Source organism: Streptomyces griseicoloratus (assembly GCF_014534645.1).
Classification (GTDB): domain Bacteria; phylum Actinomycetota; class Actinomycetes; order Streptomycetales; family Streptomycetaceae; genus Streptomyces; species Streptomyces griseicoloratus.
The window spans coordinates 111,367-155,200 of record NZ_JACVQF010000222.1; the positions used below are offsets into that span (position 1 = coordinate 111,367).

A 43,834-nucleotide genomic window follows, 5' to 3' on the forward strand; every position below is an offset into this window, starting at 1 on the left:
GGCCGAGCTTCGCCGACGTCGTGTCCATCGACCTCGCCACCGGGCGCCTGAACTGGCGGTTCCCGGTCTCGGGCTACCGCTCCGACCACATGGCGGTCTCCCCCGACGGCACCCGGGTCGCGGTGTCGGCCTCGACCTCCAACACGGTGCACGTCCTGGACATCGAGTCGGGGAAGCAGCTCGGCTCGTTCCGCACGGGTGACAAGCCGCACGAGAACATCTTCACCGCCGACGGCAGGTACATCTGGAACATGTCCATCGGCGAGGTGAACACCGCGCTCGACGCGCCCTGGCTGGACTGGACGAAGGGCGACCGGCGCATCACCGTCGTGGACGCGACGACGTACGAGCAGGTCAAGGTGATCGACATGCGTCAGCGTCTCGACGCGATCGGCCTCGGCGACCGCTCCGACGCCGTGCGACCGGCCGTGTTCTCGCCCGACGAGTCGAAGCTGTACTTCCAGGTGTCGTTCTTCAACGGCTTCTTCGAGTACGACATCGCCACCGACCGCATCACCCGCACCAAGACGCTGCCGAAGAACCCCGCCACCAGCGAGGACCGCACCACCTGGGTCAACGACTCACGGCACCACGGCATCTCCATGAGCCCGGACGGCGCCAAGCTCTGTGTCGCGGGCACGATGGACGACTACGCGACGGTCGTGAACCGGACGACACTCCAGGAGGGTCCGCTCGTCACCGCGGCCAAGCCGTACTGGGCCACGGTCAGCGGCGACGGCCGGCACTGCGTGGTCTCCGAGAGCGGTGCCGACCAGGTCACGGCCATCGACTTCGCCACGGGCGAGAAGACGGTGTCCGTCGCGGTCGGCGACCACCCCCAGCGTGTCCGCCTCGGCCATGTGGCGGCGGACTGGACGGGCCCGGCGGTCGGCTGAGACGGCCCGGCGACCGCCGGGGAGGGCCGTGGCCCGGGACGGGGCCACGGCGGCCGGCCGTCAGCCACCGACCCTGCGCGTGACGTTGAGCAGGTACTCCCTGCGGTTCAGCGGGTTGTGGTCGGTGCGCGGCCGGCGCGGCACGGCTCCGTTGCGGACGGGCGCGTAGTGGTCGAAGGCGCTCTCCAGCTCGCCCTCGCCCCGGGTGAGCCCCGGCAGCCGCTGCTCCAGCCCGTGCACGCGGGCCGCGGGCACCGTGCCGTGCAGGACGCACAGGCTCCGCCGGGTCGCCGTCGTCCGCGTCACGGCCCCCGCGGCGGCCAGCACCGGCAGGAGGGCGCCGAGGGTGTCGGCCGGGGCCTCGATCCGGAAGCGGTGCATCGGCTCGTGGACCCGCGTACCCGCCCGGCGCAGGGCCTCGACGAGCACCAGCGGGGTCAGGCCGCGGAAGTCGGCGCCGGTGGAGGACATGCTCTTGTCGAAGCCCTGGTGGGCGTGGCTCTGCCGGGGCGAGTAGCCGCAGTGGGTCAGGGTGACCGTGCAGTCGGTGACCCGCCAGCCGTACAGGCCCTGGCCGAGGGTTTCCCGCACGGTGTCCTCGACGGCCTTGAAGAAGGCGTACGGCATGGAGCCCAGCTCCACCTCCAGCCGGAAGGCGACGCCCGCGCCCACCGGCGCGGGATCGACGCGCAGGCCGACGGTCGCGAGGAACGGGTTCGGGTCCTTCTTGTTGAACTCGACGGCGGCCCCGGTGCCGGCCGGCCGCTCGACGCACAGCGGCGTGGTCTCGCGGAAGCCGACGTCGAGTCCGTACTCGTCGGCGAGCGTGGCCTGGACGACCTCCTTCTGGACCTCCCCGTAGAGGGACACGGAGATCTCCTGGCGCACCTCGTCGTGGCGCAGGCCGATCAGCGGGTCCTGTTCGGCCAGCCGGGTGAGGGCGAGGTGCAGGGCCCGCCGGTCCACGTCCGGGCCGGGGAGGACGACGGTCTCCAGGGTGGGCGGGGAGAAGAAGTGCCCGCCCGCCCCGCGGGGTGCGCCGAGCGCGTCGCCGATCCTGACGTCGGCCAGGCCCCACAGCCGGGCGATCCGGCCGGCCGGCACCTCGTCCCGTACGACGTCGGTGCCGTGGTCGAAGACGCTGATCGCGGTGACCTTGCCCTCGGTGCCGGCCTCGCCGAACGGGATCCGGTCGCGGACGCGCAGGGTGCCGGTGAACATCCGCGCGTACGCGATCTTCTCCCCCGCCGGGCCCCGCTCGACCTTGAACACGGTGCCGGAGACCGGGCCGCCGGGGTCGCCGTCCGCCGGGGGCAGCAGCTCCCTGATGCCGGCCAGCAGGGCGTCGGTGCCCGCGCCCGTGACGGCGGAGCCGGCGTAGACGGGGTGCACGAGGGCCTGCCGGGTCTGTGCGACGAGGGCGGCACGGAGCAGGTCGTCGGTGACGGTGCCCTCGACGTAGGCGGACAGCAGGGTGTCGTCGCGGTCGGCGAGGGCCTCCAGGGCGGCCGGGCCGAGTTCCGGGACGAAGCGGGCGCCGGGTGTGCCGAGTCCGGTGGCCGTGCCCATCGGCACGGTGGGCACGGCGAGCCGCTCGGCGGCGGAGCGCAACACGTCCTCGTAGCGCGCGCCACGGCGGTCGATCTTGTTGACGAAGAGGAGGGTCGGGATGCCCAGGCGGCGCAGCGTGCGCATCAGGACGCGGGTCTGCGCCTGCACGCCCTCCACGGCGGAGACGACCAGCACGACGCCGTCCAGGACGCCGAGCACCCGTTCCACCTCGGCGATGAAGTCCGGGTGGCCGGGGGTGTCGATGAGGTTGACCGTCACGCCGTCGAGGGGGAACGAGACGACGGCGGACTTGATGGTGATGCCGCGCTGCCGTTCCAGCGCGAGCGTGTCGGTCCGCGTGCTTCCGGCGTCGACGCTGCCGATCTCGTCGATCACGCCGGCCGCGTGCAGCAGCCGCTCGGTCAGGCTGGTCTTACCTGCGTCGACGTGCGCGAGAATTCCCAGGTTGAGCATGTGCACGGAGTGTCATGTCCTTCGAAGAGAGAGGGGTTCCTTCCTGGGGGGACATGAACGGTGCGCGCATTGCTGCTCCTCGGGATTCCGGCGGCTTGTGCCGTGCAGTGCAGCAGAGGCGCGCCGGCGGGCGCAACGGATTAACCGCCGGCCGGCCGCGCGTGCCGGGCGGGCGAAAACGCGTGGAAGAGGATGCGGAAGAGGATGTGTGAGCCGGGCCGGAAGGGGTAGGCGGCGGTCGACGGACGAGGCCCGCGCGGCCTCGACGCCACTCCTGTCAAAGACCGGAAGGAGGCCGTGACATCGCACACTCGCAGCGACCGGGCCGCTTCCGTCAGTACGGAGCGGCCCGGGTCATGCCGGGCGCCGCGGCAGCCGGTGGAGCTCGACGTCCGTGAGCCGGCCGTCGGCGGCGGTGGCGGTCATGTACGTGCAGTACGGCTGACGGCGCCGGTCGGTCGGGGACCCGGGGTTCAGCAGGCGCAGGCCGCTGTCGGCCGTGGTGTCCCAGGGGATGTGGCTGTGGCCGAAGACCAGGACGTCCAGGTCGGGGAAGCGGTGGGCGCAGCGCGCCTCGCGCCCCTGGGCGGGGCCGGTCTCGTGGACGACGCCGAAGCGCAGGCCGCCGAGGTCGGCGCGGGCCACCTCGGGCAGCCGGGCGCGCAGCTCGGGGCCGTCGTTGTTGCCGTAGACGCCGACGAGGCGGCGGCTGCGGCTCTCCAGCAGGTCGAGGGTGGCCGTGTCGACCCAGTCCCCCGCGTGCAGGACGACGTCGGCGCGCGGGATCTCCGCCAGCAGCGGTGGCGGCAGTTCCTTCGCCCGCTTCGGCAGATGGGTGTCGGACATGAGCAGCAGGCGCACACGGCCAGCGTAGAGGCAGCGGCAGGACGGCGGCACCGGGTCCGTCTCCGGCCCCGGCGCCGCCCGCCACCCCTGCCTCCCCGCGCGCCCGCGACCGTGCCAACGCCAGGCGAGCCGCGCGGTGAGCGTGAGCCGAACCGCCTCCGCGCCCAAGCCCCGGCAGGCTGCCGGGGACGCGGCGTACGACCGGCAGCTCTGCCGCGGACGCCGCTTCCGGCGGCGGGAACTGGAGCGTGACGCCGGAGCGCGGGCCGCCCCGCGGTGGGCGTGAGCCGAACGGCTTGCGTGCCCAGGTCCCGGCAGGCTGCCGGGGGCGCGGGCGGTGTCAGCGGTGCTTCGGCCGGGGTGAGGTGTCGGTCACGGGGGCGAGGTAGCGGGTCAGGGCTGCCTTCAGCTCGGCTGTGTATGCGGTCCGTTCGGCGCCCTCGTGGTGGGCCACGAGGGACAGGCCGGCGCTGAGGACGGCGAACGCCGTGGTGGCGACGCGCACGCGTTGTGCGCCGGGCAGTGCGGGGGCCCACAGGGCGATCATCTCTTCGAGCTGTCCGCGCAGGGCCATGGGGATGCCGCCCGGCCCGTCGGGGCCGTGGACCAGCACCGTGAACACGGGATTGCGGAGGCTGAACTCGACGATCGGGTCGAGGAGGGCGTCCAGCATCGCCTCCAGCGGCAGGGACGCGTCGGCGACCGGCCGGCCGCGCACCTCGGCCAGCTGCCGCAGCAGACGCTCCCCCAGCCGGGCCGCGAGCGTCGCCTTGTCGGGGAAGAACTGGTACAGCGTGCCGGGAGAGACGCCCGCTTCCCGTGCGATGGCGTTCATGCCGGCCGCCGCATAGCCGGACCTGCAGAACACGACGGCCGCCGCGTCCAGCAGTTGCGCGGTCCGGCGCTCACCGCGGGCCTGCCTGCGTCTGCCGCCCGCCGCTGCCGGTGTGGTCGCTTCCATGGTCCTTCCCCTGGTGGACGGCCCGGTGGTCAGAGCGCCGCGAGCATCGTGAGCATGGCCACCGCCATCGCGACCCGGCAGGCGCGGCTCAGGAGCACCCCGGACCGCGGGACCGCCCCGGGGACGTCCGCGGGGCCCGCGGCCACGAGCGTGGCCCCGGTGTACAGGACGTAGACGGCGAAGTAGGCGAGCAGGGCGCCGGTCAGCACCGGCACGCCGAGGCCGGCCATGTGGGCCCCGTGCGCCGTGCCGGACCCGTGTCCCCCGGTCGGCATGGCGAACGCCATGTAGACCATCGCCAGCGCGCCGACCGAGTGGTGCAGACGCTGGTGCAGTGGACGTGGGAACGTCAGCGCGGCCAGGCCGACGGCGCCGAAGACGATCCCGAACACCGCACCGCTCCAGCCGGGCAGGACGGCCATGAGCGAGGGCGGCGCCATCACCGCCATGCCGAAGCCCATCAGAGCGTCCCCCGTCATCTCGGCGCGCTCCGCCCGGGGCCCCGTGCGCACGCGGAGCAGGCAGTAGGCGCCGACGGCCGCGCACAGGGCCGCGAGCAGCCAGCCGGGGAACCCGGACAGTGCCCCGTGATGCATGCCGTCAGTCCTCCAGGTCCTCGATGAGGGCGGCCCGCGCCCGCGCCACCCGGGACCGGACGGTCCCCACGGGGCAGCCGCTGACCCGCGCGGCCTCGGCATAGCGCAGGCCCAGCAGCTGGGTGAGGACGAACGCCTCGCGTCGTTCCTCGGGCAGGGTGTCGAGCAGCTGGCCCAGGGCGATGCCGTCGTCGAAGCCGGGCAGTCCGCGCGGCTGGGCGCGTTCCGCCATCGACTCCCAGTCGGGAACGGCGTACAGGCGCGGCCGGGTCGCCGCGTACCGGCTGCTGTCGACGACGGCACGCCGTGCGATGGCCAGCAGCCAGGTCCGCGCGGACGAGCGGCCCTGGAAGCGGCGGAGGGCACCGAGTGCGCGCAGGAAGGTCTCCTGCGTCAGGTCGTCGGCGGCCTGCGGGTCACGGCTGAGGTGGGCCACGAAGCGCCATACGTCGCGGTGCAGTGAGCGGACGAAGCGCTCGGCGGCGTCCGTGTCGCCGTCGCGGGCGGCGAGTGCCAGCCGGGTCGCGTGCGTGTCGCGGGTCAGCCGGTCGGTGTTCGTCACGGCGTTCCTCTCGGTCGGTGCTCGTGGCCGGGCGGAAACCGCTTCCGCTTGCTGCCGCGGTCCTCGGGTGCCGGGCCTGCGGTGGCCCGGTCGCCGCCGGAGGCGTACAGACGGCGTTCGAGGGCGCGCTCCTGCGCGCTCAGCGGGATCCCCGCGCCCGGGCGCTCCGGGTGGCCCGGCGGCGGGTCGCCGGGCCGCAGGACGAACTCGGTGTACTCCGGATGGCCCGGGGCGACCCAGAAGCCGCCGTACGCGGTCAGCGCCCGCCACAGTCCGTCCAGCAGGACGATCGCCCGGTAGCGCCAGAGCAGCACGCCCCTCATCCGCCCGGGGCGCGCCGCTGCTGTCGGCGGCCGGTCACCTCCGCTCCCCCAGCACGCCTCCCGTGGCGCGTGCGGCGATGCCGGACCGGTTCAGGTACGGGGTGACGCCGCCCAGGTGGAAGGGCCACTCGCCGCTCGCCAGGAGCATCAGGTCGGCGTCGGCGGGTCCGGTCAGCACGCCGTCGGCGACGAGCGCGCCGATGTCGCGGGCGAGGGCTGCCAGGGCGTGGTCGAGCGCGTCCGGGGCGGTGGTGGTGGAAGGCGTCGCCGGGCGGACCGGGCTGCCGGTCCGGCGCAGCCGCCGGAGCACCGTGCTCGGCGGCGTCGGCAGGGCGAGCGGTGCGCAGACCGTGTCGAGGTCGTCCTCGCGGGCGCGGTCGAGCAGCGCGCCCAGGAAGGTGCTCCGGAGCCGGTCGGCCACGGACCCGGGGTGATCACCGACCGGCAGGCAGGGCGGACCGAGCCGGGCGGCGAGGGCGCCCGCGGTGGCGTACGCGGCGTCGGTGGCCCCGGCGCGGGTCAGCTCCACCGCGCCCGGCGCGGACGCCGCGGCGGGCAGCCGCAGGCCGGCCACCCGGCCGGGGTCCTTGAGCCCGGCTGCCACGTCGGCGACCGTGCGGCCGTCGGCGACGAGGAGCACGCAGTCGTCCGGGACGACGCCCTCGGCCTGCCGCAGCACGGTGTCGTCCGCACCGGACCGTCCGCCGGGCAGCGCGGCGACGAGGGCGCCGGCGTCCGCGACGACGTCCGCGGTGGTGCCGCCGGTGACGCGCTCGGCGCACCACCGGGCGTCCGCCGCGGTGAGGCGGCCGGAGGCGGCGGCCTCGTCGAGGAGGCGGCGCAGTCCGGCGGTCGCGGCGTCGCGGGCGGCCGGGTCGGGGACGCAGACGGCGACCGGTACGCGCAGCTTCTCCAGCAGCAGGGCGGCCAGTCGCAGGCCGTCCTCGCCGTCGCCGACGACGCCGATGCTCCGCACCGGCCGGGCCAGGCGGAGGTCGGGGCGTGCGGGATGCGTCTCGGCGTGCTTCTGGGTGAGCTGGAAGGCGTAGAGGCTGGAGTGGAACTCGGGGGTGACGAACAGGTCGGCGGCGGCCTGTTCGGCGGCGGTGAAAACCTCCTCGCGTGCGGCGGTCCTGCCGAGTTCGAGCAGTTCCAGGGCGCGGCGGGGCGCCGGGAGGACGCCGTGGGTGCGGGTCTCGACCAGGTCGGCGCCGCGGGCCAGCGCGTCGTCCCACTGGCCGGCGAAGTCCTCCGGCGCGGGCCGGGTGACGGTGTGCCGCCCGCGCAGGACGCCGGCGGCCCAGGCCAGCGAGCGGTCCAGGAACCGGGAGGGCTCCAGCAGGACGTCGGCCAGGCCGAGGGCGTGGGCCTCGGTGGCGGTGAGCATGCGGCGGGCGGACAGCGGGTGCTCCAGCATCAGCGTGACGGCCTTGTCGGGGCCGAGCAGCCGGGGCGCCAGCCAGGCACCGCCCCAGGCCGGGACGAGGCCGAGCGAGCACTCGGGGAGGGCGACGACGGGGGCGCCGCGCGAGAGCGTGCGGTAGCTGCAGTGCAGCGCGAGTTCCAGGCCGCCGCCGATGGTGACGCCGTTGAGGAACGCGAAGCTCGGCACGGGCAGTTCGCCCAGGCGGCGGAAGACCTGGTGGCCGCGGCGCAGGGTGCGCGCCGCCTCCTCGCGGTCGGTGACGCCGGCCGCGAGCGCGAGATCCGCGCCGGTGCTGAACATGAACGCGGTGCCGGTGACCGCGACCGCCGTGATCTCCCCGGCCCTGGCCCGGGCCGCCGCCTCGTCGAGCACGGTGTCCAGCCGGTCGAGGCCCTCGGGGCCGAAGGTGGTGGGCCGCATGGCGGGGCCGAGCGGCGGCAGTCCGTTGTCGAGGGTGATCAGTGACAGGGTGCCCGCGCCGTCCGGCAGCCGGACGTCGCGCGGCCGGGGGGTGGTGACGGTCTCGCGGACCGCGGGTCGCTGGGTGGTCACGGGGTCTCCTGCGCGGCGGGGGTCCGGGGGGACACGGTCGGGTCGGACAGGAACGCGCGGATGGCGTCCAGGAGTTCGGCGGGGCGTTCGAGCGGTGGGGTGTGCCCCGTGGCGGGCAGCACCACGAGCCTGGCGCCGGGCATGCGCGCGGTGTAGGCGCGTACGACGGGCAGCCGGATGGGGACGTCGTCGGCGCCGTGGACCACGAGCACGGGGACGTCGATCTCGGGCAGCCGGCCGGTGATGTCGCCGCGCCGGTAGACGGAGTGGCAGGCGTGTTCGATGCGGTCGCCGGTGAGCGTGGTGAAGTGCTCGGTCCACCGCCGCGCGGTCTCGCTGGTGAGGAAGTCGCGGCGGAAGTTGAGCCGGGCGACCATGGCCGCGAGGTCGGGGCTCATGCCGTCCGCGAGCACGGCCTCGACCATCGCCTCGAAGGGCCGCCTGGTGTTCTCCGGTTCCTCGTCGGGGCGGGTGTCCACCAGGACCAGGGCGGAGACGAGCGCCGGGTGCCGCAGGGCCATGCGCCAGCACTTCATGCCGCCCATGGAGTGGCCCACCCACACGGCGGGCCGCTCCCCCATCTCTCCTCGGTAGGCGTCCGCGAGCCGGTCGACCTCCTCCTCCAGGGTGTACGGGGACGTGCGCGGCGGCGCCAGGCCGTGCCCGGGCGCGTCGACGGCGACGGTCGTCCGGGTCGCGGCCAGCCCGGCCGTGACGGGCTCCCAGACCCGGCTGTCGGTGAGCAGCCCGTGCAGCAGGACGACCGGGTCGCCGGTCCCGCGCCGGTGCCAGCCGAAGACCCATCCGCCGGCCTCGACCGTGGTGCCGGCGGCGCCCGCGGACGCGGGCGCCGTGGTGTCAGCCGCACCCCCCGCCATGGCCGAGATCACCTCCTCGGGTTTCCGGGTCGGGTTCGGGAAGCCGCTGCGCACGGGGCTCCGGGTCGCCGTCCGTGCGGCCGTCGAGGGCGCCGAGGAAGGCGTCGAGGCGGTCCAGTCCCCAGTACTTGTCGTGGCCGTGGATGAAGTACGGCACCCCGAACACACCGTCGTGGACGGCTCGGCGCAGGGCCCGTGCGCCCTCCTCGCGCAGTGCGGGGTCGTCGGCGGCGCCGGCGAGTTCACCGGGGTCGAGGCCCATCTCCTTGCCGATGGCGGCCATGGTGGCGGGGTCGCAGATGTCCCGGCCCTCCAGCCAGCGGGCGGTGTAGACGCGGTCGGCGAAGTCGGCGCCGCGGCCGTGGCGTTGGGCTGCGAGGTAGGCCAGGTGCGGGACCTCCCACACGGGTTTCCGGTCCACCGGCCAGGTGACCTCCAGGCCGCGGGCGGTGGCGAGCCTGCGCACGTCGGCGAGGATGTAGAAGTGCTTGGGGCGTGACATGGCCGTGTAGACGAAGGTGTCTCCGGTCCCGGCGAGGAGCCGTTCGCTCCACGCGTCGGGCTCCCAGTAGGGCACCCACTCCAGGGCGGCCGCGACGTCGGGACGGCGTGTGGTCAGTTCGCGGTGGGTCAGCCAGGAGTAGGGGCTGCGCAGGGAGAAGTAGAAGGTCTTCCTCGTGGTCATCGCCCTCGCCTTCCGGGGCTGTGTGCGGTCGGGTTCGGTGCCGGGGCCGCCTCGCGGCGCCGGGCTAGGGGCGGCTCGCGCCGCCCAACTCACAGGGAGATGCCGCCGTCGACGGCGAAGACCTGCCCGGTGATGTACGCGGCCCGCTCCGACACCAGGAAGGCCACCAGGTCGGCCACTTCCTCGGGGCCGCCGAACCGGCCGAGCGCGATGCGGGCGCGCATGCGTTCGGCAGCGCTCTCGGGCAACTGGGCGGTCATGTCGGTGGAGATGAAGCCGGGGGCGACCACGTTGGCGCGGACGCCGTGGCGGCCGAGTTCCTTGGCGAGGGACTTGGTGAAGCCGATGATCCCGGCCTTGGTGGCCGCGTAGTTGGCCTGCCCCTCGTTGCCGTACAGGCCGCTGACGGACGACAGGGTGACGATGCTGCCGGCCCGGCGCTTCAACAGCGGGAAGGCGACGGCGCGGCAGAGGTTGTAGGTGCCGTTGAGGTTGGTGTCGACGACCTCGCGCCAGTCGTCGTCGCCCATCATCAGCAGGGGCTTGTCCCGGATGACGCCGGCGCAGCCGACGACGGTGGTGATCGGGCCGAGGTCCTGCTCGGTGGCGGCGACGAAGGCGCGGACGGCCCCGGCGTCGGTGACGTCCGCCTGGACGGGCAGGATCCGGGCACCGGTCTTTCCGGCCGCCTCCGCGGTCTCCTCGGCGGCGTCGCTCCGGCCGCGGTAGCAGAACGCCACGTCGTGGCCGGTCTCGGCGAGCCGTTCCACGACGGCGCGGCCGATGCCCCGTGATCCGCCGCTGACCAGGGCGACGGGACGGTCGGGTGCGGGCATGGCGGGATCTCCTCGGAGGGCTGCGGGGTGGACGGGGTCTCAGTGGCCGGCGTGGTCCGGTGCGAGCGGGGGTGCCACGGAGGCGAGCGGGCGCAGTGCGACGATGAAGTGGCCCACCTCGGCGACGAGGTCGCCGTCGCACCGGGTCTCGCCCGCCAGGATCGTGGTGTCCCCGACCGCCCGGACCACCCGCACCCGGTGCTCCAGCAGGTCGCCGGGGACCACGGGGCGGTGGAAGGCGATCCGGTCGATGGCGCCGGCGAGTTCGACCTTTCCGGTGGTCACGTCGGGGTTGGGTGTGTTCCAGACGGCGAGCAGCACGGCCGCCTGGGCCCAGGACTCCACGAGCAGCGGGCGCGGGTAGTGGAAGCGGGCGGGGCCGCCGTGGGCGGGGGCCCTGCGGTAGCAGGGTTCGCCCACGGTGACCGCCTTGAGCGCGGTCAGGGTGCGTCCCGGGTCGACCTCGGTGACGCGGTCGACCAGCAGGACGGGGTAGCGGTGCGGGATGATCCGGGTGATGGCGTCGACGTCGGCCGCCCAGTCGCTCATCCCGGCTCCCCCGTCCCGGTCGTGCGGTGCACGAGCCGCAGTTCGGCGACGCGTCCCCGGCCGGAGCCGACCACGACGTCGCTGCGCAGGCCCGCGGCGTCGTCGCCGCGGTAGTCGACGCGCAGGGTCAGCTCGTCGCCGGGGAACACCGGGTCCCGGAAGCGGCAGCGCTCCACGGCGACCAGTTCCACGTCGCGGCCCAGGCGCCGCTGGTCGAAGAGGATGCTGCGGTCCGCGTACTCGATGAGGCAGACGCCGGGCAGCACGGGGAAGCCCGGATAGTGCCCGGGGAACACCTCGTGCCCGGGATCGACGGTGGCGGAAGCGGTCACCGTGTCCCCGTCGCGGGTGACCGACCTCGGGTCCAGGCCGAGCAGGGAGACGGACGGCCCGTTCACGAGGCCGCCCGCAGCTTGGCGTCGAGCAGTGCGTAGGTGTCGTCGAGGGTGGCGAGCTGGGTCAGCTCCTCCTCGGCCAGCTTGACGGGGAACTCCGCTTCGAGCCGTACGGTGATCTCCAGGGCCATCAGCGAGTCCACGCCGAGGTCGTCGACGAAGTGCGCCTGGTCGGAGATCTGGGCGACGTCCACGTCCAGGATCTCGGCGAGCAGGCCGCGCAGCCGCTCCCTGTCCAGGGCGGCGTGGCTCGCGCGGTCCGGGGCGGTGCGGGTCTCTTCGGCCATGACGTTCCTTTCGGTGCCGGTTTCGGGTGGCGTGGGGGCGGGCGGCTGCCGGGTCACCGCAGCCGCAGGACGAGGCAGGCGACGAGTCCGTCGTCGTCGACGGAGGTCACCACGGCGGTGGCGCCGGGACGGGGGCGGTGTGCCGCGGCGGCCAGCACCGCGGCGAGCTGGAGGCCCGCCGACGCCGCGGACGCGTCACCCAGCAGATCGCGCACACCGATGAGGTCGACGTCCGCTCCGTCGAGTACGTCGCCGAGCACGGCGGTCTCGACCGTCTCCGCGTCGTCGCCTCCGGAGGGGCCCTGTCCGAAGCCCATGGGGCAGGTGCCGGGGGCCGGGGCGACCCGGCCCGAGGGTGCGGCGAACGCGACCTCGCCGGGTGACGTGCCCGCCGCCTCCAGGGCGCCGCGCACACACCGCTCCAGGGCGGGGCGCAGTCCGTCCGGACCGGCGCCGAAGCGGACGGCGAGGATGTCGGCGCGCGGGGTGCGGCCGGCGTCCCGGGCGGTGCCGGCGTCCTCCAGCAGGAACATGGCGCAGGCCTCGGCGAGCAGGGTGCGGCGGCGCTCCTCGCCGCGCGAGTGCCAGGCGAGCCAGGCCCGCTGCTCGGAGAACTCCTCGACGGCGCCGCACAGCACCGTCCGGCTGTAGCCGCGTTCGCGGAGCCGGGTGGCGTAGCGCAGGGCCTGCAGGCCGGTGAGCGGGCCGCCGGCCAGAGTGGCGTTGGGGCCCTTGAGGCCGTACCAGATGGCGCTCTGCCCGGCGGCCCGGTTCATCACCGTGTTGGGGAACAGGGCGGGGTCGACGTAGAACGGCTTGGCCCCGGTCAGTGCGTCGCGGGTGAAGTCCATCGTGCTCTGCACGCTGCCGGAGCCGGTGCCGAGGACGAGGCCGACGTGTTCGGGCTCGTCGAGGCGGCGGGGGCTGCCGTTCGGTTCGAGGAGGGTGCCGAGGGTGGCCACGGTCAGGCCGGTGAGCCGGTCCATGGTGCGGGTGCCCCGGGTGCCGAGCAGGGCGACGACGTCGAATCCGGGCACCAGGCAGGCGTCGTTCGGCGGTGCCTGCCACACGTCACGGTTGAGCCGCGGCACGACGGGGCGCCGGGCGGCGACGCCCTCGGCGAACGGTTCGGCGCCGATGCCGTACGGGGACAGCACCGACCATTCGGAGATCACGGTGGTGGCGCCGGCCGCGGGGTGGCCGGCTGCGGTCTCGGGCACGGTGGTGGTCATCGGGTCGCCTCCCGTCGGCTCCAGGTGGCGCCGGCGGCGACGAGTTCCGCGCCGTCCACGCCGATCGTGTTGCCCGTCAGCCATGACGACGGGGCGTTCGACAGCAGGACGACGGCCTCCGCGACGTCCTCGGGGATGGTGAGCCGGCCGTGCGGATTGCCCGCCGCGGAGTCGCCGACGAACTCCTCGTGGCCGGGGATGCGCAGCAGCGAGGGGGTGACGGTGACACCCGCGCGCAGGGCGTTGACGGAGGCGCCGTGCGGGGCGAGTTCGCAGGCCAGCTGGCGGACGTGGGACTCCAGGGCGGCCTTGGCGGCGGAGACGGCGCCGTAGCTCGGCAGGACCTGGCTGGTGCCGGCGCTGGTCATCGCGAAGATCCGGGTGCCCTCGGCGACGAGTCCCGCGGCCAGCAGGTCCTGGGTCCAGTAGACGAGGCTGTGGGCCATCACGTCGAGCGTCATCTCCAGCTGGGCGCGCGTGAGGGCCTGCTTGGTGTCGTCGGTGGGCAGGAACGGCACCAGGCTGCCGAAGGCCAGGGAGTGCAGGACGGTGCGCAGCGGCCGGCCGCCGGTGAGTTCGGCGAGGGCGGGCACCAGGCGGGTCCGTCCGCGGTCGGAGGCCGCGTTGACGTTGAACAGGTGGGCGCGCACGCCCTGGGAGCGCAGGGTGCACTCCAGTTCCCTGGCCGCCTGGACGCCGTCGGCGCGGTCGAAGTGCACTCCGGCGACATGGGCGCCCTGCTCGGCGAGGGCGAGGGCGGTGGCCCGTCCCATGCCGCTCGAAGCGCCGAGCACCAGGCACCAGCGGTCACGCAGTCGATTCCGCACGTAAGCCTCCTGACGGGGTTTCTCGGGGTTCGGCGGCGAGGACGTGCACGGCGGCCAGGTGTCCCGGGGCCGTGGCGGTGACGACGACCCGCTGCCCGCCGTGGGCGGTGAACGGCTCCGCCGCGCTCAGCAGCGGGGTGAGGCACCCGGCGCGTGCGGCGGCGGCCTTGCGGGCGGGCGCGCCGAGCAGTGCGGCGACGGCGCGGCCGCGGGGCGAGGTGTCGAGCACCGGATGGACGGGGGCGGCCGGCTCGGACTGCACCGCGCTCAGCAGGTCCCCGACGGCGAGGCCGAGGTCGCCGTCGGGGGCGTCGGCGCCCGGCGGCACGAAGGCGCAGGCCGCCCGCAGCGTGCCCCGCACGGGTGCGCCGCGGCGCTCCGCGGCCGCCCGCGGCTCCAGGACCAGCGCCACGGCGCCCTCCTCGCCGGGCTCCCCCGCTGCCACCGCCTCGGCGGACCGGTCCTCGACGGCGACGACGACCACCAGGTCGGCGCGGCCGAGGACGAGTGCGCGGACGGCCGTCTGCAGCGCCTCGACGCCGGCGACACCGGAGGTGGTGAGGGTGCAGCTGAAGCCCTTGAGGCACTGTTCGGCGGCGAGCCGTCCGGCGAGCACGTTGACCGCGAAGTAGGGGGCGAGCGCGGGACGCAGCCGTTCGGCCCCGGCGGCGACGACGGTGCGGTCCATGTCCCGGAACAGCGGCGCGAGCCCGTTGTTGGTGCCGACGACGAGTCCGCGGCGCTCCGGCGGCACCTGCTCCGGGGTCGTGGCGCAGCGCAGCGCGCGCCGGCCCGCGGCCAGCAGGTAGCGGGCGCCCGCCGGCAGGTACTTGTGGCCGCGCGGGCCCAGTTCGGCGTCGGCGTCGAACCAGGCGCCGGGCGGGGCGCCGGGGCCCGGGACGACGGCGGCCACGCCGGTGACCACGACGTCCCGGAGTTCGTGACGGTGTGTCAGCACGCGACCGCCTCCCGTACCACCAGGGAGATGTTGTTGCCGCCGAAGGCGTAGGCGTTGACCAGCACGGCGGTGCCGGTGAGCGGGGTCCGGGCGGTCGGCAGCGGCACGTCGCAGCGGGGGTCGGGCGCCCCGACGGGCACGTTGGGCGGTACGCTGCCGCGGCCGGCGATCAGGGTGGCGGCGACGGCGGCGAGGCCCGCGGCGGCCCCGCCGGTGTGCCCGACGAGCGCCTTGAGGCTGTACAGCGGAGGTACGGCCGCCTCCCGCGCGAACACCTCGCGCAGGGCGGCGCTCTCCACCCGGTCGTTCAGCCGGGTGCCGGTGCCGTGCGGGATCACGCAGCCGACCTCGCCGGGCGCGACGGAGCTGCGGTCCAGGGCCTCCCGCAGGGCGCGGACGATCTGCTCGCCGCTCTCCTCCGGTGCGGTGGGGTGGCCGGCGTCGCAGCTCCAGCCGGACTCGCCGATCTCGGCGAGCGGCCGGGCACGGCGGGCCGCCGCGTGCACGGCCGATTCGAGCACCAGGATGCCCGCTCCCTCGCCGAAGACGGTGCCCGCCCGGCCGGCGGCGAACGGGCGGCAGCCGTGGGCGTCGACGGCGCCGAGACGGTTGAAGTTGGCGAGCGCGATGCGGGAGTAGGCGTCGGCACCCCCGGTGACGACGACGTCGGCCTCGCCGCAGCGGATCATGTCGGCGGCGGTGGCGAGCGCGAATCCGCTGGCGGCACAGGCGTTGCTGGTGCTGCTCACGGGTCCGGTGACGCCGAGTTCGGCGGCCAGCCGCGAGGCGACCTCGAAGTCGGGCCGCCAGGTGTGCGGCGCGGCCGGACCGGCGGGCGGGTCCTGCTCGGGAGGCGGGTTCTGCTCGGCCGGTGCGCGGTCCCGTTCGCGGTCACCGATGGCGCCCATGCAGGTCCCGAGCACCACCGCGGTCCGCCCCGCGGGCAGCCCCTCCCGGGCCAGGCCCGCTCCGGCCAGGGCCTCGCGCGCCGCACGCACGGCGAACGAGGTGGCGCGGCCCGGAGCGTCGCCCGCCTCCGTGCCGAGCGCGGGCTCCGGCACCAGGTACATCAGGGGCAGTTCCATGCGCGCCCACGGGTCGGGCACCTTGTCGGGCTGCACGGCACGGGCACGGTCCATGGCGTCCCGCAGCGCGGGCACCCCGGTGCCGTGGCACGTGACGGCACCGACTCCGGTGACCAGGACGGGTTCCATCAGCCGTGCTGCCCGTTGAGCCGCTGGATCATACGGTCGTCGAACTCCGCGAGGCTCCAGTCCCTCCGGTTCTCGATCAACGCGTAGCCGTGGGTGATCCTGCCGGTCGCGGTGTGCACGGGGACGCCGTCGCGCAGGACGTAGCAGTCCATCCGGGCGGTGTAGATGAGCCGCTTGAAGACGTCCTCGACGGTCAGGACGGTGTAGATGTCCTCCTCCATGCGGGCCTCGGCGAGCATGACGAGGGAGTTCTTCGGCACGACCGGGATCCAGTTCTGCTCGTCCAGCAGCCGTTTGATGGAGATGCCGCGGTCGGCGAGGAAGAGGTCGACGGCCTCCTCCATCAGGCGCAGGTAGCCGGACATCTGCAGACGCTCGGTGAAGTGGCAGTAGAAGTACGGGATACGCCACTTCCAGCCGTAGGCGTTGGCGTCCCGCGTCAGTGCGGCGAGCAGTTCGTCGCCGTCCGCCACGGTGGCCGGCGGGGTGGAGGCGACCGGTACCCGGACGAGTGAGGAGCGGTCGATCTCCTTGACGGTGAACGGCTCCAGCACCTGGGGCACCGGGGCGGCCCCGCCTCCGCGCGGGTCGTGCCGCAGGGCCACCCGGACCTTGGCGGAGACCGTCTTGACCGGGGTCGAGGACCCGTGGATGTCCAGTCCGACGGTCAGGGCGATCTCTCCGTCGACGGGTTTGCCCTCGGCGACGACCCGCGCCGTGACGATGTCGTCGATGTGGGTGGCGGAGACGATCGCGGCGTCGATGCTCACGATGTCGACGCACAGCCCGAAGTCCTCGTACAGCATCCCGGCCGGCCAGCCGCTGCGTCGCAGGTGCTCGAGGACGGCCTCCTCGACGAGGTAGTTGACGTGCTTGAAGCCGATCCAGGTACAGATGTTGGAGCCCTCGTACCGTGGCCTCAGTTGGACGGTCGTGGGGTGCTCCAGGGCGTCCACGGAGTCCGGCAGCGAACGGGCGGTGGACACGGATGCCTTGGTCACGTCATCTCCAGTGGGGCGTCGGCCGGCGGGGCGCCGGCGGAGCGGTCGGACGGGGCGGGCAGCGAGGCGAGGAAGTCGCCGAGCAGCCGGGTGAAGGACCGGGGCCGCTCGGCCATCGGGAAGTGCCCGCACGACGGGAACACGTCGAGCCGGGCCGCCGGCAGGGCGCGGGCCAGGTTCCGCGCGTCGGACGGGGGCGCGGCGCGGTCGTCCTGGCCGGCGACGACCAGGACGGGCGGCCGGACGCGGTGCAGCGGCAGTGCGGGGGTGCGCAGATAGGCCCCGAAGAAGTCCATCCAGCCGTACGGGCCGATCGTCTCCCGCACGCGCAGCGCCATCGCGTGCCGGACCGTAGGGTCGATGCGGCCGGCCGCGGTCACGTGCAGTCCCTCTTCGAGGATCTGGTGGAACCGGTTGAAGTAGTAGGAGATCGTGTCCCAGTCGAAGTCTCGTCGGCGCGGCCGGTAGAAGGGGGCCACGAGCACGGCCCCGCGCAGCGGCGACGCGTCCGGTGACGCGAGGTGTTCGAGCAGGGCGTTGGCGGCGAAGGAGTGCGCCACCACGACCTGGGCGCGGGTGGCGCGCACCACCTCCGCGACGGTCCGCGCCGGGTCGCCGGGGAGGCCGGGGGCCGCGGTGCCGTCGAACGGCCAGTCGATGTCGGCCGCGGTGATCCGGACGTCCTCGGGGGCCTGGGCACGGCAGTGGTCCCACAGACGTGTGCTGCCGGCCAGCCCGTGCAGCAGCGTCACCCGCAGGTCGCTCATGACGGGCCTCCCCCGGCCGGTGCGGGCATGCGGTGCAGGACGAGCGCGGCCGCGGCGTCGTCCTCGCCCGGGCCGCCGCCGGTGCTGCCCTGTCCGGCGGTGGCGAGCATGGAGCGGCTCGCCGTGCGGGTGAGTTCGGCGGTGGCGGCCACGCACTGCAGCACCCCGAGGGCGCCCGAACAGCGGCCGTGACGCGCGCTCAGGTCGTACGCGGGGACACCGGCGGGGGCCGTGGTGCCCGCTGTGGCGGGCGGCAGCGGGCGTTCCGGCAGCCACCAGGCGTCCGGCGGGGTGTCCTCGTCGTCGCGTACGGCGGCGAGGGCGCGGGCCGGGTCGCCTGCGCGGGCGTAGCGGCCGATGCGGGCGAGCGGGGTGCCGCCCCGGTCCCGGACGGCGTCGGCGGCCTCGGCGACGAGGGCGACCGCGCCGTCGAACAGCGGCTCGGCGTCGCCGACCAGGTGCCGCACCGGCTCGTTGACCGGCTCGACGCCGATGACCAGGGCGCGCCGCAGCCGTCCGGCGGCGATGAGCGTGCGGGCCCAGTGCACGGCGTCCAGCCCGGAGGTCGGGCCGTTGGTCAGGGTGACGTTGGCGCCGCGCAGGCCGTGGGTGATGGCGACCCAGGAAGCGGTGACGTTGCTGGCGGTGTTGGGCAGCAGCATGGGACTGGTGGCCTTGTACGTGCTGCGCCTGATGGTGGCCGAGGCGTCGCAGACGGTGTCGACGTTGCCCCAGTTGCTGCTGACCACCACGCCGAAGTCGGCACCGTCCACGGTGAGGTCCCCGTCGGTGCCGAGCAGTCCGGCGTCGGCGAGCGCGTCCCGCGCGGCGCACAGGGCCAGTTTGGTGGCCCGGTCCTTGTACCGCAGGCCGGGTCCCCGCAGTGCGTCCACCGGATCCGTGCCAAGGGCCGTGTCCGGCGGATCCAGCAGGGCGCCGGGTCCGCTCACCCCCGCGAGGGCGGTGCCCAGTCCGCTGATCAGCACGTCCGTGCGCACCGTCGTCTCTGCTGCCCGCATCTACGCCACCTTCTCCACGACGGCCACGGCGTTGAGGCCGCCGAAGCCGAAGGAGTCGATCTGGGCCAGGGAGAGGTCGGGGTCGACGACCGGCTCGGAGCCCAGCCGGAAACCGGCCATCTCCTCGATCGGATCGGCGAGCCCGAGCGTGGGCGGCACCCGCCCGGAGGCGAGCGACTGCACGGCGGTGATCAGGCTGTGCAGCCCGGAGGCGCCGGCGGTGTGCCCGATCATCGACTTGACCGCGGTCATCCGCGGGGGCGTCTCCACCCCGGCGAAGACGTCGACGAGCGCCTGCGCCTCGGCGACGTCGTTGTGCGGGGTCCCCGTGCCGTGCAGCAGGACCAGGTCGATGTCGGCGGGTTTCACGCCGGCCCGTGCGTGGGCGTCGCGCATGACCCGGCCGATGCTCTCCGCGTCGGGTGCCGAGGGGTGGGAGGCGTCGCAGTTGACCCCGACGCCCCTGACCCGGGCGTACGGCCGGGTGCCGGGCGGCGGGCTGCGGTGCAGTACCACGGCGGCGGCGCCGTCGCCCTGGAGCATCCCGCGCCGGTCGCGGTCGAAGGGCCGTACCGCGTCGGGTGCCTTGTGGTAGACGCGGTCGAGCATGCCGTAGGTGCTCTCGGTGATGGTGTCTGCGCCGGCCACCACCACGGTGTCCGCCTCGCCGAGGTCGAGCAGGTCGGCGGCCATGCCGAGCGCGTACAGGGAGGCGGCGCAGGCGTTGGCGACGGTGTAGGTGCGGCCGGCCCGGAAGCGGCGGCGCAGTGCGGTGCCGAAGTGCAGGTCCGCCGGGTCGAAGGGGGTGCCGTCGCACCAGTTCAGCTCGACGGAGCGCAGTTCGCGCAGGGTGGTGCCGATCACCACGGGGATGTCCGTCAGGTCCTCGGCCATCCCGGCGTCGGCCAGTGCCTCGGCCACGGCGTCCAGGAGCCACCGGGTGGGCCGCAGCGGGCGGTCCTCGCCGGGCGCGGCCCGGTCGTCGATCTCGTAGGCGTTGCGGGCCCGGAAGTTGGCCGGCTCGAAGCCGCGCAGCGGCGCGAGGCCGGTGCGGCCGGCGCACAGCGCGTCGAAGGTGGCGGCCCGGTCGGCGCCGACGCTGCAGTTGGCGCCCATGCCGGTGATCAGGCCGCTCATCGGGCCTCCCCCGCGAGGGCCGGCGCCGCCCCGGTGTACTTGCCGAGGATCAGCACGGCGTTGTTGCCGCCGAAGGCGAGGGCGTTGTTCTGGACGACCCGCAGGTCGGCCTCGCGCGGCACGTTGGGGACGCAGTCGAGTCCGCACTCGGGGTCGGTCTCGACGTGGTTGATGGTGGGCGGGATGAAGCCCTCGGCGATGGCGAGGGCACAGGCGGCGGAGGCCAGGGAGCTGGCCGCGCCCATGGTGTGCCCGATCATCGCCTTGATGGAGATGGTGCTCGGCGGCCGCTCGCCGAACACCCGGCGGATCGCGGCGGCCTCGGTGACGTCGTTGGCCTTGGTGCCGGTGCCGTGCGCCGAGATGAAGTCGATCTCCTCGGGCTTGACGCGGGCGTTGGCGTGGGCGAGTTCGATGCAGCGGGCGATGCTGTCGCGGTCGGGGGCGACCGGGTGGTGGGCGTCGCAGTTGAGCCCGTAGCCGAGGACCTCGCAGTAGATGCGGGCGCCCCGGGCGAGCGCGGACTCCAGGGTCTCCAGCAGCAGGACGCCCGCGCCCTCGCCGGTGAGGATGCCCTTGCGGCCCACGTCGAACGGCTGGCACGCCTCGGGGGCGATGGTGCCGAGCCGGTAGAAGCCGGTGAACGTCTTGCGGCACATCGCGTCCGCGCCGCCGACCAGGGCGATGTCGACGTCGCCGCCGCGCAGCGCGTCGAGTCCGTAGCCGATGGCGTAGTTGCCGGCCGCGCAGGCGGTGGCGAGGGTGGTGGCCTCGACGTCGGTCAGGCCCAGTTCCCTGACCACCGCGGAGGAGAGCAGCCCGGCGGAGGTGCGGCGGGCGACGGTCGGGTCGAGGTGTTCGGGGCCGTCGGCGAGTTGGGCGGCCACCAGCCGGTCCAGGTCGGCGGATTCGCCGTCGGTGGTGCCGATGCAGACGAGGGCCCGGCGGGAGCGCAGTTCCGCGGGGTCCATCCCCGCGTCGCGTGCCGCCATGACCGCCGCCGCCGTGGAGAACTGCGCGGCCCGGCCCAGGTGTTCGGTGGGTGTGCGGGTGATCCATTCACCGGGGTCGAATCCCGTGACCTCGCAGCCGTTGGCGTGTGCGAACCCCTCGGTGTCGAAGGCGGTGATGGGCCGGGCGCCGTTGCGGCCCTCGCGCAGCCCGGCCAGGAACTCCCCGACGCCGATGCCGATGCTGGTCACCGTGCCGAGCCCGGTGACCACCACCCGTCGTGACGCGTGCCCGGCCTCGGGCGGCCTGCTGGTCGTCACGGAGCTCACCGGGCCGGCAGCGCCCGGTCCACCACCGACTCCACGCCGTCGAGGTTGACCATGCGGCTGAGTTCGTCCTGCTCGATGGTGATGCCGAACTCGCGTTCCAGGGCCGCCAGGATCTCGATGGCCCGCAGCGAGTCGGCGTCGTGCTCCTCCTTGAACAGGCTGGTGTCGGTGAGTTCCGCGGGATCGATCTCCAGGATCCTGCAGACCATCTCCTTGATCTTGGCCTTGCGCGCCTCGCGGTCGGCGATGGTGTTGTCCGGCGTGGTCATCTGCTCTCCAGGGTCGGTGGGTGGACGCGAAGCGGCGAAACGGCGGTCACAGCCGGACGAGGACGTCCTTGACCAGCCACTCCATGGTTTCGACGATTTCTGCGGGACGCATGGACAGATCGAGCACCATCAGCTGCACACCGGCCCGCCGGTAGGCGTCGATCTCCTTGACGACCTCGTCGGCGGTGCCCCTGATGCTGACCCGGTCGGACATGAAGTCCATGACCTCGAAGGGCGGCACCAGGGCACGGCGTACGGTGATCTCGATCGCGGCCGGATCGCGGCCGGCCTCGGTGGTGAGCCGGCCGAGGGTGGCGCGGGCCGCCGTGATCTCGTCCGGGTACAGCTCGTGCGCGAGCCAGCCGTCGCCGAGCCTGGCCACGCGGCGCAGGGCGGCGTCGGTGTTGCCTCCGACGTAGACGGGCGGTCCGGTCCTGCTGTGCGGCCGGGAGGCGAGCCACATGTCGTCGAAGTCGGTGAACCGGCCGTGGAAGGAGGTGGGGTGACGGGCCGCCCACAGGGTGCGCATCACCTCGATGGCCTCGTCGGTGCGGGCACCCCGCTGGGTGCGCGGGACTCCGACGGTCCTGAACTCCTCGTCCATCCAGCCGATCCCGGCGCCGAGCACGGTCCGGCCCAGGGAGAGCTGGTCGAGCGAGGCCAGTTCGGAGGCGAGGATGACGGGATTGCGGTACGGGAGGGCCATGACGTGGGAGCCGATGCGCACGCGCTCGGTGACGCCGGCGACGACGCCCATCACGGCGACGGGTTCGAGCCAGGCCACGCCCCAGTTGTAGGCGTCGGCGGTCTTGGCCCGCGGGTAGAGGCAGGTGCTGTTGCGGGTCCGTGGCAGGGCGACGTGGCTGCTGACCCAGACGGAGTCGAACCCCATACGGTCGGCGGCCGTCGCCACGTCGAGGAGGTAGCGGCGGCGGCCCGGCGGACCGACGGTGGGCAGTGCGATACCGAACTTCACGGGGCATCTCCAGGGCGGTGGCGGCGCTGTCCGGTCAGGCGGGACGCTCGAACCAGTGCTCGAACTTGGCGGCGTAGAGGGTGTTGCCGGAGAGCTTGACCTTGCCGCCGAGGAACGCCTGCATGCCGTTGAGCCGGCCGGTGAGCAGCTTGAGGAAGGTCGGCAGCCCCACGGTCGTGGTCAGCTTGGGGGACTCCACGCGTCCCCGGCCCGTCCGGCAGGCGCCGCCCGAGACCTCGACGAAGTACTCGAAGACCCCGTCGGGGGTCTTGATCAGGTACTGGAAGGACGCTTCCTGTCCCTTGGCGCGGTCGGCCCGGAACGCCTCGGGCATGTTCCCGAAGACGTCGTCGAGCAGTCCCGCGATGCCGCCGGCCTGCGCGCGGGCGAAGTCGAACACCTCCTCCTCCTTGCGGCGCCCGGCCGCTTCCTTGATCTCTTCGAACCTGCGGGTGTCCAGGGGCATCGCCACGCTCCTGTGTCGGTCGGGCCGGTGTGTCGGACGGCCCTCAGGCTGCCGGGCGGCCCGCGGGCGGCGACAGGGCCGTCAGGGCGGTGGATCGGGCGCCGCCGGGAGCGGCCGGGACGCCGGGCCGAAGGCGCTGCCCGAGTGGGCACCTCCCCCAGGTCTTTCAGACCCCGGGCCGCCCGGCTTTGCTGTGCGGGGCACCGGCGACCGCCGGCCGCCCCGCACGTCCGCGGAGGTCATATGTACGACGTGATAGTCGTCGGTGCCCGCTGCGCGGGATCGCCACTGGCGATGCTGCTGGCCCGCAAGGGGTACCGCGTGCTGGTCCTGGACCGTGCGGCGTTTCCCAAGGACACCGTCTCGACGCACTACGTCCAGCCGAGCGGTCTGGCCCGGCTGCGGCGCTGGGGTCTGCTCGACCGGCTGACCGCCACCGGCTGCCCGCCGATCAGTCAGGCGGTGTGGCGGTTCGGCGACGACCTGTCGGTCCGGGGGTTCGCCCCGCCCTTCGACGGCGTCGCGACCGCGCTCGCCCCGCGCCGCACCGTGCTCGACGCGCTGCTCGTCGACGCGGCCCGGGAGGCGGGGGCCGAGGTGCGCGAGCGGTGCACCGTGCGCTCCCTGCTGTGGGACGACGCCGGGCGGGTGACGGGGGTGCGCTACCACTGCCGCGGCCGGGAGCACACCGTGCGCGCCCCGCTGGTGGTGGGCGCCGACGGCCGCAACTCCCTGGTGGCCCGGGAGACGGGCGCCCGGAAGTACCACGAGCGGCCGCCGCTGACGGTCGTCTACTACGCCTACTGGCGCGGTCTGCCGGAGCAGCGCCGTCACCTCAACGAGGTGTTCCTCATGGGTGACAAGCAGATCGGGGTGATCCCGACCCACGACGACGCCTGTCTCGTCCAGGTGGCGCGCCCGCACTCGTTCTACCCCACCTACCGCACCGACATCGAGGGCCACTACCACAAGGCCATCGCCGAGGCGGCGCCCGCGCTGGCGCGGGAGATGGCGGACGGCGCGGAGCGCGTCGACCGGTTCCGCGGCACCGCCGACCTCGGCAACTTCTACCGCACGCCGTACGGACCCGGCTGGGCGCTCGTGGGCGACGCCGGGTACCACAAGGATCCGCTGACCGGGCAGGGCATCTCCGACGCCTGGCGCGACGCGGAGCTGCTCGCCGACGCCGTCGACCGGGTGGAGTCCGGCGCCGAGGAGTGGGAGCCGGCGCTCGCGGGCTACGAACGGGCCCGCAACGCCGCCTCGGAGCTGATCTACGAGTTCACCTGTGAGGCGGCCGGTTTCGATCTGGACCCGATGACCCGGCAGCTGGTGCGGGTTGTCGCCACGCACCGGGAGGACGCCGACCGGTTCTTCGGGATGATCGCCGGCTCGGTGCCCGCCGAGGACTTCTTCGCCCCCGACAACCTACTGGCGATGCTCGGGCGGCTGCCCGCCGACGCCCTGGCGGAGCTGACCGGCACGAAGGGAATCCGATGACCCATCAGCCTGCGGAGGAGACCGAGTCCGGCGGGGTGCCCCCGCTGGAGGACTTCGATCCGTACAACGACGCCTTCCGGGCCGACCCGTACCCGGAGTACGACCGGATCAGGTCCCTGGGCGGACCCGTGTACTGGGACTACCTGGACTCGTACGTCGTCAGCACGCACGCGGACGCCACCGCCGTGCTCGCCGACTCCCGGATGCGTCTGCAGCCGCCCGATCCGGTGGCCGAACTGATGGCCACCGTGGTGCCCGAGTCGCTGCGGTCCATGAGCCGGACCCTGCTGTTCACCGACCCGCCGGACCACACCAGGCTGCGCGGCCTGACCCGGCGCCCGTTCGCCTCGCCGCGGCTCGGCCGGGTCCTCGCCGACGCACGGGAGCTGGCCGACGCGATCCTGGCGGAGGCGCTGCACCGCGGCCATCTGGAAGTGGTGGACGAACTGGCCTTCCCGGTGTCGCTCCAGGCCATCGGCGACCTGCTCGGCATTCCCCGGGCGGATCTGCCGAAACTCCGCGACTGGGGGCAGGCCATGTCACCGGCCGCCGACATCCCGGCCGCCCCGTCCTCGATCGACAGCGCGGTGGCGGCCTACGAGGCGTTCGACGACTACTTCGCCCATCTGGCCCGCGCCCGCGGCGAGAACCCGGGCGAGGACCTGTTCTCGTCACTGGTGGAGGCGCATCAGCAGGGTGCGCTGAGCCGCAGCGAACTGCACGCCAACGCCGCGCTGGTCTTCATCTCGGGCCACGAGACGCTGGTCGCCTTCACCGCGAGCGCGTTCCTGTCCTTCCTGCGCAACCCCGCCCAGCTCGACCTGCTGCGCGAGCACCCCGATCTCGCGGCCGCGGCGACCGAGGAGGTCATGCGCTACGAGAGCCCGCTGCAGCTGGCCACCGCGGGCGGCGGGCGGTGGACCGCCGAGGAGGTGGAGATCGGCGGCCGGACCCTGCCGGCGGGCGTGCGCGTGCTCACCTTCATCGGTGCCGCCAACCGGGACCCGGCGGTCTACGACAGCCCGGACCGCTTCGACATCACCCGGCCCGGCGCACGCCATCTGGCGCTCGGTCACGGCCTGCACTACTGCCTGGGTGCCGCGCTCGCCAAGCAGCAGGGCACCCTGCTGCTGGAGGCGCTGGCCCACTGGCCGGTCCGGCTGGCCTCGGAGGCCGTCGGCGCACCCGAGTGGCTTCCGCTGTTCATGCAGCGCCGGCTGGCCCGGCTGCCGGTGACCGTGACGCCCGCGTAGACGGTCCCCGGCGGACCGGAGCGGCGGAGGGGAAGACCGTCCCGGTCTTCCCCTCCGCCGCTTCGGTGGCCGGCCCGCCGGCTCAGCCCCCGGCGGACACGCCGAACCGGGCGACGGCGGCGTAGTCCATGACGTCCCAGTGCTCGGCGATCAGGCCGCCCTCGACGCGCAGCAGATCGGAGGTGTGCAGGCGCACCTCGTCTCCCGAGGCGGCCTCGTGTCCGTGCCAGACGCAGAAGATGCCCACCAGATCGTCCTGGGCGATCATCTGGGTGATGTCGCCGACCAGGTCGGGCGCGAGCTGGAACAGCCCGGCGAAGAAGTCCTTCATGCCCTTCAGACCGCTGCCCGACTGCGCCGCGAAGGGGTTGTGCTGGATGTAGTCCTGCCGGTAGTAGTCGTCGGCCCTCTCCAGCTTGTGCTGGTGCATCAGCTCGTCCCACACCCGCTGCACCAGCCGCATGTTCGCCTGCTCGCCGGGGCCCGCGTTCCAGTCGGGCTCACCGGTGGCCTGGGTGGTCTGGTCGGGCGGTGTCATGCCGAGTTCGGTCAGGGAGGAGTAGTCGAACACGCTCCAGTGCTCGGTGATCCGGTCGTCGCGCAGCCGGTAGAGGTTGGCGGTCTGCTGGGACAGCTCCCGCTCGGTCCCGCCGATGGTGCCGCGCCAGCGGACGTACACCATGACCCGGTCGTTCTGCTCCACCATCTGCTCGATGCTGCAGCTGAGGTCGGGCACCAGGGTGAGCATGGTGGTGGCCCAGGTCTGCAGGCCCTCGACACCGGGGGCCGCGCCCGGCTGGTGGTTGACGTAGTCGGGCGCGAAGAACTCCGGCGCGCGGTCGAAGTCGTGCTTGTTGTAGATCTCCTCGAAGAGCTGCCGGATCCGCCGTCCTGGCGTGTGGCTCATGGGCTGTCTTCCTCTCTGTGGCACGTGGGTGCGGTACGGGGAACGCGGCGGTCAGGCTTCCTGCGCGGCGAGAGCCGCGGCGCGCTCGATGAGGTCGGGGGTGAAGAAGACGTCCCAGGTGTAGCTGCCGGCGATGAGGCCGAAGAACCGGTCCGTCTCGTCCTGGTCGTCCCCGATCACCCGCAGCACGTTCAGCAGCTCGGGCATCGGTTCGAGCTGGGCCGCCTGGAGGTTGAAGAAGTACTCGGGCATGGCGTCCTCGTCGCGCTGCTCGGCGAAGTCCCGGAGCGCCTCGTCGACCGGGCGTTCCCCGCCGAGCGCGGGGGCGAGCAGTCCGGCGAGGAGGTCGGCGTGGCGGAGCGCGTCGCTGATGCCGAAGGCGCCCACGGGGTCCTTGTGGAAGCCGGAGTCCCCGACCAGCGCCCAGCCCGGTCCGGAGGCCTGGCGGAAGAAGTTGGGCAGCCGGCCGGTGCCGGTGAACCGGGCCGCCCGCTCCGACGCCCGGACGCGCTCGGCGAGTTCGGGCGCGGTGTCCTCCAGGACCTTGAGGTAGGAGCCCTCGATGTCGCCGCGCACGCTGTCGAACAGGGCGCGCGGCCACTGGATGCCGATCATGACGTTGTCGTCGTGCGTGGGCACCACGCCGATGGCGCGCCGGCCGCGGACGTACACCTCGTAGTCGGCCTTGAGGCCGTTCCAGTACGTGTAGTAGAGGCAGTTGAGGGTCGGGGCCTCCTCGTACCTGCGGGCGCCCGCCTCCCGGGCCACCAGCGAGTCGATGCCGTCGGCGCCGATCACCACGGTGGCCCGCTCGGTGATCTCCCGGCCGTCGGCGCCCTTGACGCGGACGCCGGCGACCCGGTCGCCGTCCCGGACGAGCCCGGTGACGTTGGCGCGTTCGCGCAGTTCGGCGCCCGCCTCGACGGCGGCGGTGACCAGGAGGTGGTCGAGCACGTAGCGGCGTGGCCCGTAGGCGGCCCGGATGCCGTCGACGGGGGGTGCGCAGCCGGTGATGCTGACGTCCTCCAGCGTCCAGCGGGCGACTTCGAGCGGCGGGCAGCCGGTGGCGGCGAGCCGGTCGAGCAGGCCCCACCTGGCGAGCCGGGCGATGGCGGGCTGGTGCACGTAGTGGGTGGACATGGTGTCGCTGGGGAAGGTCGCCCGGTCGAGCAGCAGGACCCGGTGGCCGGCCCGCGCGAGCAGCATGGCCGAGGTCGCTCCGGCGACCCGGGCACCGACGACTATCGCGTCGTACATGGTGGTCTCTGCCTCCTCGGCATGGTGGCGGAGCGGGTCCGCCGTACGGTGGGTGGGGAGCTGCGCGTCATCCGGCGTCCGTACCGAGGACGGTGGCGACGGGCCGCCGGGGGCTCGTGCCCGCGGGGCGGGCCGGACGGCCGATGCGGAACGTGACGAGGGCCTGTCTGCCGGGGTCGCCGACCAGTTCCTCCAGCGCCTTGCCGAAGCGTGGCGGCAGGCCCAGTTCGCGTTCCCGGTCGGCTCGGACGGTCATCATGTTGAGGTGGCCCACGGCCAGTCCCCTGGCGGTGGCGAACAGGTGGATGCGCTGGAGCAGCCGTCCGCCGCGCATCCGTTCGACGGGGTCGTCGGCGTCGGCCACGGTGACCATGCCGAAGGCGGCGGCCGTGGCCACGTGCACGGTGCGCGTGTTGCGCAGCCAGAACCGGTCGGCCGTGCGCCGCGACGGCGCGGGCAGCCGCTTGCCCAGCGTGCTCATCAGCGGCGGCATGCCCTGGGTGTCCACGGTCATCCCGTCCCGGCTGCGCTCGATCTCGCGGTCGGTGCCCCGGTACCAGCGGTGGCCCGCGAGCGACTGGCCCTCGTCGGCGATGACCGCCTCGGTGGCCTCGACGAGGAGCCGCGCGACCCGGTCCCGCTCCGCCTCTTCGGCGTGCCAGAGCAGGGCGGGGCCGCCGGGGTCGTGACCGGCGAGCGCGGCGATCTCGTCGAGCAGGGGCCGGGGCAGCGGCAGGCGCAGGAACGGGCCCCGGTTGGTGCGGCGGTGCGGGATGGCGTCGTACAGCTCGGAGCGGGCGCGCTCGCCGGGGGTGAGCCGCAGGACCGCCGCGTGCTCGGGCCGGTCCGGGTCGGGCACCAAGTGCAGTCCGGGCTCGTGTCCGCGGGCGCGGGCCGCGAGCACCATGTTCTCCAGGGCGCAGCCGAGCCCCACGTAGAGTTCGCGGTCGAACGGGTCGAGCGCTCCCTGCCGGCGGGTCAGGTCGGCGTACACGTCGATCCGGGTGGCGTGCTCGCCGACGGCGAACCGCCACGGCTGGACGTTGCGGGCGTTGGCCGCCAGGATGCCGGCCGCGATCACTCCGTGGGCGTCGTCCCGGCCGTCCCAGGTACGCCAGGCGTCGAAGGCTGCTCCCCGCGGCGGCGGTGCCGCGTACGCGGTCATCGCGGCCACGGGGTCGAGCGGTTCGGTTCCCATGGCTGGCTACCCTCGGTGCTGGGCACGGTCCGTGGGAGTGCCCTTTGGAGGGTGTATGTGAGGTGCCCGAACGACCACGGCGTCGGCGGCTGTCCGGGCGCCGGGCGGTGGCCGGATCCTCGGCGCATGACGGAGACGACGACGGCTTCCACCGCGCGGAGCCCGGAAGAGCATCTGATCACCTTCTTCGACCCGGCGAACCGCCCCGACCCGTATCCCGTGCTCCATCTGATGCGCGAGGCCTCGCCGTTCCACGCGATGGACGGCGCGCTGCTGGTGCTGGGCCGGCACAAGGACGTGGAGACCGTGCTGCGCTCGCCGGTGGCCAGCGCCGACCGCAGCAAGTCACGGATCCTCAGCACGGACGCGGTCGAGTCGCGCAAGGAGGTCATGACCTTCCTCGACCCTCCCGACCACACCCGGCTGCGGGGCCTGGTCACCCAGGCGTTCACACCGCGCATGGTGCAGTCCCTGGAGGGCCGGATCAGGGAGATCGTCGACGACCTGGTGGACCAGGTGGCCCGGGCCGGCTCGCCCGTCGACATCCCGAGCGTGTTCTCCTATCCCGTCCCGGTGCGGGTGATCTGCGAGATGCTCGGCGTGCCGCCGGAGGACCACAAGATCTTCGGTACCTGGTCCACGGTGCTGGGCCGGGCGCTGGACCCGCTGATGGCGGCGAACCGGACGCCGGAGATCGACAAGGAGGACACCGAGACCCGGGCCGCCTTCTACCAGTACTTCCGCGACCTGATCGCGTCCGGCGGCGCCCGTGGTGAGGGTCTGCTGGCGCGTCTGGTGCAGGCGGAGGAGGAGGGCGACCGGCTCACCGAGAAGGAGCTGCTGGCCACTCTGGCGCTGCTGGTGATGGCCGGGCACGAGACGACCGCCAACCTGATCTCGCACGGCATCCTCACCCTGCTGCGCCACCCGGACCAGCTGGCGCTGCTGCGGGAGGACCCCTCCCTGGCGTTCTCCGCGGTGGAGGAGATCCTGCGGTTCGAGCCGTCGGTGCAGATCCTGCACCGGATGGCGAAGGAACCCATCCGGCTGGAGGACGGCTTCGAGGTTCCGGCGGGCATGGACGTGCTGCTGCTGGCGGCGGCCGCCAACCGCGATCCCGAGGTCTTCGACGACCCCGACCGCTTCGACATCACCCGCGCCTCCGGCCGGCGGCTGGACCACCTGTCGTTCTCCAGCGGGGTGCATCGCTGCCTGGGCGCGAACCTGGGCAAGCTGGAGGCGGCGCTCGCGCTGCAGGCGTTCTTCTCCCGGGTGGAGGACCCCCAGGTGGTGCAGGAGGACCTGGAGTACCGCCCGCACGTGATCCTGCGGGGCCCGGAGCGGATGCGGGTGTCGTTCTCGCGGGTCCGCTAGGGCCTGTCCGACACGTTCCCGTCGTCCGCCCGTGGGGCGGGCCGCCGCGTCACCCGTCGCGGCGGCGGGCGTCAGTGGGCGTGGCCGCGCAGTTCCACCGACGCCTTCGCGGCCTCAGCCCCCTCGTTCAGCGACTCCACCAGCCGGCTGAAGCCGGGGCACTCGGTGAAGTCGTGCGCGCGGCAGCTCATCGCGTGCTCGATCAGCGTGCGCGACGCCTCGATCTCACGGATGCGCCGCTCCAGGTCCTCGTAGTGGGCGCGCAGCAGGGCCTGGCGCGCGTCGGCGTTCCCCGCGTCGAGGACGTCGCGGAGCTGTTCGAGGCTGAAGCCCGCGGCCTTGCCCCGGACGATCATGGCGACCCGGGCGATGTGGCGCTTGGTGTAGCGGCGTCTGCCGTTGACCCGCTCGGCGGGGGACAGCAGCCCGCTGGACTCCCAGTGCCTGAGCACATGGGGGCGCAGGCCGAAGCGTTCGGCGAGTTCGCCGATGGTCATCGTCGGCTCGGCGTCACTTGACTTCATGTTGACATTAACTTGCAGAGTTGGGTCCAGGTCAAGCCGACAGACGCGTCGCACGACGAGACGGGAGCGGATATGGACATGAAGGACGTCATCATCATCGGCGGAGGTCCCGCCGGGATGTCGGCGGCACTGACCCTGGGCCGCACCCATCACACGGTGCTGCTGGCCGACAGCGACGACGGCCGCAACGCGCCGGCCGAGGCGATGCACAACTTCCTGACCCACGAGGGCACCTCGCCCGCCGCCCTGCGCGAACTCGGCCGGGAGAACCTGGCCGCCTACCCGCACGTCGAGGTGCGCTCCGTGGCGGTGGACTCCGTGCGCCGGCTGACCGACGAGCACTTCGAGGCGACCTTCGCCGACGGCTCCGTGGCGGAGTCCCGCCGGCTGCTGCTCGCCACCGGACTGCGGGACGAGATGCCCCCCGTGCCCGGTGCGGCCGAGCTGTGGGGCAAGTCGGCCTTCCACTGCCCGTACTGCCACGGCTACGAGGTCACCGGCAAGAACGTCGCGGTGCTCGGCACCGGCCCCGAACGGGTCAGGCTCGCCCTCCAGTTGAGCCGTTTCACCGCCGACATGGTGCTGTGCACGGGCGGCGAGCCGCTGGAGCCGATGCTCCAGAGCGTGCTGGAGGCCAACGGTGTCACCGTGCGGCCGGAGCCGGTGACGGAACTGGCCGGCGAGGGCGGCCGGCTGCGCCACATAGCCTTCGAGGGCGGTGCGACGCTGGAACGCGACGCCGTCTTCATCAAGACCGTGCTGCACCAGCGCGCCCCCTTCGCCGAGCTGCTGGGCTGCGCCATGTTCCCCGACGCCAGCGTCGAGGTGAACGAGTTCGCGCAGACCAGCGTGCCCGGCGTGTACGCCGCCGGTGACATGGCGCGCCGCGCCACGGTGCCCGCGCCCATGGCCGCGGTGATCGCGGCCGCCGCCAGCGGCACGGTCGCCGGCGCGATACTCGACCAGGACCTGCTCAGCGCCGAGTTCAAGCTGCCCAACCCCTTCGCGTCCGGGAGGGCGTGAGAGAGCATGACCGAAAGCATCCCCGCCGGGCCGGAGGAGTCCACCCGCGACTCCGCCGCCCCGGAACCGACCCACAACAGCAACGTGCCGCTCGCCTCGATCGCGCTGGTCCTCGGCATGCTGCTGTCCGTACTCGACCAGACCGTCGTGGCCATCGCCCTGCCCGACATCACCGCCGACATCGGCGGCGCGGAGAGCTTCAGCTGGGTGGTCACCGCGTATGTGCTGGCGTCCACGGCGACCGGCACCTTCTACGGCCGCATCAGCGACCGCTACGGACGGCGCGAGGTGTTCATCGCCGCCGTCGTGCTGTTCACCGTCGCGTCGCTGCTGTGCGGCATGGCGCAGTCGATGCCGCAGCTCATCGCCACCCGCGTGCTCCAGGGCATCGGCGCGGGCGCGCTGTTCGTGATCCCCACCGTCGCCCTGTCGGAGCTGTACCCGCAGCATCTGCGCGGCAAGGTGCAGGGGCTCACCGGCGCGGTGTTCGCGCTCGCCAGCGTCGGCGGGCCGCTGGTCGGCGGAGCCATCACCGACGGCTCCGGCTGGCGCTGGATCTTCTACATCAACGTCCCCATCGGCATCCTGGCCATCGCGCTGAGCGCCTACGCGCTGCGGCTGCCGCGGGCCGGCGCGACCGACCGCGTCGACTACACCGGCGCGGTCCTGGTGGTCGCCGCCGTGGTCAGCCTGCTGCTGGTGACCGAGTGGGGCGGTCGCGAGTACGACTGGGGCTCCGTGCAGATCATCGCTCTCGCCGTGGCGTGCGTCGCGCTGTTCGCCGCGTTCGTCCAGTGGGAGAAGCGCGCCGCCAACCCGCTGCTGCCGATGCGGCTGTTCGCCAATCCCTCGCTGCGCCTGATCCTGCCCGCGACGGCCGTCCTCGGCATGCTGCTGTACGGGTCGGTGGTGTTCATGCCGACCTTCCTGCAGACCGCGTACGACTGGAGCGCCACGCGTGCCGGGCTCGCGCTGACCCCGTACTTCATCCCGTTCATCATCGTGTCCGCGATCGCGGGCGGCAGGGCCGGCAAGAGCGGGCGTTTCAAGCCGTACCTGCTGGCCGGCGCGGTGGTCCTGATCGGGGCGTTCGTGCTGCTGGCCACGATCGACCCGGACCGCGGCTACTGGTACGCGGCGGGCGCGATGGTGGTCCTCGGCGCCGGGTTCGGACTGCTGATGCAGAACCTCGTGGTGGTGTCGCAGAACGCGGCCGCACCGCCCGACCTCGCGGCGACCACGGCCGCCAACCTCTCCATCCGGGGCCTCGGCATGGCCGTGGGCGTGGCGCTCTTCGGCAACCTGCTGGCCCGTGAGGTCGGCGAGGGCCCGGCCGCCCCCGCCGTCACCGCCGAGGCGATCCCGGACGTGTTCATCTGGGGCGTGCCGCTGGCCGTGCTGCTGCTCGTGCTGCTGGCCCTCGTACCCCGCGCCGACGCGGGCCCGGCCCGGGACACGTCGGACACCGGGCCCGAGCCCTCCACCGCCTGACCCCCTGTCCCAACCCCCCTTTTTCCACGAAAGCCGACTGCCCGCAGGTGGGGAGGGGCCGCACGACGGCCTCTCCCCGCCGCCACCACGCACCGGAGACACACGACATGCGCCGTCCGCTGACCACGGCACTCCACGGCCTGCTGCGCCTCGCGCCCGCTCACCGCCACGCCCACCGGGAACCCGGCGGGATGGGCATGAGCAGCGTCTGGTACGACCGGCTCTCCGGGCGGCTGCTCGGCGGGCTGTACCGCCGGGCCGCCGCCGAGACCGCGTCACTGCCCCGGGGCGGCACCGTCCTGGACATCGGCACCGGCCCCGGGCACCTGCTGCTCGCCGCCGCCCGCAGGCGGCCGGACCTGCGGCTGCACGGGCTCGACATCGCACCCTCGATGGTGGACCGCGCCCGGCACAAGGCCGCTGCCCAGGGGCTGGACGACCGTGTCACGGTGCATCTCGGCGACGCGGCGCACCTGCCGCTGGAGGACCGCACGATGGACCTGGTCGTGACGACCCTCAGCATGCACCACTGGGCCGACGTCCCCGGCGCCGTCGGCGAGGTGGCCCGGGTGCTGCGGCCCGGCGGCCGGTTCGTGGTGTACGACTTCCGCTCCGTGGCGGACGTCCGGCCCACCGGCGCGGTGGCCACCGACCCCCGGTTCGCCGGTGCCGTGGTGGAACACGATCCGGTCCGGGCCTTCGCCTGGCTGCCCTTCCGGCCGTTCGCCCGGCTCGCGGTCCGCCTGCCGGCGGACTGACCGCCCCACCCTCCCCCGACGGCCAGGCCGATGGAGCCTGGCCCCCCTTCTCTCCTCGGAGGTTGACTCCCGGCATGACCACTCAGGAGAACTACGGCCCCACCAGCTACGGCGAGGAACTCGCCGACATCTACGACAACTGGATCGTCCGCCTCCAGGAGGACACCGAGCCCACCGTGCGTTTCCTCGCCGACGTCGCGGAGCGCGTCGCGAAGGACACCGGGGAGCGGCGCGTGCTCGAACTCGGCGTCGGCACCGGACGCGTGGCGCTGCCGCTGGCCGCCCGCGGGGTGGACGTCACCGGCATCGACGCCTCCGGGGAGATGCTGGACCGGCTGCGCGCCAAGCCGGGCAGCGACGCGGTGTCCCTGGTCCACGGCGACTTCGTGGAACCGGACGTCCAGGGCCCCTTCGGCACGGTCTACGTCGTCTTCAACACCCTGTACAGCCTGGCCACCCAGGAGGACCAGATACGCTGCCTCGCCGGTGCGGCGGCGCTGCTACCGGAGGGCGGGGCCTTCGTCTTCCAGGGCTTCGTGCCCGACACCGCGCGGTTCGAGATGGCGCGGCAGAGCGGACAGCAGATGGAGGTGGCGCGCAGCGGTGACACCAGCCTCAACCTGGGCATCGACCGCCACGACCCGGTCCGCCAGCACATGTACCCGCACTACAGCCTGAAGGACTCCGGCTCCGGGCGGGAGCACACCGTGCGCTTCCGGTACGTGTGGCCGAGCGAGCTGGACCTGATGGCCCGGCTGGCCGGGCTCACCCTGGAGCACCGGTTCGCGGACTGGGACGGCGGCGCCTTCGACGCCGGGAGCCAGGCCCATGTGTCGGTGTACCGCAAGACGGGTCCCGTGCGGCCATGACGGCTCCTCGGATCGCGCCCGTGCGGGTCGCGGTGATCGGCGCGGGGTTCGCCGGCCTTGCCGCCGCCGTGCAGCTCAAGCGGCAGGGCATCGAGTCGTTCACGGTGTACGAGAAGGCCGGTGACCTCGGCGGCACCTGGCGGGACAACACCTACCCCGGCGCGGGCTGCGACATCCCCTCGCACCTGTACTCGTACGCGTTCGCCCCCTACCGCGACAGCCGGATCCGCTACCCGGGACAGCCGGAGGTGCTGCAGTACCTGCGCGCCGTCGCCCGGGACCACGGCGTGGAGCGGCACGTGCGGTACGGCACGGAGATCACCGCGGCGCGCTTCGACGACCGCCGCGGGCACTGGACCCTGCACACGGCGGACGGGGGGACGCACACCGCGGACGTGGTGGTGTCCGCAGTGGGCCAGCTGCACCTCCCGAACGTGCCGCACCTGCCCGGCGCGGAGGACTTCGCGGGCGCCGCGTTCCACACCGCCCGCTGGGACCACGGCCATGCGCTGGACGGGCGGTCCGTGGCGGTTGTCGGCACGGGGTCGAGCGCCGCCCAGGTGGTGCCCGCCATCGCCGGCCGGGTGCGCCGGCTGTACGTCTTCCAGCGCAGCGCCAACTGGGTGCTGCCCAAACCGGGCGCCCGCTTCCACCCGGCGCTGTCGCTGCTGCTGCGCACCGTCCCGGCGGCCCACCGCGCCTACCGCTCGATGCTGTTCCGCCGCTCGGAGGCGGTGCTGCTGCGCGCGCTGCGGCGCAACCGGCTCATCGGGTCCCTGCTGCGCACGATGGCGCTGCGCCATCTGCGCGCCGGTGTCCCCGACCCGGGGCTGCGCGCACGGCTGACGCCCGACTTCACGGTGGGCTGCAAACGGATCGTGCTGTCCTCCGACTGGTACCCGACACTCGCCCGTGACCATGTGGACGTGGTCACCGAGCCCATCGAGCGGGTCACGGAGAAGGGCATCGAGACCGCCGACGGCGTCCACCGCGAGGTGGACACGATCGTCTACGCCACCGGGTTCCGCACCACGGAGTTCCTCGCCCCGATGACGGTGACCGGCCGCGCGGGACGCGCCCTGGGGGAGGTGTGGCGGGGCGGGGCGCGTGCCTACCTCGGCATCCACGTGCCCGGTTTCCCGAACCTGTTCCTGATGTACGGGCCCAACACCAACCTGGGGCACAACTCGGTGATCCTCACCCTGGAGGCACAGGCGGTCCACATCGCCCGCTGCGTGGCCCTGCTGGCCTCCCGGGCGGCCGCGGGCAACGGTCCGGTCATGGAGGCCACACCGCAGGCGCTGGACGCGTGGCAGCGCCGGGTGGACGAGGGCTCCGCGGGCACCGTGTGGGCCGGCTCCTGCACCAGCTGGTTCAAGACCGGGGACGGGGTGCTCACCAACAACTGGCCCTACCGCACCACGCTCTACCAGCGGCTGACGGCCCGCCCCGACCCGGACGCGTTCCGCTTCCCGCAGCCACGGAGCACCGCCGAGAGCGCCGATGACCTGCACCACGTACCCGATTAGCTCGCCCGAACGGAACTGGGAGGAGGCAGGGCCCCGGCCCTACCGTGCTACGCATGACAACTTCCGAGACAGGCAAGGGACTTGAAGCCGCCAAGGCGGTCGTCGCCGACGACGGGGCACATGTCTTCCGCGGCTGGGTGCAGCAGGGCACGCACATGGCCCTGCCGGTGGCCGGAGCGGAGGGGTCGTGGTTCTGGGACTACGCCGGCAACCGCTATCTCGACTTCTCCTCCCAGCTCGTGTACGCCAACCTCGGGCATCAGCACCCGCGGCTGGTGGCTGCGGTCAAGGACCAGGCGGACCGGCTGTGCACCATCGCGCCGCACTTCGCGGAGGAGCGGCGCGCCACCGCCGCACGCAAGATCGCGGAACTGGCTCCGGAGGGCCTGAACCGGGTGCTGTTCACCACCGGCGGCGCCGAGGCCGTGGAGCACGCCGTGCGGCTCGCGCGGCTGCACACGGGCCGGTTCAAGCTGCTGGCCGCCCACCACTCGTTCCACGGCGCCACCTCGACGGCGATCCAGCTCACCGGTGACCCGCGCCGGTGGCGCAACGACACCGGTACGGCCGGGGTGGTGCGGTTCTTCCCGCCGTACCTGTACCGCTCGGCGTTCTACGCCGAGAACGAGGAGCAGGAGTGCGCGCGGGCGCTGGAGCACCTGGAGCAGGTGATCGTCCTGGAGGGGGCGAAGACCATCGCCGCGATCGTGCTGGAGCCGGTCGGCGGCACCAGCAGCGGCGTGCTCGTGCCGCCCGACGGCTATCTGGCCGGCGTACGGGAGCTGTGCGACCGGTACGGGATCATGCTGATCCTGGACGAGATCATGGTCGGCTTCGGCCGCACCGGCGCCTGGTTCGCCTCCGACCACTGGGGCGTGCGCCCGGACCTGATGACCTTCGCCAAGGGGGTCAACTCCGGTTACGTGCCGCTGTCGGGCGTGCTCGTCTCCGACGAGATCGTGGAGACCTTCAGCAAGACGCCGTATCCGGGCGGGTCGACGTACTCGGGCCACGCGCTGGCCTGCGCCGTGGCGGTGGAGGCGATCGACACGATGCGCGACGAGGGGCTCGTGGAGCACGCCGCGCGGCTCGGCCGCGAGGTCTTCGAGCCGGAGCTGACGAAGATGGCCGAGCGCCACCCCTGCGTCGGCGAGGCCCGCGGCATCGGCGCGATCTGGGCGCTGGAGCTGGTGAAGAGCAAGGACACCAAGGAGATGTACGTCAACTACGACACCCCGGACCGGCTCACACCGCCGGGTGCGGAGCTGATGGGGGCGCTGATGAAGCGGGGGGTGAGCGCGATGGTGTACATCAACCGGCTGAACATCACGCCGCCCTGCAACATCAGCGAGGAGGACGCCCGTGAGGGTCTGGCCCGGATCGACGACGCGCTGACGGTCGCGGACGCGCGCGTGGCGTGACGGCGGGGACACCGCTTCCGTTCCTCCGTCTCCCGTCCGTGCGGGCGCGGGACGGGGGAACGGGTCGCCGGGTCAGCCGAAGGGCAGGACCAGCTCTCCCGCGACGGCCGCCACGCAGCAGTACATGATCAGTCCCAGCAGGACCATGCCGCCCAGCAGCAGGCGGCGCAGCTGACAGCAGCGCAGAAACCTGGCGAATCGCTTCGACCCGTGTTCCAGCTGCTCGACGCGGGCGGCCAGCGCGGTGTCACCTCCCATCCCGGTGCCGATGGCCGGCCCACCGGAGTCGGAAAGGCACTTCACCAGGGCGCTCGCGACGACGCTGGGCGCGGCGAACGCCAGGGCGGCCTGGTCCGCCGACAGTTCCTGACGGGTCTTCACATGGTGTGCGACGACGCGCGGGCCCGGCACGAACCACAGGGTGGAGGCGACCGTCTCCACGACGAGCCGCCCCAGCGGATGCCGGCGCCGGGCGTGGTGCAGCTCGTGCCCGAGCACCGCGGCCAGTTCCTCGTCGGTCGTCCGCCGCGCCAGGCCGGTGCTGACGGCGACCACGGGCCGCACCAGGCCGTGTGTGAGGGCGACGGGGTCGTCCACGTCGAGCTGGACGACCCTGACATCGTTATCAGGCCCACCGAGGCGCCGTGCGATCGCGAGCACCCGTTCGGAGGGCGGCAGGGCGTGTCCGCCGATCCACCGGGCGGCCCGCCGGGCGGCCAGGAGCCCGCGCACCGCGACCGTGGCGGCCACCGCGGCGGTCACCAGCGCGACCGCGGCCCCGGCGCCGAGCACCACGGCGTTGAGCGCGTCCGCGACCCCCCGGCTCGGGCCCACCCGCGGCCAGTGCCGCCAGAGCCGCAACAGCGTGTAGACCAGCACGTCGCACGTGATCAGCCCGGCCAGGGCACACACGGCGAGCCCCACCCGGGCGGCGGGGACACGTGGCATGCCGTCACGAAGCCGCACCAACAAGACTCCCCCGTACCGTCGTGATCGTGTCTGCCTGTCAGGTGTTGTCGGAATCCGCCTGCACGAGCTTCATCAGGCGGGAGCGGAGCTGGGGCTCCGCCTGGCACTGGTCGATGAAGTGGGCCACCGCGGAGACCCCGTGGTCCCGGATGACGTCGCGCACGGCGAGATCGGCCGCGTCCGTCACCATCGCCTCGTACGCGAAGCCACGGCCCTCCTCCGTGCGGCGCAGCACGTTGCGCCGGCTGAGCCGGTTGAGGACCGTCATGACGGTGGTGTAGGCGAGGGGTTCCGACCGCCCGCGGTTGACCTCCTCAAGCACCTGACGCACGGTCAGGCGCCGGTCGGCCCGCCACAGCACGGTGAGGAGCTCGGCGCCGAGCGGCCCCAGGGCCTTGACCAGTTTGCCGGCTTCGCTTGGGTTCATGGGCCATCACGGTCCTGTGCTGTTCGCGCGGTGACGGGCACCGAGACGGTTGCGGCGCATGGCCTCGAGCCGGACCATGCCGACCACCACCACACCGAATCCGTACCAGACCAGGTCGTGGTAGAAGTCGAGGGACGTGCCCTGGGAGTGCTTCCACATGTCCAGGAAGAATCCGGCGAGTTCACCTCCTCCGCCGACGACGAGCAGCGTGCCGGCCACGCGGAACCCGGGGACGCTCCACTGGGTGGCGCCGGCCGCCACGGTGATGACGGCGCCCAGCCAGATCCCGAGGTGAATGCTCCACAGCGAACTCGGTGGTTCCACGACGAAGGAGACGTTCTTCGCGTGCCAGTACGTGTCGTACGCCTGACCGAAGAGGTAGATCACCACGCCGGCGAAGGCCAGGTACCTCCGCCAGCCGAGCGGGTCGGTGCCGGGGGAGCCGGAGGTCCGCTGTCCGACGGCCACCCGCATGCCTGTCGATTCCATACCACCACCGTGCACCGGTGAGCCGTGACGGCGTGATCCGACACCGGCGAGTGCGATCGGACTGCCCGATCGGGCACCCCGGGCTTCGTCGCCGCCGGACCCGAAGGCGCGGCCCTCGGAGCCTGGGCGGCAACGGCCGGGGAAGCCAGGGTGGGCGCATGCTCTCAGCCTTCACTCTCGCCCATGTCGTCGGACACGGTTCGGGCCCGATCCCCCGTACGTACGCGCTGATCGCCGGGGCGACCGCCCTGTACGCGTCGTTCGACGCGCTGCGGCTGCGCTGGCAGGAGCGCCGCTTCGACGAACGCCGGGTCTGGCGGACGGTCCCGCAGCCGCTGACGCTCGCCGTCGACCATCCGCTGCTGCGCCGCACGCTCCGGGTCGTGGGCGCGGCCCTGGCCCTGTTGACGCTGACCGTGCTGACGACGGGTTACGGCGGTCACGAACTGGGGCCCGCCATGGTGTACGTGTTGTTCTGGGTGGGACTGGTGCCCGCCTCCCTGCTGCTGGGGCCCGTCTGGCGGCTGCTGAACCCGCTGCGCTCCGTGCACGAGGTGGTCTGCGCGCTGACGCGTGTCCCGCCCGACGAAGGGCTGCGCCGGCTGCCGGACCGGGTGGGTGTGTGGCCCGCCGCCGTGGGTCTGCTCTGCTTCGGGTGGCTCGAACTCGCCGCCCCGGGACGGGGGTCCGCGTCGGCCGTGCTGCTGTGGCTGTGGCTGTACGGGGCGGTGCAGCTGGTGGCGGCGACGGTGTACGGCTCGCGCTGGTTCGCCCGCGGTGACACCTTCGAGGTGTACTCCTCGATCGTCGCCGCCATGTCGCCGCTGGGCCGCTCCCCCGACGGCGACCGGCGCCTGGTCCTGCGCAACCCCTTCAACGGGCTGGCCGGCGTGCGCGACCGGCCGGGGCTGACCGCCCTGGTGTCGGTGATGCTGGCGCTGACCGCGTTCGACAGCTTCGCCAACACGGACGCCTGGAAGGCGGCGAGCGACGGGCTGCCCGAGTCGCCGGCGCGCACGGCCGGGCTGGTCGGCACGGCGCTGCTCATGCTGGGTCTGCTGCGGCTCTCGGCATGGGCCGCGCGGCGCCTGTCGCACGGTGCCCCCTGGAGCGCGGGCCTGATGGCGCCGTCGCTCGTCCCGGTCGCCGTGGGCTACGCGATCGCGCACTACGCCTCGGCACTGATGCTGGAGGCGCAGCGGTTCGTCGACGTCTTCTTCGTCTCGGGGGAACCGCTCGCCACTCACCACGGAGGCGCTCCCGCCGTGCAGTACGCGCTGCCGTCGGCGGTCGTGCTGGCCCTGCTGCAGGTGGTGTCCGTGGTCACCGGGCACGTCCTGGGCGTGATCGCGGCCCATGACTCCGCCGTGGGCGCCCTGCCCAGCGGACGCAAGGTCTGGCCGCAGGTGCCCTTGTTCGTGTTGATGATCGCCCTGACGCTGGGTGGGCTGACGCTGCTGCTCAGCGGGTGAGGGCTGCCGCCCAAGGGAAGGGGTCCGGGGGACGGGTGCCGTCCCCCGGACCCCTTCGGCGTGCCTCACTCCTCGTACTGCCGCACCAGCCGGGCGAGTTCGGTGAGCTCGGCGACGAGGGCCGCCGTGAACGCCTTGCGCGTCGCGGCGGAGTGCCGGTTGGCGCTGAAGCCCACGGTGAGGTTGAGCCGGCCCGCGACCACGAACCCGACCACGTCGATCAGCCGGAACCGGGTACCGGTGTCGCTGCGCTGCCTGCCGTAGGCCATGCGCGGCACGCTCAGCAGGTCGCTGCGCAGGAACACCTCGTCGACCTGGCCGAGGTAGTTGACGCCGAGCTGTGCGGCGGGCAGGCCGCGCAGCGCCGCCGCCTCGGGCCGGCCGGACAGGTACGTCAGCAGTCCGTGTCCGGCCCCCCGGCCCGGCTGTGCGTCGACCTGGTCCCGCACCCGGCGCAGCGCGTCGTCGGCCGGCAGCGCGGGGTCGTGGTCGAACAGCACCGGTACGAGCGTGGAGAAGCGGCCCACGGTGCGGCTGACGTTGGCGCCCGGGACCGGCAGGTCGCGCCCGTGCCGTTCCAGGTCGACCAGGACGCGTCGCGCGCCGTCCTCGTCGGGGTACGCGGTGTGCAGGGCGCGCAGTGCCGCGGAGCACAGGACTTCGGACAGGTCGGCCCGGATGTGCCGGGGCAGCAGGTGCACCAGCGCGTCGGTCACGTCGCGTTCGACGCGCACGGTGACGTTCTCCAGCGACTCCAGCGAGTTGGGGCCCTCCGTGCCGTCCACCGGGACGGGCGTGGGGTTGCGGCGGGCCTCACTCGCCCAGTGGCCGGTCTCGGCCGTCACCTCCGGGGAGTTCGCGTACTCGGCGAGCCCTCGGGTCCAGGCGCGGAACGACGTCGTGCGCGGCGGCAGCAGGCCCTCGCCGCCGGCCTCCAGGTCGGCGTAGCAGCCGAGGAGGTCCTCCAGCAGGATGCGGCCCGAGTAGTGGTCGACGGCCAGCCAGTGCGCGAGGAACAGCACGCAGTGCGGCCGGTCGCCCATGTCGAAGTAGGCCAGGCGCAGCAGTGGTCCACGGCCGAGGTCGAGGCTGGCCTGGAGCTCGTCGCTGATGGCGACGCTGTGCTTCTTCTGGGCCCGGCTGTCCAGGTGCGACAGGTCGTGCACGCTGAACGGCAGTTCGTCCGCCTCGTCGAACGGCGCCACCTGGGCCTCCCAGTCGCCGCCGTCGTCCTGGGCGAAGCGCAGCCGCAGCGCGTCGTGGTGCTCCAGGACGCGGCCGAGCGCCCGGGCCAGGACGGCGGGGTCGAGCGGCCGCTGCAGCGCCAGCAGGAAGGAGGCGTCGTTCCAGTGGTGGCGGCGCGGCAGGTCCTGGGAGAGGAACCAGCGCTGCGAGGGCGTCATGCCGGTGGGGCCCACCGGGTCGTCCTGCGTGGAGCCGGCCGGTGCCGAGTCCACGACCAGGGCCTGTCGGGTGATGGTGGGGTGGGCGAAGACGTCGGCGAGTTGCAGGCGCAGGCCGTGCCGGTCGGCGGCCGCGGTGGCGCGCAGGGCGAGCAGGGAGTCGGCGCCGAGCTCGAAGAGGTTGGCGGTGGTGGACAGCGGTTCGGCCGGGTTGAGCAGTTCCGACCAGACCTGCACCAGGGCGTGCTCGACCGGACCGGCCGGCGGCGTGTAGCCGGTGGCGGTCTGGGCCTGGGAGGGGGCGGGCAGGGCCCTGCGGTCCACCTTGCCGTTGCCGCTGAGCGGGAACTCCTCCAGCACCACCAGCACCGGCGGCACCATGTAGGCGGGAATCCTGTCCCGCAGCCAGGCACGCAGCTCCTCGGTCTCCGCCTCCCCGTCCAGGGTCACGTAGGACACCAGCCGCTTGCCGGACTGCCCGACACTGTCGGTCACCGTGACCGCACCGCTCACCCGCGGATGCGCGACCAGCGCCGCGTCGACCTCCCCCAGCTCGATCCGATACCCGTTGATCTTGACCTGCTGGTCCTCACGCCCCAGGAACTCGATCGTCCCGTCCGGCCAGAACCGCCCCAGATCCCCCGTCCGGTACAACCGCTCACCCGTCCCCGGATGCACCACGAACGACCGCGCCGTCTTCTCCTCGTCCTTCCAGTACCCCAACGCCGTCCCGACACCACCGATATAGATCCCACCCGTCGCATACGGCGGCCGCACCCGCATCCGTCCGTCCAGCACATGCATCGACTGATTCGCCAACGCCGTCCCGTACGGAACACTCACCCACCCCGGATCCACCCGGGTCACCGGATAGTGCACCGACCAGATCGACGCCTCCGTCGCCCCACCCAGACTCAGCACACGAACCCCCGGAAACACCTCCCACGCCCGCTCCGGCAACGACAACGGAACCCAGTCACCCGACAACATCGCCACCCGCAGACCCG

Annotated in this window: 44 protein-coding genes and 1 pseudogene (1 of these 45 cut by a window edge); 11 read left to right on the plus strand and 34 right to left on the minus strand. The window is 73.4% G+C overall.

What is annotated here, in order from left to right; translation table 11 throughout:
- A protein-coding gene (locus tag H0H10_RS30130; protein WP_188184307.1) for a YncE family protein crosses the window boundary here: on the plus strand, nt 1-896 show its 3' portion. Its footprint begins 358 nt before the window's first position; the window shows 896 of its 1,254 coding nt (coding positions 359-1,254); its start codon lies beyond the left edge, outside the window; its stop codon occupies nt 894-896.
- Nucleotides 897-956: 60 nt separating this feature from the next.
- Here H0H10_RS30130 and H0H10_RS30135 read toward each other — a convergent pair whose 3' ends face one another.
- From H0H10_RS30135 to H0H10_RS30255, 25 genes are all read right to left on the minus strand, one after another.
- Complete coding sequence (locus tag H0H10_RS30135) at nt 957-2,927, minus strand: elongation factor G (protein WP_188184308.1); 1,971 nt, start codon at nt 2,925-2,927, stop codon at nt 957-959.
- 348 nt (nt 2,928-3,275) lie between these two features.
- Nucleotides 3,276-3,782: a metallophosphoesterase family protein gene (locus H0H10_RS30140; RefSeq protein WP_188184309.1), complete on the minus strand. Its 507-nt coding sequence runs from the start codon at nt 3,780-3,782 to the stop codon at nt 3,276-3,278.
- Between the two features lie 325 nt (nt 3,783-4,107).
- Nucleotides 4,108-4,728 (minus strand): TetR/AcrR family transcriptional regulator, encoded by a 621-nt coding sequence (locus H0H10_RS30145; protein WP_188184310.1) that lies wholly within the window; start codon nt 4,726-4,728, stop codon nt 4,108-4,110.
- A 29-nt stretch (nt 4,729-4,757) separates the two neighbouring features.
- Entirely contained in the window at nt 4,758-5,324 is a 567-nt protein-coding gene (locus H0H10_RS30150) for a DUF5134 domain-containing protein (protein WP_188184311.1), read from the minus strand.
- Between the two features lie 4 nt (nt 5,325-5,328).
- Nucleotides 5,329-5,886, minus strand: a complete 558-nt coding sequence (locus tag H0H10_RS30155; protein WP_188184312.1) for a sigma-70 family RNA polymerase sigma factor — start codon at nt 5,884-5,886, stop codon at nt 5,329-5,331.
- On the minus strand, nt 5,883-6,200 hold the full coding sequence (locus tag H0H10_RS30160; RefSeq protein ID WP_188184313.1) for a DUF6059 family protein: 318 nt from the start codon (nt 6,198-6,200) through the stop codon (nt 5,883-5,885). The genes H0H10_RS30155 and H0H10_RS30160 overlap by 4 nt, the downstream gene beginning before the upstream one ends.
- Nucleotides 6,201-6,243: 43 nt before the next feature.
- Nucleotides 6,244-8,187, minus strand: a complete 1,944-nt coding sequence (locus H0H10_RS30165) for an enoyl-CoA hydratase/isomerase family protein (RefSeq protein WP_188184314.1) — start codon at nt 8,185-8,187, stop codon at nt 6,244-6,246.
- Entirely contained in the window at nt 8,184-9,065 is an 882-nt protein-coding gene (locus H0H10_RS30170) for an alpha/beta fold hydrolase (protein ID WP_188184315.1), read from the minus strand. The genes H0H10_RS30165 and H0H10_RS30170 overlap by 4 nt, the downstream gene beginning before the upstream one ends.
- On the minus strand, nt 9,046-9,750 hold the full coding sequence (locus H0H10_RS30175) for a 2-hydroxychromene-2-carboxylate isomerase (protein ID WP_188184316.1): 705 nt from the start codon (nt 9,748-9,750) through the stop codon (nt 9,046-9,048). The genes H0H10_RS30170 and H0H10_RS30175 overlap by 20 nt, the downstream gene beginning before the upstream one ends.
- Nucleotides 9,751-9,839: 89 nt before the next feature.
- Nucleotides 9,840-10,586: a 3-oxoacyl-ACP reductase FabG gene (gene fabG / locus H0H10_RS30180; RefSeq protein ID WP_188184317.1), complete on the minus strand. Its 747-nt coding sequence runs from the start codon at nt 10,584-10,586 to the stop codon at nt 9,840-9,842.
- Nucleotides 10,587-10,625: 39 nt separating this feature from the next.
- Nucleotides 10,626-11,135, minus strand: coding sequence for a 3-hydroxyacyl-ACP dehydratase FabZ family protein (locus H0H10_RS30185; RefSeq protein ID WP_188184318.1), 510 nt, complete (start codon nt 11,133-11,135; stop codon nt 10,626-10,628).
- Nucleotides 11,132-11,533 (minus strand): 3-hydroxyacyl-ACP dehydratase FabZ family protein, encoded by a 402-nt coding sequence (locus tag H0H10_RS30190; RefSeq protein WP_188184319.1) that lies wholly within the window; start codon nt 11,531-11,533, stop codon nt 11,132-11,134. Before H0H10_RS30190 ends, H0H10_RS30185 begins: the two co-directional genes overlap by 4 nt.
- Nucleotides 11,530-11,817, minus strand: a complete 288-nt coding sequence (locus tag H0H10_RS30195) for an acyl carrier protein (RefSeq protein ID WP_188184320.1) — start codon at nt 11,815-11,817, stop codon at nt 11,530-11,532. The genes H0H10_RS30190 and H0H10_RS30195 overlap by 4 nt, the downstream gene beginning before the upstream one ends.
- 53 nt (nt 11,818-11,870) lie before the next feature.
- Nucleotides 11,871-13,049: a beta-ketoacyl synthase N-terminal-like domain-containing protein gene (locus tag H0H10_RS30200; protein ID WP_188184321.1), complete on the minus strand. Its 1,179-nt coding sequence runs from the start codon at nt 13,047-13,049 to the stop codon at nt 11,871-11,873.
- Nucleotides 13,046-13,876 carry an SDR family oxidoreductase gene (locus H0H10_RS30205; protein ID WP_188184322.1) on the minus strand — a complete coding sequence of 277 codons (831 nt, stop codon included), beginning with the start codon at nt 13,874-13,876 and terminating at the stop codon, nt 13,046-13,048. The genes H0H10_RS30200 and H0H10_RS30205 overlap by 4 nt, the downstream gene beginning before the upstream one ends.
- On the minus strand, nt 13,857-14,834 hold the full coding sequence (locus H0H10_RS30210) for a beta-ketoacyl synthase N-terminal-like domain-containing protein (RefSeq protein WP_188184323.1): 978 nt from the start codon (nt 14,832-14,834) through the stop codon (nt 13,857-13,859). Before H0H10_RS30210 ends, H0H10_RS30205 begins: the two co-directional genes overlap by 20 nt.
- A complete protein-coding gene (locus H0H10_RS30215; protein ID WP_188184324.1) occupies nt 14,828-16,048 on the minus strand; it encodes a beta-ketoacyl-[acyl-carrier-protein] synthase family protein in 1,221 nt (406 codons plus the stop codon). The genes H0H10_RS30210 and H0H10_RS30215 overlap by 7 nt, the downstream gene beginning before the upstream one ends.
- On the minus strand, nt 16,048-17,049 hold the full coding sequence (locus tag H0H10_RS30220; RefSeq protein ID WP_309141928.1) for an acyl-CoA thioesterase family protein: 1,002 nt from the start codon (nt 17,047-17,049) through the stop codon (nt 16,048-16,050). Before H0H10_RS30220 ends, H0H10_RS30215 begins: the two co-directional genes overlap by 1 nt.
- A complete protein-coding gene (locus H0H10_RS30225) occupies nt 17,046-17,816 on the minus strand; it encodes an alpha/beta fold hydrolase (protein WP_188184325.1) in 771 nt (256 codons plus the stop codon). The genes H0H10_RS30220 and H0H10_RS30225 overlap by 4 nt, the downstream gene beginning before the upstream one ends.
- Nucleotides 17,813-18,835, minus strand: a complete 1,023-nt coding sequence (locus H0H10_RS30230) for a beta-ketoacyl synthase N-terminal-like domain-containing protein (protein ID WP_188184326.1) — start codon at nt 18,833-18,835, stop codon at nt 17,813-17,815. The genes H0H10_RS30225 and H0H10_RS30230 overlap by 4 nt, the downstream gene beginning before the upstream one ends.
- On the minus strand, nt 18,836-19,972 hold the full coding sequence (locus tag H0H10_RS30235) for a beta-ketoacyl synthase N-terminal-like domain-containing protein (protein WP_188184327.1): 1,137 nt from the start codon (nt 19,970-19,972) through the stop codon (nt 18,836-18,838).
- Nucleotides 19,969-21,243 (minus strand): beta-ketoacyl-[acyl-carrier-protein] synthase family protein, encoded by a 1,275-nt coding sequence (locus H0H10_RS30240; protein ID WP_188184328.1) that lies wholly within the window; start codon nt 21,241-21,243, stop codon nt 19,969-19,971. Before H0H10_RS30240 ends, H0H10_RS30235 begins: the two co-directional genes overlap by 4 nt.
- Nucleotides 21,244-21,248: 5 nt before the next feature.
- Nucleotides 21,249-21,521, minus strand: coding sequence for an acyl carrier protein (locus tag H0H10_RS30245; RefSeq protein ID WP_188184329.1), 273 nt, complete (start codon nt 21,519-21,521; stop codon nt 21,249-21,251).
- 46 nt (nt 21,522-21,567) lie between these two features.
- A complete protein-coding gene (locus tag H0H10_RS30250) occupies nt 21,568-22,497 on the minus strand; it encodes a TIGR03619 family F420-dependent LLM class oxidoreductase (RefSeq protein WP_188184330.1) in 930 nt (309 codons plus the stop codon).
- A 34-nt stretch (nt 22,498-22,531) separates the two neighbouring features.
- On the minus strand, nt 22,532-22,963 hold the full coding sequence (locus tag H0H10_RS30255) for an SCP2 sterol-binding domain-containing protein (protein WP_188184331.1): 432 nt from the start codon (nt 22,961-22,963) through the stop codon (nt 22,532-22,534).
- 243 nt (nt 22,964-23,206) lie between these two features.
- Between H0H10_RS30255 and H0H10_RS30260 the strand changes: the two genes are divergently transcribed.
- Complete coding sequence (locus tag H0H10_RS30260) at nt 23,207-24,463, plus strand: NAD(P)/FAD-dependent oxidoreductase (protein ID WP_188184332.1); 1,257 nt, start codon at nt 23,207-23,209, stop codon at nt 24,461-24,463.
- Nucleotides 24,460-25,716 (plus strand): cytochrome P450, encoded by a 1,257-nt coding sequence (locus tag H0H10_RS30265; protein WP_188184333.1) that lies wholly within the window; start codon nt 24,460-24,462, stop codon nt 25,714-25,716. The genes H0H10_RS30260 and H0H10_RS30265 overlap by 4 nt, the downstream gene beginning before the upstream one ends.
- A gap of 82 nt (nt 25,717-25,798) precedes the next feature.
- Here H0H10_RS30265 and H0H10_RS30270 read toward each other — a convergent pair whose 3' ends face one another.
- The 3 genes from H0H10_RS30270 to H0H10_RS30280 form a co-directional block, all read right to left on the minus strand.
- Nucleotides 25,799-26,623: an ester cyclase family protein gene (locus H0H10_RS30270; RefSeq protein WP_188184334.1), complete on the minus strand. Its 825-nt coding sequence runs from the start codon at nt 26,621-26,623 to the stop codon at nt 25,799-25,801.
- A 51-nt stretch (nt 26,624-26,674) separates the two neighbouring features.
- Nucleotides 26,675-27,880 (minus strand): NAD(P)/FAD-dependent oxidoreductase, encoded by a 1,206-nt coding sequence (locus H0H10_RS30275; protein WP_188184335.1) that lies wholly within the window; start codon nt 27,878-27,880, stop codon nt 26,675-26,677.
- Between the two features lie 67 nt (nt 27,881-27,947).
- On the minus strand, nt 27,948-29,078 hold the full coding sequence (locus H0H10_RS30280) for a nitroreductase family protein (RefSeq protein WP_188184336.1): 1,131 nt from the start codon (nt 29,076-29,078) through the stop codon (nt 27,948-27,950).
- 126 nt (nt 29,079-29,204) lie between these two features.
- On the opposite strand from H0H10_RS30280, the gene H0H10_RS30285 reads away from it, so the two are divergent.
- Nucleotides 29,205-30,452: a cytochrome P450 gene (locus H0H10_RS30285; RefSeq protein ID WP_188184337.1), complete on the plus strand. Its 1,248-nt coding sequence runs from the start codon at nt 29,205-29,207 to the stop codon at nt 30,450-30,452.
- Between the two features lie 71 nt (nt 30,453-30,523).
- Here the strand turns inward: H0H10_RS30285 and H0H10_RS30290 are convergent, their stop codons facing one another.
- The gene (locus tag H0H10_RS30290; RefSeq protein WP_188184338.1) at nt 30,524-30,976 is read right to left on the minus strand and encodes a MerR family transcriptional regulator; all 453 of its coding nucleotides are present in this window, start codon (nt 30,974-30,976) and stop codon (nt 30,524-30,526) included.
- A 72-nt stretch (nt 30,977-31,048) separates the two neighbouring features.
- Between H0H10_RS30290 and H0H10_RS30295 the strand changes: the two genes are divergently transcribed.
- From H0H10_RS30295 to H0H10_RS30320, 6 genes are all read left to right on the plus strand, one after another.
- A complete protein-coding gene (locus tag H0H10_RS30295) occupies nt 31,049-31,999 on the plus strand; it encodes an NAD(P)/FAD-dependent oxidoreductase (RefSeq protein WP_223180635.1) in 951 nt (316 codons plus the stop codon).
- A gap of 6 nt (nt 32,000-32,005) precedes the next feature.
- Entirely contained in the window at nt 32,006-33,490 is a 1,485-nt protein-coding gene (locus H0H10_RS30300; RefSeq protein ID WP_188184339.1) for an MDR family MFS transporter, read from the plus strand.
- A 107-nt stretch (nt 33,491-33,597) separates the two neighbouring features.
- Nucleotides 33,598-34,248 carry a class I SAM-dependent methyltransferase gene (locus tag H0H10_RS30305; RefSeq protein ID WP_188184340.1) on the plus strand — a complete coding sequence of 217 codons (651 nt, stop codon included), beginning with the start codon at nt 33,598-33,600 and terminating at the stop codon, nt 34,246-34,248.
- A gap of 74 nt (nt 34,249-34,322) precedes the next feature.
- A complete protein-coding gene (locus H0H10_RS30310) occupies nt 34,323-35,117 on the plus strand; it encodes a class I SAM-dependent DNA methyltransferase (protein WP_188184341.1) in 795 nt (264 codons plus the stop codon).
- On the plus strand, nt 35,114-36,646 hold the full coding sequence (locus H0H10_RS30315; protein WP_223180636.1) for a flavin-containing monooxygenase: 1,533 nt from the start codon (nt 35,114-35,116) through the stop codon (nt 36,644-36,646). The genes H0H10_RS30310 and H0H10_RS30315 overlap by 4 nt, the downstream gene beginning before the upstream one ends.
- Before the next feature lie 53 nt (nt 36,647-36,699).
- Nucleotides 36,700-38,067: an aspartate aminotransferase family protein gene (locus H0H10_RS30320; protein WP_188184342.1), complete on the plus strand. Its 1,368-nt coding sequence runs from the start codon at nt 36,700-36,702 to the stop codon at nt 38,065-38,067.
- 72 nt (nt 38,068-38,139) lie between these two features.
- On the opposite strand, the gene H0H10_RS30325 is transcribed toward H0H10_RS30320, so the two are convergent.
- From H0H10_RS30325 to H0H10_RS30335, 3 genes are read right to left on the minus strand one after another with little or no spacing between them, the layout of a single operon-like run.
- Complete coding sequence (locus H0H10_RS30325; protein WP_188184343.1) at nt 38,140-39,015, minus strand: M56 family metallopeptidase; 876 nt, start codon at nt 39,013-39,015, stop codon at nt 38,140-38,142.
- Nucleotides 39,016-39,073: 58 nt separating this feature from the next.
- The gene (locus H0H10_RS30330; protein WP_188184344.1) at nt 39,074-39,463 is read right to left on the minus strand and encodes a BlaI/MecI/CopY family transcriptional regulator; all 390 of its coding nucleotides are present in this window, start codon (nt 39,461-39,463) and stop codon (nt 39,074-39,076) included.
- A gap of 6 nt (nt 39,464-39,469) precedes the next feature.
- A complete protein-coding gene (locus H0H10_RS30335; protein WP_188184345.1) occupies nt 39,470-39,952 on the minus strand; it encodes a hypothetical protein in 483 nt (160 codons plus the stop codon).
- A gap of 158 nt (nt 39,953-40,110) precedes the next feature.
- Here H0H10_RS30335 and H0H10_RS30340 point away from each other — a divergent pair, with 158 nt between their 5' ends.
- Nucleotides 40,111-41,424: a hypothetical protein gene (locus tag H0H10_RS30340; protein WP_188184346.1), complete on the plus strand. Its 1,314-nt coding sequence runs from the start codon at nt 40,111-40,113 to the stop codon at nt 41,422-41,424.
- A gap of 65 nt (nt 41,425-41,489) precedes the next feature.
- Here the strand turns inward: H0H10_RS30340 and H0H10_RS30345 are convergent, their stop codons facing one another.
- Nucleotides 41,490-43,550 carry a condensation domain-containing protein gene (locus tag H0H10_RS30345; protein ID WP_373566922.1) on the minus strand — a complete coding sequence of 687 codons (2,061 nt, stop codon included), beginning with the start codon at nt 43,548-43,550 and terminating at the stop codon, nt 41,490-41,492.
- Nucleotides 43,551-43,817: pseudogene (locus H0H10_RS41320) on the minus strand (AMP-binding protein); the annotation flags it as partial.
- Between the last annotated feature and the right edge of the window lie 17 nt (nt 43,818-43,834).

Bases quoted from the DNA above. Each gene is read 5' to 3' on its own strand.
- H0H10_RS30145 (WP_188184310.1), bottom strand. From the start codon at position 4,728: ATGGAAGCGACCACACCGGCAGCGGCGGGCGGCAGACGCAGGCAGGCC.
- H0H10_RS30150 (WP_188184311.1), bottom strand. From the start codon at position 5,324: ATGCATCACGGGGCACTGTCCGGGTTCCCCGGCTGGCTGCTCGCGGCC.
- H0H10_RS30170 (WP_188184315.1), bottom strand. From the start codon at position 9,065: ATGGCGGGGGGTGCGGCTGACACCACGGCGCCCGCGTCCGCGGGCGCC.
- H0H10_RS30175 (WP_188184316.1), bottom strand. From the start codon at position 9,750: ATGACCACGAGGAAGACCTTCTACTTCTCCCTGCGCAGCCCCTACTCC.
- fabG (WP_188184317.1), bottom strand. From the start codon at position 10,586: ATGCCCGCACCCGACCGTCCCGTCGCCCTGGTCAGCGGCGGATCACGG.
- H0H10_RS30185 (WP_188184318.1), bottom strand. From the start codon at position 11,135: ATGAGCGACTGGGCGGCCGACGTCGACGCCATCACCCGGATCATCCCG.
- H0H10_RS30195 (WP_188184320.1), bottom strand. From the start codon at position 11,817: ATGGCCGAAGAGACCCGCACCGCCCCGGACCGCGCGAGCCACGCCGCC.
- H0H10_RS30200 (WP_188184321.1), bottom strand. From the start codon at position 13,049: ATGACCACCACCGTGCCCGAGACCGCAGCCGGCCACCCCGCGGCCGGC.
- H0H10_RS30215 (WP_188184324.1), bottom strand. From the start codon at position 16,048: ATGGAACCCGTCCTGGTCACCGGAGTCGGTGCCGTCACGTGCCACGGC.
- H0H10_RS30225 (WP_188184325.1), bottom strand. From the start codon at position 17,816: ATGAGCGACCTGCGGGTGACGCTGCTGCACGGGCTGGCCGGCAGCACA.
- H0H10_RS30230 (WP_188184326.1), bottom strand. From the start codon at position 18,835: ATGCGGGCAGCAGAGACGACGGTGCGCACGGACGTGCTGATCAGCGGA.
- H0H10_RS30235 (WP_188184327.1), bottom strand. From the start codon at position 19,972: ATGAGCGGCCTGATCACCGGCATGGGCGCCAACTGCAGCGTCGGCGCC.
- H0H10_RS30245 (WP_188184329.1), bottom strand. From the start codon at position 21,521: ATGACCACGCCGGACAACACCATCGCCGACCGCGAGGCGCGCAAGGCC.
- H0H10_RS30255 (WP_188184331.1), bottom strand. From the start codon at position 22,963: ATGCCCCTGGACACCCGCAGGTTCGAAGAGATCAAGGAAGCGGCCGGG.
- H0H10_RS30260 (WP_188184332.1), top strand. From the start codon at position 23,207: ATGTACGACGTGATAGTCGTCGGTGCCCGCTGCGCGGGATCGCCACTG.
- H0H10_RS30265 (WP_188184333.1), top strand. From the start codon at position 24,460: ATGACCCATCAGCCTGCGGAGGAGACCGAGTCCGGCGGGGTGCCCCCG.
- H0H10_RS30270 (WP_188184334.1), bottom strand. From the start codon at position 26,623: ATGAGCCACACGCCAGGACGGCGGATCCGGCAGCTCTTCGAGGAGATC.
- H0H10_RS30275 (WP_188184335.1), bottom strand. From the start codon at position 27,880: ATGTACGACGCGATAGTCGTCGGTGCCCGGGTCGCCGGAGCGACCTCG.
- H0H10_RS30280 (WP_188184336.1), bottom strand. From the start codon at position 29,078: ATGGGAACCGAACCGCTCGACCCCGTGGCCGCGATGACCGCGTACGCG.
- H0H10_RS30285 (WP_188184337.1), top strand. From the start codon at position 29,205: ATGACGGAGACGACGACGGCTTCCACCGCGCGGAGCCCGGAAGAGCAT.
- H0H10_RS30290 (WP_188184338.1), bottom strand. From the start codon at position 30,976: ATGAAGTCAAGTGACGCCGAGCCGACGATGACCATCGGCGAACTCGCC.
- H0H10_RS30295 (WP_223180635.1), top strand. From the start codon at position 31,049: ATGGACATGAAGGACGTCATCATCATCGGCGGAGGTCCCGCCGGGATG.
- H0H10_RS30300 (WP_188184339.1), top strand. From the start codon at position 32,006: ATGACCGAAAGCATCCCCGCCGGGCCGGAGGAGTCCACCCGCGACTCC.
- H0H10_RS30305 (WP_188184340.1), top strand. From the start codon at position 33,598: ATGCGCCGTCCGCTGACCACGGCACTCCACGGCCTGCTGCGCCTCGCG.
- H0H10_RS30310 (WP_188184341.1), top strand. From the start codon at position 34,323: ATGACCACTCAGGAGAACTACGGCCCCACCAGCTACGGCGAGGAACTC.
- H0H10_RS30315 (WP_223180636.1), top strand. From the start codon at position 35,114: ATGACGGCTCCTCGGATCGCGCCCGTGCGGGTCGCGGTGATCGGCGCG.
- H0H10_RS30320 (WP_188184342.1), top strand. From the start codon at position 36,700: ATGACAACTTCCGAGACAGGCAAGGGACTTGAAGCCGCCAAGGCGGTC.
- H0H10_RS30325 (WP_188184343.1), bottom strand. From the start codon at position 39,015: ATGCCACGTGTCCCCGCCGCCCGGGTGGGGCTCGCCGTGTGTGCCCTG.
- H0H10_RS30330 (WP_188184344.1), bottom strand. From the start codon at position 39,463: ATGAACCCAAGCGAAGCCGGCAAACTGGTCAAGGCCCTGGGGCCGCTC.
- H0H10_RS30335 (WP_188184345.1), bottom strand. From the start codon at position 39,952: ATGGAATCGACAGGCATGCGGGTGGCCGTCGGACAGCGGACCTCCGGC.
- H0H10_RS30340 (WP_188184346.1), top strand. From the start codon at position 40,111: ATGCTCTCAGCCTTCACTCTCGCCCATGTCGTCGGACACGGTTCGGGC.